The following is a 57,671-nucleotide window of genomic DNA, read 5'->3' on the forward strand; positions in this document are numbered from 1 at the left end:
CCACTTATCACATTATAGATTGCAATGCTGGCATCTTTAAGCCTTCTCCCAAAGGCAAACTTAGCGTTAGGCAGAGGTATAGCGTAGATATCACCCAATTTTATTCGTTTACGTCTCGTATTTTTCACGGTTTTCCAAACTCCTTCGTTGAGGTTTTAAGTTAGTATTTTTCAAGTTCTGTCTTTAAATCCTCAATTAGTATATCGACTTCTAATACAGCAGAATCAGCATTATTTAAGAATATTGAAGGTTTAAAACCCTCTTTTTTTAAATTGGGTAGAAAATCGTCTATGAACTCGTACAAATCCATACTTTTACTTGAGTAAATTTCCCAACCATCAGTTGCACAGTATTCCGCGAATTCTTTTTTAGGCCAAAATGGAAGTAATTTATTACCTTTATCATCTTCAGTAACTGACCAACCATTCTCATAAAGCCCCCACACTTCTTCTGAATCCACTACTTTTTTGATGAAGTATTCATAACGAATATTTGCAGGGAGATTGATGACTGATTCAAATTCTTTCTGATTCATATTTCCTCCTAATGCTGTTGTTCTTCGACAAGAGTTGCAGCAGAAGAACTGAATTATCGAGTCTAAATTTAAACGACCGATTCCCAGGTAGAAATATTGGGAATCGGTCGTAAGTCTATTTTTGAGTTTGAGATTTCAGGTTCGCCGGTTTGCCCAGCATCTGTTCCATCTGATCTTCATTCGCTCTATCCGAAATCGCAAATTACTGTTCTTTATACACGCGCACATAATCCACTTGCATCGTCGCCGGGATATCGGAGGCGTTCGGGGTACGGCCGCCGTCAAAGTTTCCGCCGACTGCCAAGTTCATAATGAGGTAGAACGGCTCATCGAAAGGTGCATTCGAATTATTCGGTGCAGCTGCGGAATACCACTGCTCGTTAGTGACTTTATAGTAAAACTTGCCGTCTACATACCATTTAATATTGTCCTCTTCCCAGACTACCGAATATACATGATAATCATTGGCAAAAGTTTGCCCCGCCGGGAAGTGATAATCGCCGCCCGAATACTGGTTCCCGGGCCATTGTCCACCAAAGTGTATGGTACCGCTTACTGATCCAGGCAGACGGCCTCTCGCTTCCATAACATCAATTTCACCTGATGCAGCCCAAGTGCCGTATACCGAATCTTTTGGAAGCATCCACAGTGCTGGCCATACCCCATCACCTGTAGGAAGCTTGGCACGAAAATCTACTCTGCCGTATTTCAAGGACAGTTTATCCTTGGTGGTAATCTTTCCCGAAGAATACTGTGCATACCGATTCGGATCCTGCGGGAAAGATTTATTATCGTTCATGGCTTTGATATTCAGCTTCCCGTCCTGTACATAAACATTTTGAGTGCTGTTTGTGTAGTGCTGCAGTTCTGCATTTCCCCATCCCCAAGTACCGGGATCGTTATTGAGATAATATCCTGTTTCATAGTTCCATTTGCTTGTATCCAGCGTAGTTCCGTTAAACTCATCCTGCCAAATGAGGTTCATGCCCGCGATTGCCGGATCGATTGGTGTTCCGAGCGAGATATCCTCTTGATCGGATACATCCGGACGCGGAGCATTTGGATTGCCGATGAAGGTATAGTTGATGAAGTTGTTGCCGATATTTCCACCCGCCTGTCCGTTCAGCGGATATCCAATACGGATCTGTATATTTTCTTGGATTGGCTGGAACCAAAGACCATAGATATAATCGGACCAGTAACCCCACTGGTTGGCATCGGACATATTGTTATACCCATTAGCGGAGTATGCAAATTTGCTCTGGCTGGAGTTACTCAAATCCACCCATTGCCCATTCATGTTAATTTGGTATACAAAATTGCCCAGTTCCTTGGCGATTGGCGCGCCTCCATCAATTTTGGGAAGCGGAACCCCGATGGAACCATTCGCATCTGCTGTGAAGGTTGTTCCTTCGTATGGCGTAATGACATATGAATTTCTTGTAGGTTCATTAAACGTAATGGTATAAACAAGGTTAGTTGAAGAAGTCTTTGATTCCAATTTGACATTGATCGACTCCGTTACGTTAAACCAGTAACCTCCTCCACCGTCGGTGAATTGGCCAAAGTTGTGATCGTAGATCCATCCGCTGGCTGCGTTATTGTCAATATCAATCCAGGTGCTGCTGTTTACAGGTTTGACATACACCTTCAAATCATCCGCAACAGCTTCATAAGTGACCGCAGGATTATTGTTGAACGTTGGATATGTAAAGCCCGCACCGCCTGTGAAACTTGCTGTGATTTGTGGACCTTGTGTTGGATTCATCGCGGTGATAGTTGTTTTGTTGATGTTTTGGAATACAAGTTGATACTCCAGCTTAACACCATTCGCTTTGGAGTACAGTTGAATCTCGGTTGTTGCGGAGAGGGTGAACCAATAGCCATTGAAGCCGCCATCGCTCCAGTGCCCCCAGTTTTGGTTATAGATATAACCGCCTGCCTGGTCGATATCAACCCAGTTGTTGCCCACTTTTACATTCACGCCCACATCACTGTGAACATCATTCCATGTCGCGGAGCCTCCATTGAACTTAGGCATAACAAATCCGTAGCTGGCCTTGCCAACCCCAGATTTTGAAATAACAGGCCCGTCTGCTGGTGAGAAGTACTCCATTGAGGTTACGGTAGTTCCCGCTGCCTGAACCTTTGAAGGTGGCAGTATGCCAATACTAGCCAGCATCACAACCACAAGGAACATACCGAGTACCTTTTTCATAAACCGTTTCGCCGCAAAGTGAGATGGTTTCATGATAGTCCTCCTTTAATAAAATATTAGCTTCTCCCAATCCATGCGCATTAAGGAAATCGCTTACATGAAGGGGTATCTTTATTCTATCGAATAGATTAATTCGCTGAAAAGGTACAATTGTTTTTGTGGTATCCCATTTTTTTGGCTTTTGATTCATTCTGCCTTCTGCCGCATCATCTGTCGGTACTCTGTGGGTTGGATCTGCATCGCAAGTCGGAACGCGCGTGTAAAGCTTTTATAGCTTTCATAGCCAACCATAGCAGCCACCTCCACAATTTTATGATCGGTTTCGGCGAGAAGCCGCCGCGCTTTATCCAGACGCACATCTCGTAGGTATTCAGCAAAACCTTTACCAATATTCTTCTTAAACAGATTTGAAAAATAAGCATAATTAAGCGATACATGATTGGATACCATCGCGAGGTCCAGCGGTTTGTGGTAACTCTCGTGTATAAAACGAATGGCTTCATTTAGATCCTGCGAATGGCGATAGCTGCACTTATAGTCATAATATAACTGATTCAGCCGAAGCAGCTGCTGTTGCAGTGTTTGTAGATACTCACGTATCCCTTGATAATCAAAGAGATTACGCAAGGATTCAAGATCCAGCACTTCTTCCCCCATATAAGGGTGGATAACTCGTTGGTATTCCTCCATCATCTGAACGGTGGCGGCGCAGAGCTGTTGGGTATAGCGAATAGGATAACGTTGCAGCACCTTTTTGTGAAATATTGCAGAAATACCCTGAGTAATTGTTCCGCTGTTATCTGTTCCAATCGACTGGAACAGTTCATATAAGTCTTCATAGGGCAGTTGCCACTGCTGTTCCATATGCTCAATATGTGCTGGGGAGATACTGTACTGATCAGGAAACAGGTAACTGTGGCGATAGAGCTCAAGCACTTGGGTATAGCTGTCGGGTAGTTCTTTTAACCCCTGCATCGGGTTAGTCATGGCCGTTATGGCATCGATCTTTGCTTCCTTGAGCGCTGCTGGCAAAACACTTGGATCTATGGACGCATCCACCGCAAGGATCAGGTATGGGCGATGTTGCAGGCAAATACAACCTTGTCTGCCAAACACACGACAAGCAATGGCTTCCATACTATGAGCGCTGCTGGCTCCGGGCTGGTTCATGTAAACTTCTTCCCGCAGCAGGGCTAGGCGATAATTACGCCATAACGCATCTTGTTGTTCCTCAATCTGAAGGATCCATGTGTCATCACTTAACGCACCTTGCATAAACATTCTTAATTCTTTACGATCGGTCTCTTGGGCGAGGCGGGATACACGCTGCATATTATGTGTAAGTGCCTGCCGTGTCTGGATCTCTTGCCATATTTGCTCCAGGGAATGTTGCAGATCCTCTCGCTTCAAAGGTTTGAGCAAGTAACCCTTTGCCCCAAGCCCGATCGCTTTTTGGGCATATGTAAAATCACTATAACCACTGATAATGAGGTATTCCACATCCATGTATTCCTCTTTGGTTTGAGCCATGAGCGTCAACCCATCCATATCGGGCATCATAATATCGGTAATAACGATGTGAATGCAATGCTGCCGCAATAGGGACAGCGCCTCAATCCCACTCGCGGCACAGTATATGTTGTTCAGCTCCAGAGGAAATTGATGCAGCATGGCCTGCAGGCCGTCACGAATGTGTTTTTGATCGTCCACAATCAGGATATTAATCATGCTCTACCACCCTCCAAGATTTACATTTTCCCAAGGCAAGCGTATCGTTACGCAGGTATATGCACCTTGCAAACTATCAATCCAAAGACCGCAATTCTTGCCATAATGAAGCTGCAATCGCTTATTCACGTTTTCCAAACCAAGTCCGCTCCTGCTAGTAACCATCGGTGTATCCGATTCGCTCCGCAGTAATGCCTGAAGACGGTGTAACATCTCAGGCTCTAACCCCTTTCCGTCATCTCTTATGTTAATGAAAAGCAGACTGTCATTCTCCACAGAAAAGGTAATCTCTATAGTTACCCTGCCGCCTGAAGGTGTCCCGTGATGAACTACATTTTCAACGATAGGCTGCATACACATCTTGGGAATGGCGTAGCGAAGTATTTCCTGAGGAAGATCCGCCGTCATAACGATACTGCCGCCTTCCATAAAGTTGATAAATTCAATATAACTTTGGATATTGGCAAGCTCCTCACGAAAAGCAACGGTATCGCTGCGCCACTGCATGCTGTAACGTAGCTGGGAGCCCAACGACACCAATGAATTGGCTATAGCAGGCTGCCTCTGTACCTCTGCCACCATACGGATCGATTCCAGGGCGTTATATAAAAAATGAGAATTAATCTGCGAATGCAGGGAATGCAACTGTGCGTTTTTGGCAATTAACTGCTTATCCATGACCTGTGTCATTAGACGTTTGACCTCATGTAACATTTTATTGTAATTCACCGCCACCTCATCGATTTCATCCCCTCTTTCGTTCTCATCAAGGCCTGTATCAATCATTGAATCCAGCTCGCCTTTCCGTACCTGACGCATGGATACCAGTACGCTGTCCAACCGCCGGAAAATACGCCGCGTCGTTTGGGATACGAGTAGCATAATCAGCAGCAATACACATAATGTAATCGTTACCACAAATGCATACCAACTGCGCGGCCCCTTCATCAATGCCTGATGGGAAGCAATCTCGACCACATAAGTGTTCAACGGAGCGATGTATCGATACAATGCATAGAAGCTCTGATCTCCCACCTTAACCTGAAGCGGGCTTTCCTCCGGCAATATATCCAGCTGGCGATGAATACTGCCAAGGATCTCCTCCATCCCCTGCCCGTACTTCTCAGAAAACTCATGCTGGGGATTGTAAACATATTGGGGAGGATCGCTTGCGTTCATCAACACCGAAAAGAAGTCCCCCTTGCTCTCCTGGAGCAGGTCGCTGAAAAACATGCTGTGCGGGACTCGCACTTCCATAATACTAGGGCGTTTTTGTTCCTGCCCTTGAAGGCGAACCAGACGATAGTAGGATAATGTGTGTTCACCATCCCTAAAAGAAAATAAACGGTAAGCCGCACCACCTTCGTCCCGAAGCTTTACCCAGTAATCCTGCGGCCAAAATTTCTTATAATGATAGATTTCAGGCCAAATTTCATACAAATTTGGGTTATCAACGTAAAAGCTAAGCTCACTGATCATCGCATTGCTTTGAATGATATTAAGCATTTGCTCAAACTGGTTCTGCTTAAACTTCACCAGACGCAGTCCATCCACAAGCATATTGGAATGAATAAAATCCACAAATGACTTTTGAGTAAGGGCTGTATTGGAAACGTTCTCAATCATGTCCATTCGTCTGCGCAATTGTTCATTCAGCCATGAAACGTGGCTGTTGCCCGTTGCCATAGCATCCTTATATAGCTGGGTTTCTTGCATGCGGATATACACAAAGGATATCAAGATAACAGGTATGGCAATCATCAGGCTAAATGCCAGAAACAGCTTTTGGGATATACTGGCATTGCGATAAAGCTTCCTCAATCTCGTTAGTAGGTATTTCATTCTGATGTATTCACCACCTTTATTATACCATATATTACCAGTTAGCTGATAATTAACAATGTAGTAGGAATGGTTATCTGGCTATCATGGCTTTCCGCAGTTCCAGTTCAGCCTGGCGATATTCCATCACCTGGTTAAAGCCGTAGTTCACACGACGTATCAGAAAATTTTCGAAAATTTTGTCAAAAGCAGCTTCATCCTTCGCCGTAATCAGTTCTGGCAGCACTTCTTCCCAATTCTGAGAAATACGTGACCAGGCTAACGCGATATCGGAATCTCCTATAGGATCTAGTCCCTTATAGATGCCGCTGTCCAGATCGGCCTGTTGGTTGGCGAACTCCTCCATTTGCTTAATGGATGGGGCATTCTCTGGTCTCCACTTGTTAACGAAAGCAGGGTTTCGCAGCATCCAGTAGGTATCCATAATGCCATATTCCTTTTCCAGCCGCTCCCTATCCGTGTCATGCAACTGAACCATTGCCGCCGTCAACTGCGGTTTGCCGTTCTTCATCGCCCAGGTTTCACCTTCTTTGCCCAAAAATAAATCCCTTTGGCCTTCTTCGCTGGCCAGATAGGTCAAAAATCGAATGGCCCGTTCAGGGTTTTCCGTGGATTTGCTAATCATCGTAACCATCCAGCCATCCATGCTGCCGGGAAACAGTTTGGCGGATTCCCCCCTGCTGCTCCGGGGTCCATCTACAGCAATATAGTATGAACTCTGATTCGTAAGGACTTCCAATTTCGAATTAAGGTCCGATATGTCTGTCCATTCCCGAATCATCATAAAATATTGGGCATGGTTGGTTTTTTCCTGCACCTGCGCACTGGAGTCGACCAGAAAATCAACATTAATCAGGCCCTGCTCGTAAGCGATACGAAATGTTTCCAGCCACTCCATATAATCGGGATCTGTCATTCGGTCGTATACTTTACCGTTCTGTTCATGGGGGATCGCAAGCAGATTTTGCAAATATTCGGTCAACCCATAGGATGCATTCCCCTGTGTCCAAAACGGACTGATCAGCTGACCTTTATAAACAGAATATTGATTCTTCAGCAAGTGTAATGCATTTAAAAAACCTTTTGGTGTGGTAAGGTCCGGTTTGTCCATCGACTCATACAGATCTTTACGTACGAGAAAGGTTTGGTTCGCTCCCGTCAAGCCGGTTGAACGCATCTGTTCGGGACTGTACGCATCATTGGGAATGACATAGGTATGGCCGTCTTCCTGCCGATACCATTGTAGAGCACCATCACCTGCTACCTTGTAAAAGTAAGGATCATACTGGTCGGCTAGCTCATCCAGGGCATAGACGAGATTACTCTCCCGAAGTTTGTTAACCGCACTCTCCCAGGAGCCGATGGTTATCAGATCCGGCAGACTACCGGTCGTCAACATCCGTGATAACATCTCGCTTGGTTCACCAGTTGATACTTCAAATTCGATATTGACCCCTGTTTTTTGGGTGACATATTTGGAAGTCAGGCTCTCACCCCAAGTGTGCCCGTACCATTCGGCTCCAACGAACCACGTTAGATTCACGGGGGTGGTATCCAGCTTCCATGACGGTTCTTCCAGATTCAGATTATGGATCTGTATCTGCTCCGTGAAGTCAGCCTTTCTCGAAGCACCCTTATCTTCCGCTTGCTCTGACTCAGAACAAGCAGTCAAGCCTGACATCAGAAACATCATCAACAAGGCTGTAATAAAAGGACTTCGAAACATAAACACCTGAGCGCCTCCTTTCTATACTGGCCATCTCCATCCCCATCTGCACCAGCATTCATACTAGTGGTGGTACAACCGATTTTACTACCCTTGGATTAAAATGGAAATGGTTTAGTGGTCGATTCGCAGATGATCCGCAACATTCCCCCTAACGAAACATAACTTGTAATAAATCAATGGAAGGGAGACCAATTCGTGTATTTAATCTGGATACTTATTGTCGGTGGGCTAATTGGCTGGTTAAGCGGAAATCTGATTGGACGGGACGTGCCGGGAGGCGTACTTGGAAATATCATTGCTGGCTTTGTTGGATCGTGGTTAGGGTATGAACTGTTGGGACCGAGGGGGCCGGTGGTGGGTGGATTTCATATCATACCCGCGATCGTCGGGTCGATCATTGCTCTCTTGATTTTCTATGCTCTGGCGCGCGCTGGAGCGTTTCGAAGACGTTAACAGGCGGAGACGACAAGTTTTACCCAATTGATTGGGTATTGACGTAAAGCTTCTTTCGCCACCTTTGCATCATTTTCTTCACAAAGCATAGTATCCACCCGCTAGTCGAATAAAGCCGCCGATCCTGATGATCGGCGGCCTCCTTTGGTTTTATGGAAATTAGAAACCACCTCTAGAATGAATGATTTGTCCGGTGATCCATTGGGAATCGTCGCTTGCCAGAAAAGCAATCAGACGGGATACATCTTCAGGAAGACCGATCCTGCCCATCGGAAATTCCGGTAGCAAAGCTTTTTTCACTTCTTCTGACATCCAACCCGTATCAGTAGGCCCGGGATCAACCGCATTCACAGTAATGTGAAGCGGAGCCAGTTCAGCAGATAGACATTCGGTAAAGGTGGAGACAGCGCCTTTTGTTGCGGCATAAGCGAGATTGCCAGGCATCGGCCCCTTACCTTGACCGGACGTGAGGTTGATGATCCGGCCGCCGCAAAGGTCCTGATGGACGGCCAGCTCAACCTCCAGCATACGCGCAAATTCGGCCGATAGCATGAATGTACCTCGAATGTTCATGGCACAGTGCGCATCGATCAATGATGCATTTAATTGACGGAAATCAGCTGCTACACTGTAGGTAGCGTTGTTGACGAGAATGGTCGGCAGCCCGAGAGCCGATCGGCATGCATCAAGCAGTTGCGCTGGAGAATTGGGATCGGTAAGATCGACCTCCATATGCGCTGCCTTAACGCCATAGGAGCGAAGTTCTTCGGCAAAGAGATCCGGCCAGTTTTTGTCGGCATCCCCCGGATTCTCTGTTTTATCGTAATCGTACAGATGGGTATAGAACACATTAGCGCCTTCTTGTGCCAACGTGCGGCAGACAGCGGTTCCAATACCTCCGGGGCGGCTTGTGCCTGTCACAATAGCGGTTTTTCCGTATAGTTTGGTCATTTTATTACCTCCGTTTAATAAGGGAGGGAGAAAACCATTTTTCATTGGAGATGGAATTATCCTAGGTATAACAAAAAGCGGATACATCAAGTATCCGCGCCCGGGTTTGATTCAAACGGTTCCTCGCGTCCCTTGAATGATTGCGGATCGGCATCACAAACGAGGCGTGTGGTTATAACCAAAACACCAAGTCGAGCGATCCAGTTTAGATAACCATTACAAGGAAGTCCACATTGTCCGGCGAGTCCCCTTTCCTACATCTCCACTTCAAATATTACGAGTCAGACTCAATTACTGTCAAGATAAATACATGGGATTACAGTTCCTGTGAAAATACCTCCTAGCGTTGAAGCTGGTCTCTTGATCATAATCCATCCTGTAGTATCTGTTAATCGCTCAGAAGAGACTCACTTCTATACTTAGATATTTATCTAATCGGAAATGGGAACATGTTCTTGTCCCTCGAAAAAACACAAAGTAAGGTGTATTCTTCCACTGAGAACGGCACAAGATTAAGTTGTCTTCTTAGCAGTTGGGAAGAAATAATGTAGTTTTGTACATGAGGACATTTGTTGGATCGTAAACAAAAAAGGTAGGAGTCTCCACTCCCACCTTTACTATCTATAGATTAATTACAGTTCTTTCTGGGTTTTTATGTCTATCACTATCATATCCCCAAAAATCAATAGGATTCATGATTTTAACTTGTTTTAGCGTATCGCCTTTTGTGACGTATACTATTATCTTCGCTTGAAGAATTTGATTTAGAGGTAATTTTTCTCCATCTACTGTATGATAGCCTGTTTTTAATCCTAATGCAGTTCCAAATTGAACGTCATATTCTAAAAAGTCTGCAATATTTACATACCTTAATCCTGATGGAACCTTTTCGATTTCAAATTCAACAGTTATTGTTATCTCGTTAACTAAGTCGTTGAAAACTTTTGGTTGGGATGCTTCAACGACTTTAAATGTGGCATCTGTGAATTCAATTAAGTCTCCGATTTTATATTCTTTATTTAAAGAAGCCCTTTTGACAGATTGATTTGTACTTCCATCATTGGATGTGATAGCACCATTAGAAGTATCTGCTATATTTCCATTGTTACTACTTGTTACAGTATCATTTTTACTTTCAATACTAATCACATTATTAGTCTTATTGAAACTTATATTAGCGTTTAATGCTCTACCAATCTCACCAACAGGGAGATAGTTTAAGTTTTGATAATTGATAGGCTGTGCGCTAATCTTCTTACCATCTACTTCAACAGATACAGAGCTATTAATCTTTGCTTGGATTGTTTTAGCTGTAGCTGCTAAAGCTGGAACGGACACGGTCAAGGACGCACCAAGTAAAACACCCAAACTTACATAACCAACTTTCTTTAATTTGCTCATGTCCTCACTTCTCTCTTATCAATTTATGTATTAGGAACTGAATTTCAATCTTACTATGGGAGCATCTTTATTTCCAGATATTTCATCATAAGAATAATCATTAAAAAGACTCATCGATTAGTCAGTTAGCAAAAGCTAATTTTCTGCAATGATAAAACAAGCTGGACTATGGTTGGTCCAGCCGGTTGCATTATAGAGTCATTGAAGTTCAATCTAGACATCTAATCGGTAATAGGAACATGATCTTGTCACATGCCTCCAGTTACCTCTGCCTGCCAGTCTATTATATGCGTTCATTAATTCTGATCAGTAATTTCTTTAAGATTTGCTTCTCCTCGTCATTAAGGGCTTGAACGATTTCATCCTCCACTTTTTGAAATGAGTTATTGAAGTCTTCAATCAAGTCCACCGCTTTTGGTAATACATAAATATTTTTTTGCCGTTCATTATTGGCCGGGATTTTACGTTCGATGAAACCTTTTTGCTCTAGACCTTGAAGCATGCTTGTAACGCTTGCCCCACGCAGATGAAACCGATCTGCAAGATCCTTTTGAATAATATGATTATCTTGATTCTCATAAATATAATCGATTACTTTTCCTTGTTGAGAACTTAATCCTAGCTCTTTTATACTCTCATCCGCTCTTTTCTTTAACTTAAGACCGATAATTTGAAACAACTCCATATAAGGCGTATCTTCTCGGGAATGCATGACCGTCCATCGTCCCCTCTGTAATTGTTAGGAATCTAATTGTAAGTAGCTAAAATATACAGTGATCCCAGTAGGCTTGTCAAACAATTATTAGACTATTGACTGTTAGATATCTAACAGTTATACTCCGAAGTGTTGAATCACAAACACATTAGGAGGAGTTATGATGGAGAAATTAAATCAGAATGCTCGGTTAGATGAAATCACGGCGATTACAAATGTACGAATCTTTGATGGATATCAAATTATTCTTCCCAGACATATTGTCATTAAAGGGGTTTCCATTATTTCAGTGGGCGGAGACATCCCAAGCGATGCAACAATTATCGATGGAGAAAATGCGACATTAATACCTGGTCTGATTGATGCACATGTCCATACCTCCATTGGTGGATTACGAGATGCCTTAAAATTCGGTGTTACAACAGAACTCGAAATGAACGGCGATTTTACTAAAAGAGGGCGCGAAATTCAGCTAAAAAATGTGGATGACATTGCAGACGTCCGATCTGCTGGTACGGCGATTACCGCTCCTGGTGGGCACCCAGATGAATTACTGCCTGATGGAGATGAAATACCTGAATTCGTATTAAAGGAACTAGAGAAGTTATCGGAGGAAGACCGGGAAGCAATGTTGGCCGCCTACGCTCACGATCACGACGAAATACCTCAAGTGACAACGGTTGATGAAGCGATCAAACATGTGCATACCCAAGTGGAGAATGGATCTGACTATATTAAGATCATGATTGAAGAGGGAACGGTCATGGGTGCACCTGGCCTGCCTGTTCTAAGTGACGAGATTCTAAAAACAGCCGTTACTGAAGCCCACAAGTTCGATAAGTTGGTCATTGCCCACGTCTTGACGGCTCTTTCATCGAAAGCAGCCATCGATTTTGGAGTCGACGGTTTGGGTCACTTGTTTATCGACAGACCCGAGTACACGTCCGAATTGGTCAAATCCATAGCTGATTCTGGAGCTTTTGTTACACCGTGCTTGGTGTTGAATTCATCGATTATTGGTAATCCGGCATCGGAATTGGCTAATGATCCACGAGTTCATTCCAAATTAAGTCCGGATTGGATCGATATCTTGAACTCAAGCTTCAATACATTCCCACAAGGTAACATGGAGAACAGCTTTAAAAATGTGATGGATCTTCACCGTGCCGGAGTTGATATTCTTGTAGGGACGGATGTCGCACCGGTTCCCGTTCCGAACCTTGGTGGCCTTGCTCATGGGGCCAGTGTTCACCACGAAATGCAGCTGCTGGTGAAGGCTGGGTTCACTCCGATTGAAGCTCTTCAGTCGGCTACTTCGAAACCGGCCCGTTGCTTTGGTCTACATGATCGTGGTCGGATTACCGAAGGTGCACGTGCTGATCTTATTCTCATAAACGGTGATCCAATCACTAATATTTCAGATACCTTGTCAATCAAATCTGTATGGTTCAATGGTTCGCAAAAACTAGGCTAAAACTAGTAGTTTATATTTCCTAATTGTAAAATCACTAAGAAGAGGGATTGCAAAATGCAGTCCCTCTTCGACTTTAATCTATTTTTCCAAATCTTAATTTTTTGGAACGATGCCCAGATCAATGAGAGGTAATTATGCTTTTGGAATTGCCCCTATTTGTTGAAGCAAGCCAAGCATATCGGGTTGACCATACTCTTCAATAATTTGGCCATTAGAGATCCGATAAAAATTCATTGCATTTACTTCGATTTTTTTGCTCGTTGGTGGAAACCCGAGAAACTCTCCGTCTTGTGTGCCCTTCATGACAAAATGAGCTACTACTAGATCCTCTTCTGCTACCAGCTCCTTAACAGTCCATTGTATATCGGAAAAACCAGATCTCATCATATGAATTATGGAGAGATAACCACTTGGACCATTCATTGGTTCTTTTTGCATAGGTACATAAAAAACAGCATCTGGAGAAATCAATTCTTCAGCAAGTTCCTTGCTTGCCGTATTAATGAAGTTCGTGAAACGATACATCAATTGTTTGTTTTCTGTAATCGTCATATTTAAACCCCTTTCTATTTTCGTGAGCATATGCCTTCATTAAAATTTTATCTCTACTTTAGATAATTGGTAAGTAGGCACCTTAATGTTGCATAGGAACCTTTTTGTAACTAGTATTTTATCTTTAGGTTGCAGAGCCAATAAACTGATCTCTAAATGCTGTCTCCAAGAATTCAAGAACGTTAACATATGATTCAAAAAATAGTCACTCAGTTGCATAAACTCTCTTGCAAACTCCCTCCTCCTTTCATTTGATTTTTCATCGACAGAATTATAATATAAGCAATGTATTGATTTTGAAAGTAGGCACCTTTTTGTTATATAGGAAACTAATAGTAACTATTGGAGGCGATAATACAGTGATTTCAAAAAAAGAGTTGCCGTTGTGTCCCGTCGCAACGACAGTTGGATTGATAGGTAACAAGTGGAAGTTATTGGTTATGAGGGATCTTTTGAAGGGAACTCATCGATTCGGAGAACTTCGTAAAAGTATCCCGGAGATCAGTCAAAAGGTTCTCACTGAAAATTTACGTTCAATGGAAGAGGATGGAATTGTCATTCGTACTGTTTTTGCAGAAGTCCCTCCGAGAGTCGAATACAGCTTAAGTGATTTAGGAAATTCACTGAAGCCAATTATATTCTCTATGGAAACATGGGGGCTCGGGTACCAGAAACTCAATGATGAACTTCCAAACGATATTCATCAGAGTGAATGATGTCAAATTGTTACTCCACGGTCATTTCAAAATAGAATGAATCCCTCTACATCTTCAAGTTAAATCAATGGAGGACTCATACGTCCTCCATTGACTCGTATGAGAGAGTTGATCTTCGAACACCAGTTTCTGCAATATTTCTATTGCATGAAGAAAAAACGGGCAAGATCCTCATTAAATGAATGGCTATTTAAAATCAAAATGGATATGCACTGTTTTTGGATACATGAATAATTTCAGATGGAAACCTTGCCTTAAAATATTTTTCGACTTTCAGATGAATTCTTTTCTCGTACCATTTCTCCCAGCCGTTCGCCTCAAATAATTGTGGCATCCCTAACCGCTTAGATCTCATCCCCATTTGACCATCACCAATCAATAGCGTATCAATCCAAATTCGATCAGTTATGCCTTGTAACATGTTAGCGAAATTAGGTGAAAAAGGTAGCACAGGGGAAATAGATACTTGTGTATGTATCCCTGCATCATTTATCTTTTTCAAGGCTTTAACTCGTAAATCTATTCCAGGAGCATAGGGCGAAAAAATTCGTTTCACGTCTTCGCGATCTGTCTCGATTGTCATTGAAACCATAATTCTACATTTTTCCTTTAATTTCAGCAGTATATCAAGATCTCTGGCAACCAGCGGGCTTCTAGTTTGAATTTGAAGTGAATCTGGTGGGTTTTTATCCATTTCTTCCAACAGGCTTCTTGTAATGTTTGCCTTCTGCTCTACAGGTTGATAAGGATCTGTGGCTGATGACATGAATATACTTATGGGTTTATTTTTACGTCTTAGAAGAGAGACTTCCTTTAGATAGTTTTCTGCTGCATTTTTCTTGACATCCACCCACGATCCCCAAGGAATATCCTTAAACTTTTGAATAGGCATTTCTCTGACGTAACAGTATTCGCAAGCAAATGCACAACCCGTATAGGGATTTAGTGAATGAGTAAAACCAATATCTAGATAACCTTTTACTTCACTTAATATTTTCTTAGACACAATGTCTTTGATTTCAATTGGCATGACGCTACCATCCCCTCAATTACTTTTACGCCCACTTCTCCTCTTGAGTTTTATCTTAAAATTTCTCATGCTACTTGAAATGACGACTTGAAAATTACGTCCCGCAAGCGAACCGGGAAATTGGGCATCCTACTGATTTCTCGACTGTCTTAAACCTTCTGCTATTCCTCCTCCTTCGTGGCTTTTCTTTTGAATGTCCTTACTGAATACAGGGGCAGATTTATAATAATGAAGTTTTTTATCTTTGACATCCAAACATAGTTTACTCTGCCTCTTTATTTATCTTTTTTGTGATTCCCGGTTTGCCGAAAGATCTGCTCGTATTTGTTGCCGCACCCATAAGTTAGACTCTTATTTTCTATGTTCATGTGGGCAATTCAGTAATATCAACGTTCATATGTTCAGTAAGCATTAAGGTTACATCTACTTTCACTTTGCTCCATAATAATGTCATTTTATGAATGTAACCTCTCACCGAATAATCTACCGTTAAACTCAGCTCAGATCTCACTTCATCTATGATTTTTATATGATGTTCCTTTAGCCTTTGCTTTGATTTGTACATTTCTAAAGCTATTTTCTTTTGGGTACCGTCCAGGTAGTCAACATACACAGATTTCATTTTGAAGTTTGAAGCGTATATTTTATGCTTATCTACCTCCAGAGCACCTAACAGATAAGGGAGCTCCACTACCCTCTTTACGAGTGAAAGTTCCTCGAAAGTCTGTCGCACTTTACACGCCTCCTTCTTCAAGTTTTACAGCGACCAATTGATCAAAATCGACCCATTCAAATCCATTCTCCATTTCAATTTTGATTTTCTTTCCAAAGGTACTGACTGAAGTGACGATCCCGTGTATATACCGATTGCCTGACTCAGTAAATATTGCAAAGGTGGCTTGCAATGTATAATTGAGCGACATATCTATATTTTGTGTAATAATCTCCCACTCATCTTCATGGATCAGCGGTTTCGTTAGATAATGAACTTGAGTACGATGCTGTATAATCCGTTCTTTATGTTGTGGAAGCATCATGCGGCTCGATTCCCATAATCCATTGGCCTCCAGTTTTTTGATCATTTATAATGCCCCCCAATTTTAGATGCTCGATCGATCGCTTGACCCGCAGCCGTAATGGAGCTTGCTCGTAGAATGGCAATGTCGCCAAATCGATCCTTAATGTCGTCCATCACCTGATCAATGGCCCGTTTCTGTTCTTGATCATCAAAAAAAGATAGTTGATATGTATCCGCGTTGGATAATTGAGACAGGGATACGCCTACACGGCGCACAGGTTGCCCATCCCAGTGTTGATGAAATATGCGTTTGGCTATCTTGCATACATCAACGGTTATGTTTGTAGGATCAGACAGTTTAACCTGCCTGTGAAAACCAGTGGGGTGGTCAAAATCCGCTCCAGACACACTTACGGACACGACACTACCCATCAGTCCCTTTTGGCGGGCTCTTCTGCATACTTCTGTGCAGATATCGAGAATAACCACTTCGATCTCCCAAGCCTCTGTGAAATCTCTAGGCAGGGTCATTCCGTTTCCGATATCTTTTTGTGTACTGTGCGTGTTGACGGTTACCGGCGAATTGTCGAGTCCATTTGCGACTCGCCAGATGACTTCTCCATTAACGCCCCACTTACTTCTTAATTTGGAAAGAGGCGTATTCGCCAGGTCTCTAATGGTTCGGATCCCCATCTTCCACAGATGTTTTTCCATTCTTGAGCCGATCCCCCACATATCGCGGATGGGCTTATCTCCAATATGGAGGTGTAACTCCTCTTTTTTTAAGTGGAAAATGCCCCCCTCTGCTTTTTTAGCGATTATATCGCAGCATAATTTACTGATGATTTTGTTTTCACCAATGCCAGCTCTCGCGTAAACGCCTGTTTCATTATAGATTTTGTCTTGAATTTGCTTGGCCAAATCGACTGGATCATTACCGAATAGATGCATAGACCCTGTAAAATCAGCGAATAATTCGTCTATACTGTACGGTTCGACCAGATCGGTGAACTCTTCAATAATGGACATGATTTGAGTGGATACTTCGATATATTCTTGCATGTGTGGTCTCACAATGATCAGTTCAGGGCACTTCTGAAGAGACTGCCAGAGTGGTTCCGCGGTAGACACACCCTTCGCCTTGGCTAGTGGACAAGCGGCAAGGATAATTCCAGAGCGTCTTGCGGGGTCTCCCGCAACAGCTAATGGTCTATTTTTGTATTGAGGCATTTTTGCCTTTTCGACTGAAGCATAAAACGACTGCATGTCGATGAGCATAATAGTTCGCTGCTTAGCCAACACTGAAATCACTCCTGTACATTTGAGAACGTATGTTTGTATATATTATAGACCGAACACACGTTCTTTATGCAAGAGGTAAATATTTATAATTAGCTTTTGAAAACCCTTGGACACCATAATGAACTGTAGACTGGATATTGTCAGCCACTTTAGCCATCCAAATAATTAATTCTTAGTTTTATTATTGATGCACAAAAAACCAAGTACTTGTCTCACAAAGTGATAAGTACTTGGTCTATTTGATGGAATTTAAAGATTGGATCATCTTTCGTTCGAGTGCAAATTATATTTCCAAATCCAATCTTTCCCCGTTGGATTCAATCACCTTTTTATACCAGTGGAAACTGTCCTTTTTACTTCTTTTCAGGGTACCTCCGCCCTCGTTATTCTTATCTACATAAATGAATCCGTAGCGTTTCTCCATTTCGCCAGTTGAGGCACTAACGATGTCGATGCAACCCCAAGCCGTGTAGCCGATAAGATTAACGCCATCGAGGATAGCTTCTCTCATTTGTTCGATATGATCTCGCAGGAAATTGATTCTATACGTATCATGGATAGAGCCATCCTCTTCGATGATATCAACCGCTCCCAGACCATTTTCAACGATCATTACAGGGATTCTATACCGATCGTACACATGATTGAGTACGTAACGAAGTCCAACTGGATCGATTTGCCATCCCCAATCATTTGCCTTCAAATAAGGATTTTTGAATCCACCAAAGACATTCCCCTGGGTCTCATCACCTTCTGGGCGGGTACCCACTACATGAGACTTGTAGTAGCTGAAGCTATAGAAATCAACACAGCCTTGTTTTAGCACTTCTACGTCCTCTTCTGCCATCTCAATCTGAATATTGTTCTCATTAAAATATCTCTTGGCAAAGTCAGGGTATTCCCCTCTAACTTGCACGTCGCTGCTCAGCATATTGTTAATCTGATCCATTCTCAGAGCCTTCAACATATCTTCCGGTTTACATGTACTTCCGTAACCATGACTATAATTAATCATACAACCGATTTGGAACGCCGGATTAATTTCATGAGCAAGCTTGACTGCTTTTGCACTTGCTATAAATTGATGATGTAAAGCCTGGAATCTTAATTGCGTACTATCCACAACCGTATTGTTAAATACACCACTATCATCAACTAATAATGCCCCTGCTATATATGCACCTGCTGGAACAATTAAACTATTGATCTCATTAAATGTAATCCAGTACTTCACGACATCCTTGTAACGGGTGAAAATGGTCTCACAATACCGTACGTAGCAGTCGATCATCTCTCTAGAAGCCCAGGCATTGAATTTCTCTGTTAGCGCAAACGGAGCTTCGTAATGTGAGATCGTAACGATAGGTTCAATATTATACTTTTTCAGTTCACTGAACACCTTGTCGTAAAATTGAAGTCCTGCTTCATTTGGCGTTACATCGTCCCCGTTGGGGAATATTCTGGACCAAGCAATGGACATTCTGAAGCATCGAAAGCCCATCTCTGCAAACAGACGGATATCTTCTTTGTAATGATGGTAAAAGTCTACTGCCTCATGGGAAGGATAGTTTACACCCTCCTCAATGTGTTTAGTGATCCGTCTTGGAGTAGTATGCGTTCCACCCGTCATCATATCTGCTGTACTTGCCTTTTTACCATCAATGTTCCAGGCACCCTCGTATTGATTCGCCGCTGTTGCGCCGCCCCACATAAAAGAGTCTGGGAATACGGTTGTGTTCTTCATTGGAAATTCCTCCTTATATGATCTTAATTAGTTTTTCCCCGATCGTAATCGATGGTTTATCTATACCAATTACATCTGTAAAGTCATCTGAATTCGTAACAATAATAGGTGTAGTCAGATCATAACCTTTGGCGGCTATTGCATCTGTATCGAATTCGATAAGTAAATCCCCAGCTTTTACTTCATCACCTTCTTGTACATGCACCTTGAAATGTTCACCTTTCAGCTTCACCGTGTTCATGCCGATATGAACGAGGAGTTCAGCGCCATTATTCGAGCTAATACCAATTGCGTGGAAGGTAGGGAATACCGCGGATATGACACCATCGGCTGGTGAAACAAGCTTTCCAATCGTAGGTTCAATGGCGATCCCTTTTCCCATAGCTCCAGTTGCAAAGGCTTCGTCCTTTATTGTTGATAACTCTAGAACTCGACCAGTCATTGGTGCTATGAGCACATGTTCAGAATCACTAACAACAGGCACACGGTTTGTTGAAGATGAATTGGCTGGTGTTCGTTGATCCTCTCCATCCTCAGGCACATCTTCAAATCCTAAAATAAGCGTCATCAAGAAGGTAACAACAAAGCCAATGACCAGACCAATTGCTGCATGGATTAGGTTCCATGGATTATCTGTGATAAATGCTGGTAACGTAGCCAAGCCGGCAATGCCTAGAGCAGATCGAGCTACACCGAACAAGCCAACGTATATTCCGCCTACAATACCACCAATGACAACAGCGATCAGTGGTTTTTTTAACCGTAGATTTACACCAAACAATGCAGGTTCGCTAATTCCTAACAGCGCAGTTACGCTAGTAGAGTAAGCAACTTGTTTAAACGCTTTATTTTTGGTTCTTAATGCGACCGCGAGCGCAGCTGCACCTTGAGCAATATTGTGTACGAGCATACCTGGGCCAACAATGCCATCTGTTTTTGTCTGCGCATACGCAGTGAGGACAACGGGTCCCAAACTATAGTGCATCCCCGTCAGAATCAGGAATGGGAATGCCCCGCCGATAATACCAGACACTAACCATCCTGCGTGTGTATTGACATAGGATACAGCAGAAGCAAGATAGTTACCGGCAATTGCACCCAATGGTCCTAGAATAATTAATGTTAGAGGCGCCATAACAAGGATTACAACTAAAGGTTTCAAAATGGATTTGATCACGGAAGGAGAATACTTTTCAGCAAATCGTTCCACATATGACAGGATCCATACGGCTAGAATAATTGGAATAACGGAAGAAGAATACGTCGCTTGTGTGACAGGCAGACCCAAGAACGTAACAGGCTCACCTGCAGACATTAACGCCGAAAAGCTAGGATGTAACAAGATACCCGCAATGGTTAACGCAAAACCCACATTAGCTTTAAGTTTAACAGCAGCACTCCAGGCGAGTAGCATTGGCAAGAAGTAATAAGCCGCATCCCCGACGAAAGTCATAATCGTATTAAATTGACCGTCAAGGTCAACGAGATCAAAGGTTTTCAAAATAAGAAGAACTGCCTTAATCATGGCACAACCGATCATCGCCGGTAGGATGGGTGTAAAGATTCCGGAAATCGTGTCCAGAACAGTAGAGACTTTTCCTTTTTTCACAGTTGGAGCATCATTCTTGCTTGTAAAGTTCCCTAGCTGCGCAAGGGCTTTATAGACGTTGTTGACCTCATTACCAATAATGACCTGATACTGACCTCCACTACTGGCAACGCCCACAACTCCTTGTACGTTTTTCAGTGCTTCGTTGTTTGCAATCGACTCGTCTTTTAAGTTAAAGCGCAGCCTGGTAGCACAGTGTGTAACACTTTCAATGTTTTTTTCACCACCAACAAGTTTTAGAATGTCGGTAGCCGTTTGTTCATGTTTCATTTTTGTTCCCCCTTCAATGTATTATTCTACAAAAAAAGACCTAGAGTTCTATCGAATATAGATATGCTCTATACACGATGGAACTCTAGGTCTTGCCTGCATCACCAGTAACAATCCTAGTATAGTCATTATGGAGCGATGATGGGTCAATCCCTTTCTTCATCAGTCACCCTTTTGATATGAACAGTTAAATACACCAATTCGTCTTCAGTTAATTCTTTCCCATAGTCTACCCGAATCAACTGCGCAATTCTTAGACTACATTGGTACTCTAGCTTATATTTTTCTTTAATAATATTGAGGAAATCGTTATCATTACTTTTCATCACCGTATTGTTAAACAGACGATAGGCAAAAAACTTTAGATGCGTGATCAGTCTGGAGTAGTGAAGGGAGCTTTCGTTAAAGTGAATTTTGAACTGATAACGAATAATATTTAAGACCTTTTGAATCAATTGTGTCATCTTCATGGTATCTTCCATTTCAGATCCTAGTTCTGCATTGACGATATGAAGCGCAATAAAGCCGGCCTCATCTTCAGGCAACGTAATGTTGAATTCTTGATTAATCATATCCAAAGCCTTCAAAGCCACTCGATACTCATTGGCGTAGAATGCTTTAATTTCAGACAATAACGCATTGTTGAAGTTCATTCCCTGTTTATAGCGTGATACGGCGAAGTTAATATGGTCTGTTAGCGTCAAATATATATTTTCATTCAGCTCTTTATCCAAGGACTGCTTGGCATATTGAATAATACTATCAGACACACGGATGTACTCCATCGGAATCTGCGCGAGCAGGGCATATAATTTTCCAGTTACATTTTTGGACTTCAGGAAAAATTCTTTCTCAATCTTCTCTGTGTCCACATCGTCTCCTTTTTTCTTCTGAAAACCAATGCCACTTCCTAGAAGCATCATCTCCTGGCGTCTTTCATTTACAGCGCAGACGACATTATTATTAATAATTCGCGTGATTTTCATACGAATCTCCTTTTAAAATGAAACGTTAACAGAATTTAGCAAATAAAAAAGACCATTAATAGTGCACACATGGTAATTATACTCTACATGTTTGCATATTAATCGGTCTTGCCTGCTGATCAGTAACAATCCTGATTATATTCATTATTTACTTGTACGATTATCTTAGTGGAAGGCGTTAAATTTGTCAATATGGTCATTTAAGTACTGATGGGGCATTTGCCTGAATACAACAAGAGGATATCTCCCCTATCCTAGCTTACTTAATTAACTTATTTACAGTGATCATCAGTTCATCCAAAACTTTGTGATCGCCTTCTGAAATGCGTTCAATGACACAGCTTTTCATATGATGTTCCAAAAGCTGCTTTCCTACGCCATTCAACGCGGATTGAATGGAGGCAATTTGGTGCAACACGTCATCACAATACGTATCCTTCTCAATCATTCCTTTTACTCCACGCACTTGCCCTTCAATCCGATTCAACCGGCTAATTAATTTTCGCTTCGTACTCTCCGAATGATGGCTTTTCCGCTCGTTTGAAGATGTATGGTCACATGAGGCGTCCTCAAGTATCGTATCATCCATGTAGATCAACTCCTTTATTACACATTACCATCCCCCCCTACCCTATGTAAAGGGAGCAAGAAGTATCATGGTACGTGCTAAGAGAACGGCTTGTCATCAACTAAGATTGAATCGGTTGGGCAACCATCTACTGCATCTTGTAAGCATATTATACCCTCCACTCCTACAACGATATATCAGTCAAAGGTATATTTTTATTAAGAATAACCCCAGTCGGAAGTTGACCGGGGTCCTAACAGTTATTTAACTAACTCGCTGATTTCAGTGAGATTTTCGGCAAAGCCTACAAAGACCTTATCTCCAATGACAATGGTTGGAACAACCTGTTTGCCAGTCAACTTCCAGACTTCCTCAGCGTACTTGGCATCTTCTTCACAATTGTAATCCGTATAGGGAAGCTCATGCTCTTTAAAGTAACGTTTAGCATAATTGCAATCGCTGCAGGTTGGGATTGAATAAATCTGAATGGATTCCGTCATGCCCAATTACTCTCCCTTGTATTTCAATATATATTACGCTCCGACGTTATATCCTTTTTTACGGATCGCTTCTTCAATTTCAGCGATTTGAACTTTAGATTCGTCAAATCGAAGTTCTACTGTTCCTTGTTCAAAATTAACGTGGCCTTCAGCGCCAAGAGCGCTAATTGCACCTTCAATTTTAGATACACAAGAACGGCAAGACATACCTTGAATTTTTACAGTTGCTTCTTTCACTGTTTTCACCCCCTTTCAAGCGTCATAGACTTCAAGTTTTCCAGTGTCATTCGATTAACGAATTTGCTGAACTTTTCTTTGCCTTTTGCATGCATCTTATAATAATCAATAATTGCGGTAACGAAAGGAATAAGCTGATCCTCCATTAATCCGGAGTGTAGAAGCTTGGCGAAGGAGGGTTTAAGCCCCTTCGACTCGCCACCAACATAAACATCGAACTTATCGCGCATCTTTACGATCCCAATATCCTTAATCAACGGTTCACTTGTGCCTAAGGCGCATCCAGCATATCCAATCTTGAGTGGTGTAGGCGTATCGATACCGGAAATGGCCTGATTTAAATTTTTGGCTGTTTCCATGCCTGCTTCTTCTGCACCTCTACAAAAGTTGCAAGCGATCAGGCTTTTGGTTACAAATCCTGCAGGGTTTATTTCAAGACCGTGATCCTCAAGTTCATTTGTGATCTGATCTCGTTGTTCAATCGATACTTCTGTGTAGAGTTGCTTAAAGGGTGTCATCTCCACTTTTGAATCTGGACCAATAATCTCGCCAATTTTAACTAGTTGCTCCGGAGTGAATAAGCTTCCACCAAGTTGGATTGCTGGACTAATCGCTATTTTAATTTGATCTCCCATGCTCATACCTCTTTACTCACTTTATATCTACTACGAAAGATACTGTAAAGACTTCCCCATCATGTTGGAATTGGCCCCAGATTTTATAGATTCCGCTATGCGGGAAGGAGGTCATAAACTCCGCTTTTGGACCTGTTGCCTTTTCCTCTGTTGGATGAACATGCAGATATTGCTCTGCATCCTCAGAAAGGATAACAACATGACCTACAGCACCGAGGTATTGTTCCAGATTATTGATCCCTTCGTCCGTTTTCGCATCCATGATATTAAAGGTCAGATTTACGTCTTCGTTGGTCTTTTTGGTACTCAATGAAAGTTCGATTTTTTTACCATCCACTTCTTTTACAAGATTGGAATCCGCTTGAACAGGCTTTTGGGCTTTTTCTGGACCTCCAACGTTCACCCATTCACTGAGTGTAGTACTCGCTCCACCTTTTGGAACAAAGTCGGCAAGGATTTTGTATTCGCCACCGGCTGGAAATGAAGTTTCAATCGCAAACTTTCCATCGCCTTTATAATCAGGATGAATGTGATTAAAGTAAGAAAGATCTTTACTCACTACGATAAGGTGCATTCGTTTTTCGTGGCCCATTTCAAATTCATTAACCGGATTTCCATCGGCGTCCGTGATTTGGATTGTCAGATGCGAATTTTCATTGGCCTTCACATCTGATGCAAAGGAGAACGAGGCTTTAAGGATACTTGCTGTTGAATCAGCATGAGGCCCTGCATGATCATGACTCGCACCTTCAGTTTCAGAATTCATCTCAGTATGATTCATACCACCATGTCCATCTGTATGTGCACTTTCTTTAGGGGTTCCACAAGCAGACAACACACCGAAAGCTAAAAAACCGGTTAACATTAGCATGATTTTTTTACTCCTCCTCATCATTATGTTCGCTCCTATTCTAGTACTTTGACTAGTGACGTACTTTTACGCGTTGCAATCGCAGGGCGTTCAGAACGACGGATACCGAACTCAAGGCCATCGCTGCGCCTGCAACCCATGGTGCTAACAGACCGATAGCTGCAATAGGGATGCCTAAAGTGTTGTAACCAAGTGCCCAGAACAAGTTTTGCTTAATGTTGCGCATCGTCTTACGACTCATGTAGATAGCATCAGGAATACTGGATAGATCGCCGCGCATGAGTGTTACATCAGCTGCTTCCATCGCTACATCTGTCCCCGTACCAATCGCCATACCAATATCTGCAGTTGCCAAAGCCGGTGCATCGTTGATACCATCGCCAACCATGGCCACTTTTTTACCTTGAGATTGCAGTTTTTTCACTTCTTCCGCTTTTCCTTCCGGCAAGACCTCTGCACGAACGTGGTCAATACCTACTTGAGCAGCGATGGCTTTTGCCGTCCGTTCATTGTCACCTGTAATCATAATGACCTGAATGCCCATTTCTTTCAGACGGCTCACTGCAGCTTTCGAAGTTTCTTTAATCGTGTCTGCTACAGCGACCATACCTGCATATTGACCATCAATGGCAACCAGCATCGCAGTTTTCCCCGCTTCTTCCAAACGTGACATCGAATGATAAGCTGCTTTTGCATCGATATTATACTTTTCCATCAGTCGACGTGTACCCACGAGTAGTTGTTTACCTTGAACCATTGCCTGGATTCCGAAACCCGGAAATGCTTCAAAGGATTGTGTTCCTGGTAGTTCGATATTTCGTTCCTGGATGCCTACAACGATGGCTTCTGCAAGTGGATGCTCAGAATTTTTCTCTGCAGCTCCAACAAGTTTCAGGAATTCATTTTCATTGCCAAGAGCGACGACGTCAGTCAATTCAGGTTTACCTTTTGTAACAGTACCGGTTTTATCCAGAAGGATCGCATCAATTTTATGCGTCTGCTCCAGATGCTCTCCGCCTTTGAACAACACCCCTAGTTCAGCCGAACGACCAGACCCCGCCATAATGGATGTTGGGGTTGCAAGTCCAAGTGCACAAGGACATGCGATAACAAGAATAGCAATTGCTTTTTCTAACGAACCTGCAAAATCGCCTGGTGTAACCCAGAAGTACCAAACTACGAAAGCAACTATTGCAATTCCTACAACGATCGGGACGAATATGCCCGAGATCACATCGGCTACCCGCTGAATTGGTGCTTTTGATCCCTGAGCTTCTTCAACAACCTTAATAATTTGTGCAAGAGCGGTTTCTTTACCTACTTTGGTTGCTTTGATCCGAAGAATACCGTTTTTATTAATCGTAGCTCCAATCACAGCATCTCCGACTTGTTTCTCTACTGGAAGGCTTTCGCCCGTAAGCATGGATTCATCTACAGATGAGATCCCTTCCAGCACCTCTCCGTCTACAGGTACTTTATCTCCTGGACGAATAAGGACAACATCTCCTACAATGACTTCATCCACTGGAATGGTAAGTTCTTTGCCATCCCGAACCACTAATGCCGTCTTCGCCTGTAGACTCATCAGTGATTTAATAGCCTCTGATGTTCGGCCTTTCGCAAGTGATTCAAACAATTTACCCATAAGAACCAATGTAATAAGGACCGCACTCGTTTCATAATAGAGGGATGGACCATGATGCATCCCGTCAGCCATACTTGACCATTGAATGGTTAAATACAAACTATAGAAGTAGGCTGCAGAGGTACCAAGTGATACCAACACATCCATGTTGGCACTCCCGTTTCGGAGAGCCTTATACGCACCTACATAGAACTGTCTACCAATATAAAATTGTACTGGTGTAGCCAGGATTAGTTGGAACCACGGATTCATAAACAATTCCGGCACATAGATCCATGAAGTGAACGAGAAGTGACCTACCATAGTCCACAACAGCGGCAAGGAAAGAATCGCCGAAATCAGTAATTTCCGTTTTTGATTACTCAGTTCTTTCGCACGATGGTCACTTGCACCACCACTGGAACCGTCTGCCTTCACGATCGCCGTATAACCAAGTTTTTTCACCTTGTTTTTCATGTCTTCGATGGAAACTTCACCAGGGGAAAATTCAACTCGGGCCGTTTCCATGGCGAAGTTTACTGAAGCGTTAGTCACGCCGGGCAACTTGTTCAGGCCCTTTTCAATTTTGTTCGCACATGCTGCACAGGTCATGCCTTCAAGATTGAACTGCGCAACCTCTGATACGGAACCATATCCAAGTTTTTTGATTTTTTCCTCAAGTTCTTTCATTTCCACTTTCGTGGGATCATACGTTACACTTGCCTTTTCCAAAGCAAAGTTAACATTTGCTGATGTGACCCCGTCCATTTTACCGAGGCCTTTTTCGATTTTGTTTGCACATGCTGCACAGGTCATTCCTGTAATTTGTATACTCGACTGTTTTGTCTGAGCCTCTGCTGTTGCCACAATAACTCACTCCCCTCATCGTCCATTACTTACGCTACTTCGTAGCCTTGCTCTTCAATAACTTCTTTAATTTGCTCCAAGGAGACTTGATTTTCATCATACGTCGCTTCAACCGAATCATCACTGAGGTTCACCTTGCCACTCACTCCAATTTCTTTCAGAGCACCTTCGATGGAGTTTACACAATGTTGGCAGCTCATACCTTGTACATTCAAAACAATGTTTTTCATCTTATTTCGTCCCTTCTTGTGGGTGATTTTTTGGTTTAGTTTGACCTAAACGATGGGCTAAACTCTCGAGGCCAGTTTTTCAGGTCTCATCAAGCTCTTGTACAATACAATACCCCCCTACCCTATATTAGTCAACATATTTTTATACCCCTATACCCTATATTTACTATCTTTCTCGTTAGATCAATGAATTATGGAGAGAAGAACCGATTATTTATACGCTGATTGGTAATCGGATCATGTTCTTGTCCTTGATTTGGGAATAAAACTTGTACCGATAAAACAAAAAAGCCGCTAAAATAGCGACTTCAATGGGACCATGATCTTGTCCCACGATATAAAATTCCTTTATTTATGGTTGAATGTTAATCCATCCGCTTACATCACATTGTCCATAATCATTATCACCCACAGCAACCATCGTACCATCCGATTTCAGTCCAATCGTATGGGCACACCCCGCCGAAACAGCTCTAATTCCGTGCCAGCCACGTACATCACATTGGTTATGTTTATTCGAACCCACAGCAACCATTGTACCGTCGGACTTAAGACCAACGGTATGATAACTCCCCGCTGCAACTGCTACAATATCGCGCCATCCGCTTACGTCGCATTCGCCTTCATTATTTCTACCCACAGCCACTACCGTGCCATCCGATTTGAGCCCAACTGTATGAAGATACCCCGCCGAAACAGCTAATATATCGCCCCAGTCGTTTAAGCTACATTGGTTATATTTATTGTTACCAACGACTGTTACCGTTCCGTCTATTTTTAAACCGACTGTATGCCAGTCACCCGTCGTGACCGATACAATATCGCGCCAGTTGCTCACGTTGCATTCCCCTTCATTATTTCGCCCCACCGCAACCACGGTGCCATATGATTTAACCCCCACCGTACGGCACCAACCTGCCGAAACGGTTACAATATCGCGCCATTCGCTTACATTGCATTGGTCATGCTTATTCCAACCTATAGCAGTTACCGTACCATCAGATTTAAGACCAACGGTATGGGCATTACCTGTATTCGTAGCCATATGTACATTACCCGCTGCAACTGCGACGATATCGCACCAATCGCTTACCTTACATTGACCATATTTATTATCACCCACAGCCGTTACTGTTCCGTCAGATTTAAGAGCAACGGTATGACGCCGACCTGCCGCTATGGTACAGTTACGGAACCGTTTCGTCTCAAAAACCGCTTCATTCCGTGAATTGTAGTCCATATCTTTCTCCCCTCCACCAATTGAAAATCCGCCGTTAGTTCAACTGTAAGTCATAAAGTTTGTTGTTAAACCCCATGTTACAAAAGAAAGGCTCGCACAGGCAGGGTATTATTACTTCCCTGCCCAATACGAGCGTCTATGTCATATTGCACTCAAACGGTTGATCCGAATGTGTACTTTAGCAATCGTTTCATTTCATGTAGTGATAGTCTAATAGATCCTTCAAATTTGAAATTTTCTGCAACAGCTTTTCTCCGACATTGGTTTCCCTCACCAGCTTCCGCGCCAGTTCTTTGTCCACCAATCTTTTTAGAGATAACACGTCCGTTCCGTTACATAACACATCTTCTTTTGAATTAAATTTCTTGTGGGCAACGAGCTGCATGCCAAAGGAATTGTACAACAAGGTATATCCGGCAATGCCCGTTGTGGATTGATAGGCTTTGGAAAAACCGCCGTCAATCACGATCATTTTTCCGTTTGCTTTAACAGGGCTCTCTCCACTAATTTCTTTGACTGGCGTGTGCCCATTAATGACATGTCCATGATCTGGATTCAAATCAAACTCCTGCAAGATTATTCGACAGATATCTTCATTTTCACGTAAATGGTAGTAAGGATTCTTTCTCTCTTTATGTGCTTCTTTATCTTGGATAAAATACCGTTCAAAAGTGGTCATTTCTCTCTTTCCAAAGAGCGAGGAACATTCTCCTGTCCAGATGTACCATACCATATCCGTCGCCAGATCTTCTGTCTCTTCCGGATGCGCAAAGGCGTAACGTAAATAATCTTCAAAAACATCAAGCAATTGACGGCCCGCATATGTCTTGTCTTCAATCTGCATTTCTTCCATATTTCCTTCTTCATCCAAAGGAATACAGCCGTGGATTAACAAATTCCCGTTGTATTTTAAATAAAGGCTGCCCTTTTTCATGAGAAAATTCATATGTCTGGCCATCTTTTCGGAATGCTGAACGGAAAACAACAGCTTTTCCATCACCTGGCGTTCTTCCTCAAGCAATTGTTCGGGCTTCTGCGGATTTACGGTTGCGAAACAGGTGTTTTCCAGGTGGTACGTTTTACCGCAGATGTTGATTTCATTGTTGTCGTAATCAATCTGCTCCAGCAAAAGTCTTTCAGACATATTAAAGTATGGGCGTCTCTTGATAATCGGGCTTTCAAGTTTAAACTGAATCATGGCAATGGCTTGGTGAATTTTGGTGATCTGCAGAATTTCCTGCTCCGATACATTATGTCCAGCCTGTAACTTAGGTCTGAAGGACGGATTGTCTTCGTAATATTTCTCCGCCAGGTTTAGCAGTGGGCGCAGATTGATTCCGTATACATCTTCAATGATGTCCAGATTATCGTATCTGGCGCAGATCCGAATAATATTCGCAAGGCAGACCAGAGAACCTGCGTAGGCTCCGATCCAGAGGACATCATGGTTCCCCCACTGTATGTCTACAGAATGGTAGTTGATCAGCGTATCCATAATTTTATCGGGGTACGGCCCCCGGTCATAGATATCTCCAACTACATGAAGATGGTCAACCACCAGGCGCTGTGTCGTATAAGCAAGGCCGATAATGAGATTGTCCGCCTGGCCCAAGGATATAATTTGCCGATATATTTCCTCGTAATAAGGATCCTTATTGTTGGTCGAATCCGTTTTGTATAGAAGCTCTTCTACAATATATACATATTGCTCCGGCAGAGCTTTACGCAATTTTGAGCGTGTATACTTGGAAGAGGCATAAGAAATAAGCTTAAGCATGTGTTCAATTGTTAGTCTATACCACTGGTTCAAAGCCTGTTTATTGCTCAGTTCCCCTATAACCAGCTGTATTTTTTCTTCCGGGTAATAAACCAACGCCGCAAAATCATTGATCTCTTGATCCGTCCAAACCTCCCGGAATAATTCTTTGATTTTCTCTTTGACGGTACCCGAACCGTTTCTTAGTACATGTTGAAAAGCCTGGAACTCCCCATGCAAATCACTGACAAAATGCTCGGTTCCCTTCGGGAGATTGGAGATCGCTTCAAGGTTGATGATCTCTGTTATAATTTTTTCTTCCGTATCATATTTCTCGGCCAATAAATCAAGAAACTGCTCATCCAAAACAGATGTCCCCCTTCAAGGAAGTATGGTGTTGTATAGCCGGGTCCAAAAGCTTTAGACCGATATCAAATTACACTCTATACTTGGCATTGATTATATGGTAATTATCAGCATCGCCTTCCCCCATCATACTCCAGTTCATCATATATGAACAAATTTCATTGAATGGATTTGAATGAAACAATGTTTGTAGTTATTTAGGAATAAGAACTGTGTTCAATCTGTTCTGGTCCCTCGACATTTTTTTACTAACTGCTATTTTACACAATGAAAAATAAACGATCTATTCTCAGAATTTGCTTGTTTGAATTCCCAATCACCATATGTTTTAATTTTTGAAAAACCGATTTGTTTCAGCGACTCATTGAATTCTTCTTGATTTCGAAACCTCAGCTGCATTTTTTCATGAACTAACACTTTGTCTGTTTTAGTATTTTTTACTATTTCATAGAAAGTGTAAATATCTCCCTCAAACCCTTCATATTCTGTATAAATTTCTAAAGGATCTCCGCTTAGTCTATCTTTAGCTAAGTCAGGAGTTTTGTCCTTCTCCCATTCTTCCCATACTTTTACCAAAGGGTTTCTTGTATCAAAAATAAAGTGACCCCCGATTTTTAGGGATCGGAATACGTCTGAGATTACTCGTTTCCAGCTGTCATCTGTAAGAAATACCTGTGCAACATTCGCTGTCATAATTACCGCATCATAGGTATTGGTTTGTAAATCCGCACTATCACCTATAATCCATTCCACACTTTCAGAATTATCTTTACTTCGCGCTATTTCAATCGCTTCTTCATTGGGATCTATAGCGGTAATTTTATAACCGCACTGAACAAGATGAGTAGTCCATCTTCCTGTTCCACAGCCCAGATCAGCTATAGATTCTACTTGTAATCTCTTTAACAATGAAAGGAAAAATTCATCGTCTTTTCCCCAATGGTTAATCTGGTCATATACTAATGGAATCATAAATAATGTCTCCCCACTTTCAACAGCATTTTACTGTGCTCAAGAGTTTGATGTCTCGTACATAAGCTATACGGTTTTATTTTCACTCTGTGAACCAAAAACTACCCTAGTTGCTTCTATAAAAGATAACATGATTGGTGAAAGCCACTTGTCTTTATGCCACAACATCTGTGTATATACCTGCAAGTCCGGAATTTGCCATGGGAGGACAACAAGTTCTCCGCGTTCAACTTCAGATTCCGCGACGATCTCAGGAAGAAAGGCAATACCGATTCCTGAAATTGCACATTGTTTAATGGCTTCAGCACTTTGAAACTCTAAATATGTAATGCTATCAATGCCCTCTTTCTCAAATGACCGATCAAACATCGTCCGATAGGGACAACCCTTCTCATTTGTCAGGAACACTTCATCATGAAAATCTTCCAATTGCAACACAGTTCGTTTGGCGAGTGGGTGATCTGGAGCAGCTAACAATCGGAAATGTTCTTCCAGCAAAGGTTCCACGGAAAGTCCACTCGAGCGAATTGGTTCATCCAACATATAAACAATATCCGTGGTCCCCTCAAAGAGCGTTTGCTTGAGCTCTTGATTCGGAACTGAGCGGAAAATTAAGCGAACTCCCGGATGCTGCGAACGAAACCGTTGGAAGACAGGTGGAAGCCGATAGGAGCAAATAACCTCATTCGCACTTATCGTTAAGGTTCCACTTAGTTTTTCATTATCATGGACAGCACTACGAGCCTCGTCCATTTTTTCGAGAACGCCTTGGGCGTGTGTTAAAAAGCGTTTACCCGCAGTTGTGAGCGCGAGTTGCTTGCCCAACCGATCAAAGAGGCGAACACCTAGCTCATCTTCCAATGCTTTAATTTGCATCGTGACGTTGGAAGGAACGTAGCTCAGCACTTCTGCTGCCCGCGTGAAATTCAATGTTTTTGCAACCGTACAAAACGTATTCAGTTGACGCAATTCCATCCAATGATCCCTCCTTCATCTTTCAATTTTATTGAATACTATCTTGAATTCTATTCACTTTTATTGAGAGTATCACAGCTCTATACTGAGTACAAGAGATCACAGTGAACCTGTGGTTTTTCATTTTGAAGGGAGCAATTATACGATGGATTATGAAATTTTTAATTTGGGTGATGTACTCTTACAATCAGGAGTGACGTTACCAAACGCTTATCTCGCTTATCAAACTTACGGAAAATTAAATGAACAGAAAGACAATGTTATTGTCTATCCAACGGCTTTTGGAGATCAGCATATTCAGAATGAATGGCTCATTGGCAGCGGGATGGCACTGGATCCAGAGAAATATTTTATTATCGTTCCCAATTTGCTGGGCAATGGGCTCTCTTCCTCTCCCAGTAACACGCCTCCTCCATTCGATCGGGCTAACTTTCCACAGGTAACCATCTATGACAACGTTCGATTCCAGCAACAACTGCTGACCGAAAAATTAGGTATTGAAAAGATTGCTCTCGTCGTCGGGTGGTCGATGGGCGGCATTCAGGCATTTCAATGGGGGGCAAGTTACCCGGAGATGGTTGAACGAATTGCACCTTTCGGAGGCATCGCCAAACCTTGGCCTCACACATTTGTGGTCCTGGAAGGCGTGAAAGCTTCACTGCTATCCGCAGTCGGCTTCGACTCAAGAAAATTAAACCAACTAAGTTCTACAGACATGCGTGCCGTTGGTCGGGTGTATGCGGGATGGGGACTATCACATGCATTTTATAGAGAAGAGCTATACCGTGAGATGGGATTTGACACATTGGAGGATTTTGTAGCTGGTGTTTGGGAAAATAGCTTTATGAATATGGATCCGCATAATGTTCTGGCCATGTTATGGACAGGACAACATGCAGATATCAGTGCAACCCCCTCCTATAACGGAGACTTTGATAAAGCACTTCAGAGCATAAAAGCTTATGCCTGTATCATGCCGGGAAGCACGGATCTCTTCTGCACAGCGGCCGATAATGAATACGAAGCTAAGCGTATACCTAATGCTGTCTTGAAACCAATCCAATCGATCTGGGGCCATTTTGCCGGTCGTGGAATCAACAGTGCCGATAATCAATTTATTGATGACAATCTAAAACACTTGTTGTCACTTAGCACTAATGAATAGATCGTCACTTGCATTGGGAATTCAGTGAAGAGAAGCGTTGATCTTTCGGAGGGAGGGCTCCCCCCAAGCAGTGGTGTTGTTGAGTGATGATGTAGAAATGAAGGAACCAGCAATAATGAAGTTGAGGACCTTATTCCGATGTTTCTTTTGCATCCTCTGCCAGTCTCATCTCTATGGCGTTCATCTTTAGTTCCACCGGATAACTCACTCTGGTTGCCATTACAAACACACCTCCAAGATGATCTTGAAGGTGTGTTTGATTAATACATATTCTTAAGGATTATAACTACAATTAAGTAAGTACAGTCATCGCCTCTCTTGTGAATGGAACCAGATCATCAGTACGTCCTTCTTGAATTTTCTTAACCCATTCAGGGTCGACTAGAAGAGCACGGCCTACAGCAACCAGATCAAACTCATTATTCTGAAGTCGTTGTACCAATCCTTCGATACTGGCGTTACTTGCGCCTTTACCTTCTGTGAACAGACTTGTAAAGTCACCATCAAGACCAATCGATCCAACAGTGATTGTCGGTTTACCAGTCAGTTTTTTGGTCCATCCAGCAAAATTCAGATCAGACCCTTCGAATTCCGGTTCCCAGAAACGGCGTGTGGAACAGTGGAAGATATCGACTCCAGCTTGAACTAACGGTGCGAGAAGCTGCTCCAGTAATTCCGGTGTTTCAGCCAATTTAGCCTGATAATCATCTGTCTTCCACTGAGATAAACGCAGTACAATAGGGAATTCCGATCCCACTACTTTACGGCAAGCCTCAATCACTTCAACTGCAAAACGTGTGCGAGCCATCATATCTCCACCGTAACGATCCGTACGAGAGTTGGTTTTCTCATACAGGAATTGGTCGATCAGATAGCCGTGTGCTCCATGGATTTCAACACCATCGAACCCAACGCGTTTCGCTTCTGAGGCTGCTTTTGCGAATTCCTGAACGATTGTAGCAATCTCAGCTTCCGAATAATCATTAACATGACCTTTGGCTCCCATATGCCAGATCTGTGGAATAATTCGACCGCCAGCTTCATGTACTTCAGATACAACATGTGCCCAACCATTCATTGCAGCTTCACCATAAAAGTGCGGCACATTGGCTTGATTGGATGCATCCGGATGATTAATTATTGTCCCTTCCGTCACTATAAGCCCCACTGCGTTCTCTGCTCTGCGGCGGTAATAGCCCGCAACATTCGAACCCGGGATACCTTCCGGAGAAAATTGACGCGTCATCGGCGCCATCACGATCCGATTGGATAACTTCAAGTGACCTAACTCTATAGGTTGGAACAATGCTTCTACGGATTGAGAATAATTCATAATAACCTCCACATATTTCGTTTTTTTTATATAAATTGACCTAGGAGATGTTAAACAGCAATCAGCCTGGTTAACAGCTAGACGTTATTTCCAAATGAATCAATACACGATTTTTCTCGAAAAGCCCCACCTCCTTCAAGCTTTCGTGGTGTATTAATCCGCCTTCAATTATTTTTGACTTCGTAGTCAAGAATTTCACAAAAAAAAGATCAAGACATGATCATGCCAAATGAAGTACGCAGAACCGTCTCGATCTGTTCACGGGATGAACCTGATTTCTCCATAACTCTCACACCAAGAATGGTGTTATTTAGATAAGATGCAAGCTCTATACTCGTATACCGGTTGGAAATTAACTGTTGTTTCTGGCCACTACTTATGATCTTCTCTAATACCAGTTGAATCTCTTCTGCCATGAGCTCAGCTTCGCGTGTGACCTGCTCGTCATCTGTTCCGAATTCGAGTGATGCATTCACAATTAGACACCCTTGGCAGCTAGTTTCATCGTCTAAAAGGGAATATCGTAAGGTATCCAGTTTATCAACGGGAGACGAATCCAGGGCTTCAATCTCTTTCAGTTTCGCTATAACCTGTTCACGGTAAATTGCCAGCGCCTTCAGAAACAACGATCGCTTGTCTTTAAAAACACAGTACAAACTTTGCTTTTTGACTCCTGTAGTACGCGTAAGGTCCTCATAAGAAGTTGCTTTGAAGCCTTGATTCCAGAACACTTCCATAGACTGGTGTAATACACGATCGACATCAAATTCTCTTGGTCTGCTCATGGGATTAATGTATCAGTTATTGACCATGCAGTCAAGAACTGATCATTTTACATCCTAATCTCTACGGTATTTTCCTGCAGGTCCATTGAATGCGGTCTAACTCTTCCGGTAAGCAACCTTGTGAAAAGCATTAATATAACGAAACAGTGCTTCACCATCATCAGGCACATGCGTACTTGTATCCAGTGGCAGCATCATTGCCTGATACGGCTCTGGCACCATTCTATATTGATGGACATAGGAGGTTAGGATGAACCCGTTGCGTTGCCAGAACTGTATGCGTTCCTGATGAGCCTCTGTTGTCCCGAACTCCGCCTCGATAATCATACCTTTGATCCGGTGCTCCCTTAACGCCCAGGCTCTGAGCTGCTCAAGCATCCAGGTCCCTATGCCCCACCCACGCATCTTCTGTTCAACCGCGAGGTAATCGATGATCAGGATGCGGTCCGCAACCTTCCCCTCCAGTCCAGTAACAGCCATCGCAACCACTTCTCCATGATGCACGCCCGTGTGTAAATAACCAATCTTCCGGTCCAGCATACTGCGCAGAATCGCTTTTGTCTTAGCGCCGCTTTGAAAAGCCTCATGATAGATTCGCTCCATCCGCGCCCACAATGCTTCATCCCACTCCTCTATAGTCGTAAACTCTAATTCCAGCATCTCATTCGCCTCCAGCTTTAATTCAGATTTATCGTGATTCAAGACATGTAAGAGATATTCCTTCCGGTTTAATGGATTATGATCGTATCTTGTACATGAAGGCACTTCACCATCGAAGGGCTGATAGCCATAAAATTGGGACGGGTTCGACCTCTTTTTTCTGCGATCGTACTTCCTTTGACGAATTCTGCGATTCTGAAGACTGTAGCATGTCTTTAATCTTAAAAGTTTATGTTTTTATCGTTCGCATACCTGGCGTACATTCGCAAAATTCATCTATCCTGCCCGTTAACGTAATGAAGGCTGCACCGGCTAACACAGGCAGCTTCATTTTCGTCGTATATTCAATTATAATTTCTACGTTAGCGCAATAAAGCATTAACTTTTAATATCTTCTTTAGCCTTTTGTCTATATCGAATTATGGAAAGAGGTAAATTAACTACTCCAAGAATAAAAGAAGAGCTAATAGATATCCATTGAGATATTGAAGGATAATTCGGTTTTCCGTCTCCTACAGGTCCTATTTTGGGTTGGTGGCTATCCCACAAAACATATAAGAGACCAATAGCAGGTAACAATATGCAAATTACACTTGCAACTATATGTAACACATACTTGTTCAATCCTACCCCTCCATTTATTGTATTCATGTCTTGAACTCTGTTTATATTATAACGTTATCTAAAACGGGAAATTACACTAACCTACTCCTTAGTTTAACAAAAAATTTTCTCCTTTAAGATATTTCCTAAAATAGTTTTCAATAACTAATGGAAAATTTGCCGCTAAGGATTGTTGTTCATTTGGATTTAGAGAATGGAATGCGAAAGTCCTAATGATTGACCAAATAAAAAATGCTTCTAAATAACTAGACATAATTCTCTTCCAGTTGATTTACTTTGCTATACGATGAAATAAAATAAATAAAAGCCATAGCCACAATTCGAAAAATCTATAGGTTGAGGAGTATCGTCATAAAATACATAGTTACTCTCATGAAGGTCAGAATGAATAACTCCCCAGTTATTTGGCAAACGTTTATAATTTTGTATCACATCTGCTATTTTATGTGCTGACTCTTCCACATGAACAAACACTTCACTTGAGATAAGCTCTAAATTTACTAACCGTTTTAATTGATTAAGTGAGCCGCCATTAAGAGAGCCAAATTTTCAGTTTCATTACTTGTTGGCTCTCTTTGAAGTACGCTTTCATGAATCCAATGATGAATAGTCACCATGATTGTATTTTCGCTAAGATCAGTTGAGATTTTTGTTACCAGATCACCTTGAAGATTTCTAACAGGTACAGGTATGACAAGATTTGTATCTTTAACCAAAGCTTCAAGCCAAATAAGCTCTGATGTGATATTCCCTTTTGATTGAATGGAAATCGTTGAGATATGGATTTTGATAAGAAACTTTTGATGATCATCGTTGGTCTGAACTTGAAATGTAACATTATCACTCTTTCCGAGATACACAAGTTTTTCCCAATAGATTGGGTATTGATGTAAAGCTTCTTTCGCCACCTTCGCATAATCTTCTTCAGAAAGCATAGTATCCACTCCAGTTAATGTGATTTTAACTTCACAATTTTACCAAGTGAACTTTATTTTATGGTGATAAAAGTTGATTATAACTAAACTTTACTGCCCTGTACCTACACAAAATTTCAAACGATGTACTTGCCATAATTTAGTTGTCAGATGAGTATTGCTACGTATCAAAAAGGTCTGGACAAATGTTAATTCCACCCATATATCCACTAAAATCGATTATAATTAACTTATATTCAAGTCGATTACCCACCCTAAGTTAAAAGGATAATCTTACGCAAAAAGACATAGTGATGCATCGCGTATGTTCTAAGGGTTATAGAGTTTTCGAATACACACTTATGTATAAGAGGGGGCGAATGATATGGCGATAATGCCTGTTATAGTAATGATCTTTGTATTTGTACCTACCATTGTACTCATGGTAAGCATGCCTTATTTAACAAGAGAGACGATTAGTTTTGGGGTCACCGTCAGCGCTGTACAATTTCACAGCGAACCTCTGCGCCAGATGCGGAAGTTATATGTTAGGATTAGTGCTACCTTGCATACCATCCTATTCATTGTTTGTATCATCTGCCTAATATACGGTGATGAACATTCCAAGCAACAAAGTTGGATCATTGTCACTTATTCACTCGCCATGGTCGTAATCTCCCTAGTCATAAACATTAGCTATCATTTCAAAATGAAAAGTTTACTACCTATGCTGCCTATTGCTCTTGAAACATCGATCATGGCAGTGGACACTGGTTTTCGGAAAAGAAACATTAGCTTGTCTAGTAAGTGGTTCCTCATCCATGTTTTCATTATTGTTGTTGGTATTGTAACTGTGTTACTCAACTACGAACTAATTCCTGACCAGATTCCGATCCATTACAACAGCAGTTGGAACGTAGACGGCTATGCAGCTAAATCTTATAGTTCTGTGTTTATGCCTACGATAATGCAAGTGTTCTTATTACTTGTGTTCATATTTGAGAATTGGAGTATTCGCAGAGTGAAGCAGCAGGTTCAACCCACTGATCCGAACCGTTCCATCAGACAAAACGTAACTTTCCGCCGTACTTGGTCAGGTTTTATGATTACAGCAAGCTTCTTAATAGTTATCCTGTTGTCCGTCGTGCAACTAAATATGATATCTCTGCTTAACATCAATTTCGCTATTCCCATTGTCCTAATCATAATAGCCTTTATTATCCTATACGCCTTAGCATTATCGTTCTGGGCTGGTCAGGGCGGAAGCCGCTTGGAGCAATCGGCAGATCGCTTCAATTTCAGACCTGTCCATGATGATGATAAATGGCTATTAGGTATGATTTATTGCAATCGGAAGGATCCAAACCTAATCGTTGAGAAAAGATTCGGAGTCGGCTGGGGATTAAATTTCGGTCACCCAGTATGCTGGCTAATTTTTCTCGGAATTATCGTACTGTTAGTTGTGGTGTAACAAGGCTTGGAGGTTAGTACTCGCCTCAATCGGAACATAAATGTATGCGGAAACCGTCGATAAGCTTGACGAGATCGTGTCTACGGCTTCATTCGCTGTGAACTTAATCCCATCACATCAAACTTTGGTGCAGTTGGACCTACTATCATTGGGTAAATGAGTTATGAATTATAAAACAAAGAAAGCAGTTGATCACTTGGGTCAGCTGCTTTCTTATTGTTATAGAAGGTTTTATACATCGTTAAGAGGCATGTAACAAACGAAGATGATACAAGTGTTTATTTATTGCAAAGATTTTTTCGTTTGTTTTCTTTTAGATAGAGAGTTATCAAGCAACGTTGTTACGATGCCAATCACAAGGGCAAGCGCACCGATCCATGGGATGTAGTTCAACAAACTGTGGTTGACAGCAATACCCCCGATACCAGCTCCGGCAGCCATTCCAACTTGTCCAATCGCGCTATGCAAACTAAGTACAATGCCTGAAGCAGCGGGAGCGAGACTTATAAGCTGAAATTGGATCGGCGTACCTGAGGACCAGGCTGCTATTGCCCAGAAAATAAGTAATATATATAGAAGAAATATGGATTGGCCTATAAACGGGAACAACAGTAATGCAGTGGCGTGGAGTATCATTCCACCAGCTAGGGTACGGAATGTACCCCATTTATCTGTACTGAGTCCTCCTATTTTGGAACCAATAGCACTAGCGATACCAAATATAAACAGGGCTACCGTTACACCTTGATCACTCATGCTAAATATATCAAGGAGATACGGTGAAATGTACGTAAATAAAATGGAATATGAGCCTAACCACACGAACGTAATCAGTAACGCTGCTGCGATACGCGGTAGCATGATGAATTTAAACTGATCACGCAAAGGAACAACTTCTTCAGCAACTACTTTGGGTATGATCAGCAGCGCTAGGAATAAGAGAATAAGTCCTATTACTCCAAGACCAATAAATATGATGTTCCAATCATAATGGGAAGCTACAACCCTGCCTATGGGTACACCGATAACTAATGCCGTACTATTTCCCATAATAACAGTAGCAATTGAACTGCCTTGCCTTCCTGGAGCAGCCAAAACCGCAGCAAGAGTAAGGAGCGTAACCTGAATAACACCGGCACTAAGTGCTGAAATAATTCTAGCTACGATAAGCATCTCATATCCTGTTATCGTTGCAATTAAAATGTTAATAACAGAGAATACAGTTAATGCATAAACTAAGAGTTTTTTTCGATCTAATTTAGATGTGAAAGCAATTAAAAAAGGAGTACCTACGCCAAATGCTATAGAGAACACTGTAATTAGCTGTCCAGCAGAAGAAACTGAAATGTTGCTAGATTCAGCAATTTTGTCTAGGATCCCGGCAATAACATATTCTGATGCGCCATTAAGAAAACTAATTACAGCTAATAAATATATTTTCCACATATTTTTCAACAATTGCACCTTCTTATTTCTGTATTTCTAGAAAAATAGATTAATTAACTATTCACTAAAATAAATATTCTACATTCACTCATCTGGGACAAAACCATTTTCTATATATGCCCCTTCTATTGAATTAGTAGCTAAAGACCTTCCCACAAAAAAACAGCAGCCGCTAATTGAATGGTTAGACTCATTTGTGTGTTCCACCTTTCAGTGTTAACTCCGTAAGAGATTTCTCCATTCAGAGTAATCCTACTTATCCGTCTATAATAAATTTTGTTTTGCAAAACTTATGTTACTTTTATTATTCAAATAAATATATACATTTCGGCGTTTTAGTTTGAATTAACATGAGATCACATTTGTTACTCAAAAGTAACGCAGTGTTTTATTTTATTTAAAAACGGCAGCGTTCCAGAGATAACTTGGAATCACTGCCGCTATTAATAACATCAAATTAGGCTTTGACTGTGTACATCAATTCTTTTTCATGAATTGTGGTACGCCCAGCCGATTGCACATCGGTATATTGATACATGTTCGTAATAATGACTGGCGTAATCATATTGTAACCCGCTTTTTCGATCTCTTCACGGTCAAATTCCATCAATAGATCGCCTACGGATACTTTAGCTCCTGCCTGTACCTTTGGTGAGAAATATTGGCCTTTCAGCTTTACAGTATCAATACCGATGTGAATCAGCATCTCTGCGCCAAGATCACTTACGAGACCAATAGCATGTCCACTCTTGGACACAGATATTACTGTGCCGTTAACCGGAGATACTGCACGTCCTTCAGCAGGTTGAATGGCAAATCCTTTACCCATCATTTCTTCTGAAAAAGCAGGATCTGGCACTAGGCTAAGTGGCTTAACTTCCCCATTCATGGGGCTGAATATTTGTTGATCCTGTAATTTAGTGTCTTCAGTTACTACAGGTGTAGTTGTGGATATTGCTGATGGTGCAGCTGCCTCTTCCTGGAAGCCCAGAAAATAAGTAATTACGCTAGCTACAACGAATGCAATTAAAGCAGCAATCAGTGCAAAGAGCAGGTTGCTAATGTCTGGACCGACATATGAGGCAGCTCCCGGAAGACCTACAGTGCTAATGAAATAGGCTTTAACAGAAAAGGTTCCCAGAAACGCCCCAGCGACTGCGCCCCCAATGAGCGCTGCAATAAATGGTTTTTTGAATTTCATGTTAATTCCGTACATGGCAGGCTCCGTAATTCCCATAAGAGCGGTCAGTCCTGTAGAATATGAAAGTGATTTGGTTTGGGTGTTTTTAGACTTGAAGCCCACACCAAATGCAGCACCACCCTGGGCCATATTAGCTGCGAACATTAACGGAACGATAAAATCGTAACCAAGTGTTGCAATCGAACCAACTGCAAGCGGCAACAGTGCATAATGCATGCCTGTAATAATCAGCACAGACATTGTGCCACCAATCAAGATACTTGCCAAAATGGATGCGTTATCAAATAACCATCGGATACCCCCAGATAAACCGTTTCCAATAATGCCACCCAGTGGACCGATCGCGATCAAGGTTAGTGGTACCATGATGAGTAACGTAACAGTTGGTACAACAATCAGTTTCAGTGAAGAATGAGTGATGCGGTCAATCGCTCTCTCCACGTAAGCAGCGATCCAGATTGCAATGACGATGGGAATAACCGATGATGCATAGGATGTGGCAATAACCGTAATGCCTGCAAACGAAGTATTACCCTCTTGAAGCAACGCTGTAATGGTTGGATGCATGAGACCAGCCGCTAGTGCAGCACCTACATAAACATTGCTCCCCATTTTCTTCGCAGCACTAATGGCCAGAATAATGGGCAGGAAGTAGAATGCGCCATCGCCAACCGCAGACAAAATGATATAGGTTGAACTTGTATTTGTCATCCAACCAAGAGCCACCAGAATGGACACGATCCCTTTGATCATACCTGCGCCAGCAATTGCTGGCAGGATTGGCGTGAACATGCCCGATATGAAATCAAATAATGCGCTGATCGGATTCCTTTGTTTCTTTCCGCCTTTTGGAGCACTCTCTGCGTTAGGCTTCATGCTCATATTGTTCACTAGTGCTTTGTACACTTCGGAAACTTCACTGCCAATAATCACCTGAAACTGTCCACCGTTTTCCGTTACACCCATAACGCCAGGTGTGTTTTTTAACGTTGTTCTGTCTGCTTGATTGTTATCGTTTAGATTGAATCTGAGTCGAGTCATACAGTGCGTAACTTGATCGATATTCTCTTCCCCACCAACCAGTTTGAGAATATCTTTGGACAATTGTTGTTTATCCATGATGTAAGGCTCCTTCGACGTATATTAAGGTAGTAAAGCTAAATTTTTGAGGATGGCAAAACAAACTCATTATGTTTTCATATGACAGCTATTGTGACATTCTCAAGCAGACTAAGGAAGCTCAACAAGCTTGAAACTAGAACTAGTTAAGGGTAGGTTGGTTTATTCGTTGCCACCTTCGTTCTCTGACCATGGACGCGTCTAGCCAGCTATAATGGAAGTGCGAAACATATGTTATAACGTCATGTTACTCAGAACAGAGAAGAAAATATATATTGTTTAAGTGTTTAGTTTCCTTTGACACGAAATGATTTTTGTAACAAAAATGTAACGTGTTGTTTTTTGAATACAGGTAATGTATACTGCCTAAGCAGGTTACCTATTATTTTTATTATGGTCTAAGGGAGTGCATATCCATGTTCACCAGTGAACAAATCTCATCCTATAATGAATTGGAGCTATCTTTATATAACTATATTTCTCAGAACATGGAAAAAGTGGCGTACATGCGGATTAGAGAGCTGGCCGATGAAACTCATGTATCTACAGCCACCATTATGCGATTTTGCAGAAAGAATCAATGTGAGGGATTTTCGGAATTCAAAGTAAAACTTAAGATGCTCGTTTCCCAAAAAGATAAACTAACGAAGCAGGAGTTAAAAAGTCCACATCATGCTGTGTATGAGTTTTTTGAACGTTCTCAATCTCCTGAATTGGAGGAAAAAATTCAAACGGCAGCAAAATTAATTGCTAAAGCCAGTAGCGTCATTTTTATTGGTATCGGGAGCTCCGGAATAATGGGTGAGTATGGAGCCCGATTTTTCTCAAATCTAGGGATATGCTCCGTGTACATAAAAGATCCTCATTATCCTGTTCATATCAAAATGCAAAAAGACAGCGTTACGATTGCATTATCTACGCGAGGTGAAAACCCGTATGTTCTACCTTATCTCCAACGGATCAAGCAGGAGCAAAATAAAATTGTGGCGATAACAAACAATCGCCAATCCACCATGGCTAAAATATCAGATGTGAATATCCCTTATTATGTAAAAGAAGAGTATTATGAATCCACTAACATCACCACTCAGGTTCCTGTTGCGTTCCTTTTAGAATGGCTGGGACGAGAGGTTTTCAAAGAAATGGTAAATACAGAATTAGAGCTATGAGAGAGAACTCGATCTTTTTATAAACACGCACCAGAAAGAGAGCCCTCTAGGCTCTCTTTTCAGTCTTAATGACTCTCTATGGGATGACTACGTTAGACGCTTTCCATTACTTTTTTTCCTCGTGTTGCTGCAATTTGCGTCATAATCATTAGGATGATGATCACAATCATTCCAATCATAGCAGGTGTGAAACTATTGGAAGCATCATGAATCCAACCCAGCAATATTGGACCCATCGCTCCAATAACATACCCGGCAGATTGCTGCATCGCTGACCAGGAAGTTGCATCGTTCACATTGGTTGTAGAATCAATCGGTAACATCAGGTTTAAAGTGAACAAGCCCCCTGCTCCAACTCCAAAGAGTACAACGGAAACCATCGGTATGAAATTCATCATCAATAAAATCAAACCAACAATCATGAACAGAGATTCACCAACCATCCATACTCTTCTTGAAGGAAAGTTTTTCAATAATACAGGAAGTATAAAGCTAATCGGGATTTGGATTACAACAAATATGGTCAGACAAAGCGTTGCATAGGATTTGCTATACCCCATTTCCTGAATCATTAACGGGAGCCACGCTGTAAAAGAATAAAACAACATAGCCATTAATCCAAATGAAAGCGTAAGCGTCCATGCGCTTCTATCTCCCCAAGGAAGTTTAATTTGCGGAAGTTCTTTTATTTCACTCACATGAGCAGATTCAGATCGCGGCTTCACCATGATCCACCAAATGATCGCTGCTACAAAGGCAATTACCGCCCACCCCCCTACCGCTTTCTGCCAAGAATTGAAGTATGCCTCTAAGGGAATGGATACCATTGAACTAACTGCAGCCCCTACAGTGATCGCAATACTATAGAGTGCAATCATGGATGGCACATGATCGGGAAAATACTTTTTAATAAAACCTGAAGTTAACGGGCCAATCGAAGCGATCCCGATACCTACGATTAATGCAGATAAAAGTAAAACGAACGTAGACTGTGTAAATAGTCGAATGGCTATTCCGATTCCAACCACAAGTAGGGAATATCCAATAATTCGTTCTATTCCCCATTTCCCACTTGCTTTGACGGCAAAAGGTGAAAATACTCCCATACATAGTACGGGTATTGAAGTTAGCAAACTGGCTAGTGCAGCACTCATCCCCAGATCTTCCCGAATCGTATCTAACAGCGGAGATATGGAATTAATAGCTGGGCGCAAATTCAATGTAGCAACAAATAATGCAATAATTAAAAATATTTTTTTTCTCATCTTCTGCTCCCATTAGCGCCTATCGCTATTCTCGAAACAAACTGCTCCCGTTGGTCTGAATGACATCTTTATACCAGTGGAAGGACTTCTTACGATAGCGTTCCAATGTTCCTGAACCATCATCATGACGATCCACATAGATGAATCCGTACCGTTTTTTCATCTCTGCAGTTGTTGCACTAACCAAGTCAATACAACCCCATGATGCATATCCCATCAATTCAACACCATCTTGAATGGCTTCAGCAACTTGAAGCAAGTGCTCCTTCAAATATTTAATGCGATAATCATCAATAACGGTTTTATTACCATTTCCGTCCGTAATCAGTTCATCTACGGCTCCTAATCCATTTTCAACGATGAATAATGGCTTCTGATAACGGTCATACATCGCATTCATGATGTACCTCAGGCCTTGGGGGTCGATCTGCCAACCCCATTCACTCGCGCCCAAGAGCGGATTTGGAACACCCCCAATCAGGTTTCCCTCTCCTTTAATTTGCTTGGCAGGATCAGCCGTTTCACAACAACTTTGATAATAGCTAAAGGAAATAAAGTCAACGGTGTTTTTCAATATTTCTTCGTCGCCAGGTTCAAAATGAATGGTAATTCCGTTATCTTTCAAATAACGTTTCATGTAGCCTGGGTAGTAACCACGCACATGGACATCCGTGAAACCTGTATTCTTATGATCAGCTTCCATCACTTTGATCATATCATTAGGGTCAGGAGTCAATGGGTAAATCGGCATAGCAATGACCATACAACCAATTTTGAAATCAGGGTTAATTTCATGCCCTATTTTAACCGCCAGAGCACTTGCAACAAACTCGTGGTGAACCGCTTGGTACAGATCCTGTTTGCTAAGCTGATCCGCATGCGTGTTAATCCCGCCGCCCACAAACGGGTGTTCCAGAATAGAATTAATCTCGTTAAATGTAAGCCAATACTTCACTTTGTCTTTATATCTGTCGAAAATGGCTCGCACATACCGTTCATAGAAACCGATCATTTTTCGATTCGCCCAGCCATCATATTCCCTAACGAGATGTAGAGGAGTCTCATAATGAGAGATCGTAACTAGAGGTTCAATTCCGTATTTCCGGCACTCGTCAAAAAGGTTGTCGTAAAATTGGAGGCCTTTTTCGTTTGGCTCAAGTTCATCCCCTTTGGGGAAGATTCTGGACCAGGCGATAGACGTGCGGAAAACTTTGAAACCCATTTCGGCAAGGAGTTTAATGTCCTCCTTGTATCGATGATAGAAGTCAATTGCGATTAACTTCATATTCTCCTCTGTTGGTTCTGTTGTTGGAGGTGTCTGAATGCCGTGCGGCATGATATCCGAAATGGATAGTCCTTTCCCGTCCTCTAGATATGCACCCTCAATTTGGTTCGCAGAGACGGAACCGCCCCACAAAAAACCATTAGGAAATTGAAATGTTTGACTCATTTAGTAAGCCCACCTTTCTTTTAAACCTTCAGCTGATCTGGATAAAAAACGAATCCCGCTTTATCGGTTTTTTTATCATGTATTTGTTTGCACAACTTATGCTACATAGATTAATTCATAAAATATATGTTATTTCGTATTTAGTTCAAGGTATCACAGATTCACATTTGTAACATAAAAGTAACACAGTGTTTCAAAGGGTTGCTGCATGCTAGCTCGAGGGTAACTTTACTTTTAATAAGCGGAATGGCTCCGGTCAAACAGGGTGCAGCCTCCTCACTTGCGAGCACCGTCACCTCGTTATTCAATTGTACGTCCTCATTCAAACATGAAAGAAACCCAAGGTCTATGAATCACCTGGGTTTCTCGACTATTAGTTGTGGTGGTTGTACTCACCCCTACACACAGCTTTTAAGTTGTTTTATTAGCTCATCGCAGGCTGAAGAGTTTCCAGCAGTTTCTTAATCTCTTCATCATAGTCCAGTTGGAATAATGGAATTACCTCATCTAATTTTTGCTGGTACAATTCCGGATCCTGGATACGAAGCGCTGCTCTTAATTCCATTTCTTCTTCTGAACCATTGTCGTTCAAAATCATGTCCAGGACATCCGCTTTGAAATATTCACTTGGAGGAAGGATCAAAGCATTCATCAGGAATTGCATAAAAAAGAGATGGTTATCTTTTTCCTGATCCGCTTTTTTCATCGCTTTCTTCGTAAATAAGTTGATATATTTCTGAGCAAAATCCACTCCTTTCAGTTCATAAGGCCCACCATGTTCTACCCCTCTCCAACGCAGGTCAGCCACGGAACTAAGCCACCAAGCCGGATCGATGGCCTGCTGCATACGCAGCAATACGTTCCGTTCAAACTGCGGATCGGGATGCAAGCGCTGTGCTTCCAAACATTTTCCTATAGTCTCAGCTTCGATCGCAGCAACGGTGATGCCTTGTCCATGAATTGGATCAAAGCTGCAAAATGCATCACCAAGGACAAGTAATCCAGATGGCCAACCTTCCATGAGTTCAAAATGCTGACGAACAGACTCGGATATACGGTATCCGCGCGGACCTTGCACAGGCTCCAACCGTTCCATCAACTCCACAATTTTATCTGAAGCAAACAAATGTTTGAGTTGTTCTTGAAACTCCTCTGGCTGAGTTGAAGGATATTCATCTCCTCCTGCGTTAAAAAGAATGAGTCCAGCGATATCATCCTCAATGCGCGTAAATATGCCTGCACGAATACCTTGCTCAGGATCTGAATCAGACATCACCCATTCGTTTGGAATAGAGGATTTAATTTTGTAATAGCGGGTGCTGTAACCAAGAGATACCTTCAACACCTCCGGTTCCGGCACAGACAATCCGATCTGTTCAAGCCATCTGATTAATTTGGAAGAACGTCCTGAGGCATCAATAACCATATCAGCTGGGAATTGTTTTTCACACTTTTCCCCGCTTCTTTCTTTTGTATAAATGCCTGTAATGGAACGCTTATCCTCAGACACCAGTAGCCCCGTAACTTCCGTATTCGTTAAGAAGCTTATATGAGAGATTTCCTGGATTCGCTTTCGTAGTACCCATTCCATCAAGGCTCTGCTGCTTGATGCAATTTTAAATGAAGAAGGATCCTCCTTATTAACTAATGTACCGTATTTATTGGTAACCACAAGCTTCTCTTCGTGTGAAGAGATGGCGCCTAATGCAATCAATTCTTCATTGTATCCTGGGAAGTAATGTTCCATAATCAGCCCACCACGTGGTTGTACACGGTGTGGATGAAAAGATTGAGGCACACCCTGTCGGTTATTTGGCTCCGAAGGGAATTCATCCCTCTCAATTACACATACTTCCTCATAATAATCAGCTAACATTCTTGCAGTAATTAATCCAGCAATCCCTGCTCCGATCACCACAGCTTTTTTCATGTCAGACACTGAAGATTCATCCTTTCTAGAAATTAGATTTTAATCTACACTTGTAGATCAATCAAAATATTACTTATAATACCAATATATAATCAAAATTTCTTTTATAGTAAGAATCAATATAGCGATGGCATATAGTTAAACTACGATATGGAAGTGGTGTAGATGAAAATCAATGAAAAAAAGCTTGATTTAAGAGTTGCCAGGACTCATAAATTGTTAATTACGGCCTTTAGAGATCTGTTATCTGAGCAAGGCAAACTATTCAGCAATATCACGATTAATGAGATATGTGATAAAGCGATGGTTCACCGTACAACGTTTTACAAACATTTTGAGGATAAATTTGCGCTGTTATCCGCTACCCTCACGTGGGTTCTTCAGGATTATTTACAAATGAGTATAGAAGATCGGCTTCGGCAGCCCTTGCAAAGCCTATCTAGATTCATGTTGGAGAATTTACTGGAGCCGATTGTTCAAAACCAGAAGAATGACAAGGGATTTACTGACTTTTTCAAAAACTATATCGGAGATATATCCAGAAGAGATTTTCTGGAATTAAAAAGAAGAGGTAAACCATTTTCACCTCCCATAGAACTCTTAGCCGAATATCATTCAGGGGTCATTAGTTTACTTGTGACGTGGTGGATATATCATCTTGAAGAAGATGTTACGGCAGAACAGATGGATGAGTATTACTATCAAATGGTTAACGAGAAAATCATGTTAGACTAGCATGAAGCTCATTCATAGATCACGTCCCATAAAGATGGCGATCAAAGCAAAAAAGCCGCTAAAATAGCGACTTCAATAGGGTTATGTTCTTGTCCCTCGGCTTAATATTAGTCCAGAAGGCTGTAGATCTGAATGCTCTCCACCTTGGCATCCTTGATATGGAACGACATCACATCCACATAATTGGATGGCTCGTAACGGAAGTCATCCTCCTCATTAGGGGCTCCATCACCAAGCAGTTTCCCCTCAGGGTAGGCGTTTTTGAGTGTATCCAGGCTATCTCCTGCTTTAATGTTTCGCACTGTCGCGTACTTGGGATCTGTGATTTCGATATGAAAGATGGAGTCTTGTTTTCCCTCTGGTATACTGATTGTTTTAATCTCCAGACCAGGATACGTATAGACCTTTTCTGTAAAACCGATTAAAGTATCCATGTTTGTTCCATCGTCGGCACTGTACGTATGAGATTTCAGGTTATCCGGTTTGCCCAGCATCTGTTCCATCTGATCTTCATTCGCTGTATCCGAAATCGCAATGGTGTGCTCATTATAGACAAAAGCAAGCTCCTTTAGCACCACATTACCTTCCTTCTCCATCGAACCTTCCTTAATAGCTTCAGTACCCTTTTCTTCAGAACTTTCGGAAGCAGGAGCATTTGTTGCTCCTTCGCCTTTGCTCTGTTCGTTCGCTGTGTTCTGTCCGGTTGCTGGGGGCGTAGCATCATTGGACTGACAGCCCGCTAATGCCACCGTTAGTAGAGCACCTAGTACGATAACACCTGTTGCTTTGTTTATCAATTTCATCATGATCCCTCCATAAATGTGTGATTTGTTCTTATGAAGTGATTATAAATAAATCATTTGTTAGTCTCATAACAGAAATGTACCAATCTTGTAACGTTAATTATTTACCCGCGTGTTTCCGCACGGGGCAACACAATCGTAACGGTTGTTCCTTCCCCGATTTGACTTTCCATGTCAATATAACCATTAAACCGCTCGACAATCTCCTTGCAAATAGAAAGCCCAAGACCTGAACCGTTCGCTGTGCTTGCATTTTTCGCCCGGTAAAAACGTTCCTGCACTCGCTCCAGCTCATCGCCCGCGATACCAATACCTTGATCACGTATCCGTATAACTACCTCGCTTGGCGTATGTTCCAACTTCAATTGGATTAGCGATGGACCGCCTGAATATTTGATGGCATTGTCCACAAGGTTCGCAATCGCATGAGACATCAGCATTGGATTTACGTTGGCGTAAACTCTTGTCTTACCCTCATCATCCGGTTCTTCCTCCGCCTGACTAACTCTGATCTCTATCCCTTTATCCTTGGCCTTGGCACCCATATTCGTTGCGACTTGCTGAATCAGTTCGTTCATTTCTGTCTTCTCGACTTCCAAATCGTTAGAACCAGCCTTGTCGAATCGGGATAACAACAACAGTTCATTGATCAAGCGCGTCAGCCGATCCGATTCCTGCAGCAGATGAGCATAGATTTTTTGCAACTCCTTGTCCTCGTTCTCCCCTTCAACCAAGTACTGAGAGAAACCACGAATGGCTGCCAAGGGTGTTTTTAACTCGTGAGATACGTTGGAGACAAATTGTTTCTGGTACTGAATGTAATCATGAAGCTGCCGCCCCATGGAATCCAGCCCATCTGCCAGCATGCCCAGCTCATCCTTCCGATTGAGATGAACTCTCCGAAACTCCTGTCTAGAGAAACTTTGCGTAGCGCTAAGCAACAGTTTAATCGGCTTGGTAGTGTTGCGGGCAATCCACAGACTGGATAACGTAATCAGTACAATAAATCCGCCTGCACCCGCAAACAGGATATAACGGATTTGATCCATAATTGCATAAAAGTAGGAAATGTCCTCCACGAACTCATACACATAAGCGTTCTCGTAGAATTGATCCTGAATGGGCGTCGCAAAATAAAGCAGATGATCTTCCGTTACGGTGTAGGCATAACTGCCGCTCAGGGCTTTCTCAATATTTTTTTCAAAAATAAGAGGTTTGCCATCATTAATGATGATGCCATCCACAGCTAAGCCTAGCAACTGCTTGGAGCTGTCATAGATACGTACTTCCTTGCCCGAAGCTTTCAGCTTCTCTAGAGCAAGTCTGACAATTTCCTTGGTCTGGGGCTCTCCTGAAGATGAGCTATGCTGTGATAACACCTCACGGAAGGACAACTCGGACAGATCCGCTTTCTCCATCATCTGTTTCTCAATGGTAATGAAGCTGTAATAATCGATGGCTTTATTCACCGCAAAAATGATGATGCCAAAGGACAGCACGGAGAAAAATAAATAATTCAGCAGTAACCGGGTTGCATACTTCAGGCCTCGCCACCTCCAAGTTGATAGCCAAATCCATAGATCGTTCGGACATACTTCGGTTCGTCCGCGTTATCCTCCAGCTTCTTCCGTAATCGCATGATGGTCATATCCACACTGCGACTGTCTCCCATAAAGTCATATCCCCATCCGATCTGCAGTAGCTCATCCCGAGTAAAGATTTTGTCTGGCCTTTTGAGTAACGTTTCCAGAATTTTAAACTCTTTGGCCGTTAAAGACACGGGTACACCGTTTTTCAGCACCCTGCGGCTTTCCAGATCAAATGTCAGCTCTTCATGAATGATGCGTGTAGATTTCACTTCTGTTCCTTCACTTGATTCCTCCTTGCTCTCGTTTCTTCTCAGAATGACCTTGATCCGAGCGAGCAATTCACGATTGTCAAAGGGTTTGGTCATGTAATCTTCCGCCCCTAGCTCTAGACCCAACACCTTGTCGATTACCTCGTTTTTGGCAGAGAGCATGATCACAGGAACGGCACGTTTCCCGGTGATTTCCTTGCATAGGTCATATCCGGAGCAGTCAGGCAACATCAAATCAAGCACCACTATATCGGGTTGAAAAGAGTCGAGCAGCTGCAAGCCCGTTTTGCCGTCCTCTGCGGTCTGCACATCGTAGTTTTCTCGCCTTAGCACCAGCTCAATTAAATCTCGAATTGCGATTTCATCATCAATGACTAGGATTTTCTTCAACTGTACACCCCTATCTAGCCTTGTTTTCACCAGCTTCAATCAACTATTAACCCATCTTAGCACAGACACTTTAGATTCCTCCACCAACTGGAAGGTGAGGTATATTCCACTCAGCCCAACATAACTTGTAATAAACTCGAAGAAAGGAGAAAAATCCATGGATCTGCTCTGGGTACTCATTGTTGGTGGACTTATTGGCTGGTTAAGCGGCAACTTGATTGGGCGGGACGTACCGGGTGGTGTACTTGGGAACATTATTGCGGGTTTTGCGGAGCCTTTCGAAGACGTTAACAAAGAGAGGCGGAAACCGATCCCGTCGTTCATTAGTACAGGATGAACATAAAAAGACCGAAAGCATTCATCGATGGAAGATGAACACTTACGGTCCGTTTTTAAAATGTAATGACAATCTTACCTACAGCGTGGTGAGTTTCACTCAAAGCATGTGCATCATAAATCCCCTGTCTACTAAACGGGAATGTGGCCCCTACAATCGACTTTATCTTTTTCTCTTCCATCAGATCTGCCATTCTCTGCAATTGATCACCATCTGGCTGTAGCCAAATCCCCTTTGCTAATACATTGTGAGACTTAGCAGTATCATGATTGGGTTCACCAACAATGGTAATCAGTCTTCCGGTATTTGGCTTAAGCACCTTATAGCTATTTTCAGCTACTTCTCCACCCATCGTGTCAAACACTAAATCTATATCTTTTAGAATCTCTTCAAAGTTTTCCTTTTTGTAATCAATGACCTGATCAGCACCTAAAGAATAAAGAAGTTCATGATTTTTTTCACTTGCTGTTGTAATAACATGAGCGCCGGCATTTTTTGCTAATTGAATGGCATACATACCTACACCACCAGCTCCAGCGTGAATAAGTACGGTTTCACCTTCTTTTAGATCGCCATGAGTAAACAGTACCTGCCATGCTGTTAAACCAGCCAAAGGTACAGCCGCAGCCTCCTCATATGAGATTGAATCAGGTAGTTTTGCCAGAAGGTGCTCATCAACTGCTGTATATTCAGCATACGAACCGAAACGTGTTGTATCAGGACGACTGAATACTCGATCCCCAACTCTCCATTTGGTAACGTTTGAACCAATTTCAGTTATGACCCCGGCTACATCCCACCCTAAGATAATAGGGAATTCCCAATCATACATTTCTTTTAAGTAACCCTCTCTTAATTTCCAATCGATTGGATTAATGGATGTAGCCTCTAATTTTACAACCACTTGATTGGCTTCTGCCCTCGGTTTATTTACTTCCTGCTCAACTAACTCTTCTTTACTTCCATATTGATTAATCACAACTGCTTTCATTTCTGTATCACTCCTCTAAGCTAATAGCCTTTTACGTGCTATTTCCGATTATTTATTTGTATCTAGTCACTGAGCGTTCATGCATATGATCCTTACTCATTTTTAAACAACCATGATAAAATTATGCAAAAATATTTAATTATTTAATGTTTGCCAATAAGGAATTGAAATCGTCTACCAAAATTGAACAAAAGTAGCCGGTCCTCTTGACCGACTACCTCTTTAGTCCACCACTTGATTTTGGATTTTACCTTCTTTCTTTCCATACAAGATGTAATATAGAAAAAATGTAGCTAAAACAATTAATCCGAGTATTACATACAAACCACTATATCCTGTAGCTGGAATTATCAAACCGATAATAGATGGGCCAAATCCGTTCCCGAGATCATAAAATATAAAGAACGTCGCAGTTGCTAAGCCAACTCGGTGAGGTTCAGCCAAATTAATGGCTATGGCTTGAGTTACGGAAGAAATATTACCAAATCCCAATGCAACTAATGCTCCTACCAATAACAATGTAAAGCTACTGTTAACTGAGCTTAAAAGAAGCAACCCTACTCCATATATAATAAGAGCCGGATATATAATAATGTTAGCTCCTCTTTTGTCCATTATTCGTCCAGTAAAAGGTCGTGATATTAAGACAAAAAAAGTATAAACCATAAAGAAGAAACTTGCTGTGTCTATCAACCCTAACTCCAAAGCATAAATATTTAAATATGAAACTATACCGGAAAAACAAAAAGTCATAAAAAAAATAATAATTGCGATCGGCATTGCTTTTGGCTCAATAAAGTCAGAGATTTTTATTCCCTTTTTATTGTTGTTCTCCATCTTGTATGTTGCGGGAAACTTCAGAAAAAATGCGATTGCTAAGCTAAAAACTCCAAGCAATAGACTTAAAGAAAAAATCATATCAAAGTTTGAATTTCGACTCAAAACTAAACCAATAAATGGACCGATTCCTGTGGCCAGGGCCGTACTAATGGCAAAATAACTTATCCCTTCACCTTTTCGTGATACAGGAAGGCTAAATACAACAACCGTGCTCACAATTGTAGAGATAACACCCACTGTGATCCCGTTTAAAAGCCGATTTAATATGAGAAAGTTAACATTGAGATGAACGAAATAAAGTAATGTTGTTAAAATTAATAAAAATAAGCTGATCATCAAGATTTTTTTGGAAGGTATAAGACGTCCTGTAAACAAACGCCCTAATAAAGAACCGATGATAAAAATACCTGCGACGATACCAGCTTGGCCGGTTGATGCATCAAATTCATTAATTGCATAAAGAGTGATGGTCGCGTTTAATAAAAAGAAAATTAATGTCATAATGAAATTGATAGATGAAAGAATAATAAAGTTTTTCGTCCACAGTTTAGGATTCGTTTGATTCATTGCATATCCTCCCGCAGGGCAAATTAAAAAGTGTACGATTCGCCGTCTTCGGGAACGAATAAGCTAGATGTGAATCCCTTTTCTTCTCCAAAGTTTTTTAGTTCTTTTCTAGATAATGTCCAATGATTAACTGCTTCCATATGGACAGAGATAATTTTGGCGTTGGGAGCCGCCTTATACACCTCGTAAACATCTTCTTTGCCCATTATAAGTGAGCCCCAATCATGCAAACTATTATTTCCAGCGTTCAACACGATAATCTCAGGAGTATGGGAAATGATTTCTTTTCGAACACCTTCATACCATACTGTATCTCCGGCAAGGTACAACGTCTTCTCATTGGCATGTTTGAAGACAACACCACATACCTGTCCCATCATTTTTAATAAATCTTTCCCTCTGCCGTGCTCGCCTTTTGTTTTAATTAACTGAATACCTTCAAAAACGGTATCCTCAGTAAGTACTTCTACTTGTTGAAAACTGTCACTTTCAATTTGTTTAGCATCTTCTTCGTTTTGTACAAAAACTTTGGTGCCTTTTGGAAGCACTGCTTTTGCTATATCATCGTAGTGATCTAGATGCAAATGAGTCAGAATAACAGCATCGACATCTTTAACGATATCGTAAACGGACATGGGCAAGTCAATTATAGGATTTCTCAGATCCTCTCTGATCCCCGCCGAGAATGGATCATATAAACCCTTGTCCGCGAGTAATGGATCGATTAGGAACTTTTTACCTGCATAATGAACAATGATTGTTGCATTTCGAACCAGTTGAATGTGCATATTTATATATAATTCTCCTTCTGTTTTTTAATTTTGTTTGTTGACAATGATAAGTTTATACTAGATGCAAACTTCAAATACACAGATTAAATAAAGTGTATTGGTCTTTTTACTTTATTTTTTAAAGGAGATGTGTTTGATTTGGATCAAACAGATAAACGAATTATTGAAGAGCTTAGCCAAAATAGTCGAATTACGATGAAAGAATTAGGGGAAAGAGTTCACCTAACTGGACCTGCAGCAGCGGCCCGGGTAGAAAAACTTGAGAATACTGGAGTTATAGAGGGATACAGCATTAAAGTTAATCAAGCAAAATTAGGATGTTTTACGTATGCATTTCTAAATATCTATATTAAAGATACACACCATCAACCTTTTCTCTCATTCATTCGTGCTAAAGAGAATCACATCCTAAATAATTACAAAATAAGCGGTGATGGATGCTATCTGCTTGAATGCAGGTTTCCAAGTAACGAAGCCTTAAACCAATTTTTATTAGAGTTAAACCATTATGCTAACTACAAATTATCTATTGTAATCGATAAAACCTTGTAAACAAAAACGTAAAAGGTCCATTTTTAAAAAAGAGTATATAAGAAGGTTTTTAAAAATCCTGCTCTTTAGTTGAATGAAGGCAGCCGATCATTTTGATCGGCTGCCTCCTTTGATTTAATTGAGTTATCGTTTCCCGATAGTTAGTTATTGTTATAATTTTA

The 57,671-nt window shown here is 41.8% G+C and carries 53 protein-coding genes and 1 pseudogene; 9 read left to right on the top strand and 45 right to left on the bottom strand.

Translation table 11 applies throughout. The features are described 5' to 3' along the window. The 6 genes from AC1DE7_RS18965 to AC1DE7_RS18990 all read right to left on the bottom strand — a co-directional run. Positions 1 to 128: Imm26 family immunity protein (locus AC1DE7_RS18965; RefSeq protein ID WP_477535044.1), on the bottom strand; the 128-nt coding region annotated here is incomplete at its 3' end. Positions 129 to 160: 32 nt separating this feature from the next. Then, positions 161 to 535, bottom strand: coding sequence for a DUF2750 domain-containing protein (locus AC1DE7_RS18970; protein ID WP_076250519.1), 375 nt, complete (start codon positions 533 to 535; stop codon positions 161 to 163). Positions 536 to 737: 202 nt separating this feature from the next. Further along, complete coding sequence (locus AC1DE7_RS18975) at positions 738 to 2,786, bottom strand: glycoside hydrolase family 16 protein (RefSeq protein WP_477534970.1); 2,049 nt, start codon at positions 2,784 to 2,786, stop codon at positions 738 to 740. 153 nt (positions 2,787 to 2,939) lie between these two features. After that, complete coding sequence (locus AC1DE7_RS18980) at positions 2,940 to 4,481, bottom strand: response regulator (RefSeq protein ID WP_477534971.1); 1,542 nt, start codon at positions 4,479 to 4,481, stop codon at positions 2,940 to 2,942. A 3-nt stretch (positions 4,482 to 4,484) separates the two neighbouring features. Further along, positions 4,485 to 6,302 carry a sensor histidine kinase gene (locus tag AC1DE7_RS18985; RefSeq protein ID WP_477534972.1) on the bottom strand — a complete coding sequence of 606 codons (1,818 nt, stop codon included), beginning with the start codon at positions 6,300 to 6,302 and terminating at the stop codon, positions 4,485 to 4,487. 94 nt (positions 6,303 to 6,396) lie between these two features. Then, positions 6,397 to 8,049, bottom strand: a complete 1,653-nt coding sequence (locus tag AC1DE7_RS18990; protein WP_477535045.1) for an extracellular solute-binding protein — start codon at positions 8,047 to 8,049, stop codon at positions 6,397 to 6,399. A 198-nt stretch (positions 8,050 to 8,247) separates the two neighbouring features. On the opposite strand from AC1DE7_RS18990, the gene AC1DE7_RS18995 reads away from it, so the two are divergent. Next, positions 8,248 to 8,505 (top strand): GlsB/YeaQ/YmgE family stress response membrane protein, encoded by a 258-nt coding sequence (locus AC1DE7_RS18995; RefSeq protein WP_036613911.1) that lies wholly within the window; start codon positions 8,248 to 8,250, stop codon positions 8,503 to 8,505. 159 nt (positions 8,506 to 8,664) lie between these two features. Here the strand turns inward: AC1DE7_RS18995 and AC1DE7_RS19000 are convergent, their stop codons facing one another. The 3 genes from AC1DE7_RS19000 to AC1DE7_RS19010 form a co-directional block, all read right to left on the bottom strand. Continuing rightward, on the bottom strand, positions 8,665 to 9,456 hold the full coding sequence (locus AC1DE7_RS19000) for an SDR family oxidoreductase (RefSeq protein WP_353881796.1): 792 nt from the start codon (positions 9,454 to 9,456) through the stop codon (positions 8,665 to 8,667). Positions 9,457 to 10,077: 621 nt separating this feature from the next. Next, a complete protein-coding gene (locus AC1DE7_RS19005; protein ID WP_253508832.1) occupies positions 10,078 to 10,857 on the bottom strand; it encodes a stalk domain-containing protein in 780 nt (259 codons plus the stop codon). Between the two features lie 283 nt (positions 10,858 to 11,140). After that, the gene (locus tag AC1DE7_RS19010; protein WP_047843226.1) at positions 11,141 to 11,569 is read right to left on the bottom strand and encodes a MarR family winged helix-turn-helix transcriptional regulator; all 429 of its coding nucleotides are present in this window, start codon (positions 11,567 to 11,569) and stop codon (positions 11,141 to 11,143) included. 166 nt (positions 11,570 to 11,735) lie between these two features. Between AC1DE7_RS19010 and AC1DE7_RS19015 the strand changes: the two genes are divergently transcribed. Continuing rightward, positions 11,736 to 13,046 (top strand): amidohydrolase family protein, encoded by a 1,311-nt coding sequence (locus AC1DE7_RS19015; RefSeq protein WP_477534973.1) that lies wholly within the window; start codon positions 11,736 to 11,738, stop codon positions 13,044 to 13,046. A gap of 132 nt (positions 13,047 to 13,178) precedes the next feature. Here the strand turns inward: AC1DE7_RS19015 and AC1DE7_RS19020 are convergent, their stop codons facing one another. After that, positions 13,179 to 13,598, bottom strand: coding sequence for an ester cyclase (locus AC1DE7_RS19020; RefSeq protein ID WP_477534974.1), 420 nt, complete (start codon positions 13,596 to 13,598; stop codon positions 13,179 to 13,181). A 359-nt stretch (positions 13,599 to 13,957) separates the two neighbouring features. On the opposite strand from AC1DE7_RS19020, the gene AC1DE7_RS19025 reads away from it, so the two are divergent. Further along, complete coding sequence (locus AC1DE7_RS19025; protein WP_036613919.1) at positions 13,958 to 14,314, top strand: winged helix-turn-helix transcriptional regulator; 357 nt, start codon at positions 13,958 to 13,960, stop codon at positions 14,312 to 14,314. Between the two features lie 196 nt (positions 14,315 to 14,510). Here AC1DE7_RS19025 and AC1DE7_RS19030 read toward each other — a convergent pair whose 3' ends face one another. The 18 genes from AC1DE7_RS19030 to AC1DE7_RS19115 form a co-directional block, all read right to left on the bottom strand. Next, entirely contained in the window at positions 14,511 to 15,344 is an 834-nt protein-coding gene (locus AC1DE7_RS19030; protein ID WP_076250537.1) for an SPL family radical SAM protein, read from the bottom strand. Positions 15,345 to 15,708: 364 nt separating this feature from the next. Further along, entirely contained in the window at positions 15,709 to 16,077 is a 369-nt protein-coding gene (locus tag AC1DE7_RS19035; RefSeq protein WP_036613922.1) for a YhjD family protein, read from the bottom strand. A gap of 1 nt (position 16,078) precedes the next feature. Then, entirely contained in the window at positions 16,079 to 16,426 is a 348-nt protein-coding gene (locus AC1DE7_RS19040; protein WP_477534975.1) for a YolD-like family protein, read from the bottom strand. Continuing rightward, a complete protein-coding gene (locus AC1DE7_RS19045) occupies positions 16,423 to 17,640 on the bottom strand; it encodes a DNA polymerase IV (RefSeq protein WP_405144670.1) in 1,218 nt (405 codons plus the stop codon). Before AC1DE7_RS19045 ends, AC1DE7_RS19040 begins: the two co-directional genes overlap by 4 nt. Before the next feature lie 307 nt (positions 17,641 to 17,947). Beyond that, a complete protein-coding gene (locus tag AC1DE7_RS19050; RefSeq protein ID WP_253508822.1) occupies positions 17,948 to 19,408 on the bottom strand; it encodes a glycoside hydrolase family 1 protein in 1,461 nt (486 codons plus the stop codon). Between the two features lie 13 nt (positions 19,409 to 19,421). Continuing rightward, entirely contained in the window at positions 19,422 to 21,287 is a 1,866-nt protein-coding gene (locus AC1DE7_RS19055; RefSeq protein ID WP_477534976.1) for a beta-glucoside-specific PTS transporter subunit IIABC, read from the bottom strand. A gap of 146 nt (positions 21,288 to 21,433) precedes the next feature. Then, positions 21,434 to 22,273, bottom strand: a complete 840-nt coding sequence (gene licT, locus AC1DE7_RS19060; protein ID WP_076250546.1) for a BglG family transcription antiterminator LicT — start codon at positions 22,271 to 22,273, stop codon at positions 21,434 to 21,436. Between the two features lie 259 nt (positions 22,274 to 22,532). Further along, positions 22,533 to 22,862 (bottom strand): metal-sensitive transcriptional regulator, encoded by a 330-nt coding sequence (locus AC1DE7_RS19065; protein ID WP_127549284.1) that lies wholly within the window; start codon positions 22,860 to 22,862, stop codon positions 22,533 to 22,535. A 239-nt stretch (positions 22,863 to 23,101) separates the two neighbouring features. After that, entirely contained in the window at positions 23,102 to 23,341 is a 240-nt protein-coding gene (locus tag AC1DE7_RS19070; protein WP_074095290.1) for a glutaredoxin family protein, read from the bottom strand. 33 nt (positions 23,342 to 23,374) lie between these two features. Further along, on the bottom strand, positions 23,375 to 23,578 hold the full coding sequence (locus AC1DE7_RS19075) for a heavy-metal-associated domain-containing protein (RefSeq protein WP_282321243.1): 204 nt from the start codon (positions 23,576 to 23,578) through the stop codon (positions 23,375 to 23,377). A gap of 5 nt (positions 23,579 to 23,583) precedes the next feature. Next, positions 23,584 to 24,213 (bottom strand): NAD(P)/FAD-dependent oxidoreductase, encoded by a 630-nt coding sequence (locus AC1DE7_RS19080; RefSeq protein WP_282321244.1) that lies wholly within the window; start codon positions 24,211 to 24,213, stop codon positions 23,584 to 23,586. Positions 24,214 to 24,229: 16 nt separating this feature from the next. After that, positions 24,230 to 25,084: a hypothetical protein gene (locus AC1DE7_RS19085; RefSeq protein WP_282321245.1), complete on the bottom strand. Its 855-nt coding sequence runs from the start codon at positions 25,082 to 25,084 to the stop codon at positions 24,230 to 24,232. A 52-nt stretch (positions 25,085 to 25,136) separates the two neighbouring features. After that, positions 25,137 to 27,575 carry a heavy metal translocating P-type ATPase gene (locus AC1DE7_RS19090; RefSeq protein WP_477534977.1) on the bottom strand — a complete coding sequence of 813 codons (2,439 nt, stop codon included), beginning with the start codon at positions 27,573 to 27,575 and terminating at the stop codon, positions 25,137 to 25,139. 29 nt (positions 27,576 to 27,604) lie between these two features. Then, entirely contained in the window at positions 27,605 to 27,805 is a 201-nt protein-coding gene (locus AC1DE7_RS19095) for a cation transporter (RefSeq protein ID WP_047843207.1), read from the bottom strand. A 352-nt stretch (positions 27,806 to 28,157) separates the two neighbouring features. Then, positions 28,158 to 29,045, bottom strand: coding sequence for an RCC1 domain-containing protein (locus AC1DE7_RS19100; RefSeq protein WP_282321246.1), 888 nt, complete (start codon positions 29,043 to 29,045; stop codon positions 28,158 to 28,160). A 190-nt stretch (positions 29,046 to 29,235) separates the two neighbouring features. Further along, positions 29,236 to 31,167, bottom strand: a complete 1,932-nt coding sequence (locus AC1DE7_RS19105) for a fructose-1,6-bisphosphatase (protein WP_477534978.1) — start codon at positions 31,165 to 31,167, stop codon at positions 29,236 to 29,238. A 255-nt stretch (positions 31,168 to 31,422) separates the two neighbouring features. Further along, the gene (locus AC1DE7_RS19110) at positions 31,423 to 32,139 is read right to left on the bottom strand and encodes a class I SAM-dependent methyltransferase (RefSeq protein WP_047843204.1); all 717 of its coding nucleotides are present in this window, start codon (positions 32,137 to 32,139) and stop codon (positions 31,423 to 31,425) included. Between the two features lie 66 nt (positions 32,140 to 32,205). Continuing rightward, positions 32,206 to 33,114 carry a LysR family transcriptional regulator gene (locus AC1DE7_RS19115; protein ID WP_282321247.1) on the bottom strand — a complete coding sequence of 303 codons (909 nt, stop codon included), beginning with the start codon at positions 33,112 to 33,114 and terminating at the stop codon, positions 32,206 to 32,208. 145 nt (positions 33,115 to 33,259) lie between these two features. On the opposite strand from AC1DE7_RS19115, the gene AC1DE7_RS19120 reads away from it, so the two are divergent. Then, positions 33,260 to 34,279 carry an alpha/beta fold hydrolase gene (locus tag AC1DE7_RS19120; protein WP_282321248.1) on the top strand — a complete coding sequence of 340 codons (1,020 nt, stop codon included), beginning with the start codon at positions 33,260 to 33,262 and terminating at the stop codon, positions 34,277 to 34,279. A gap of 292 nt (positions 34,280 to 34,571) precedes the next feature. Here the strand turns inward: AC1DE7_RS19120 and AC1DE7_RS19125 are convergent, their stop codons facing one another. From AC1DE7_RS19125 to AC1DE7_RS19150, 6 genes are all read right to left on the bottom strand, one after another. After that, positions 34,572 to 35,612: an NADH:flavin oxidoreductase gene (locus tag AC1DE7_RS19125; RefSeq protein ID WP_174806470.1), complete on the bottom strand. Its 1,041-nt coding sequence runs from the start codon at positions 35,610 to 35,612 to the stop codon at positions 34,572 to 34,574. A gap of 209 nt (positions 35,613 to 35,821) precedes the next feature. After that, positions 35,822 to 36,397, bottom strand: coding sequence for a TetR/AcrR family transcriptional regulator (locus AC1DE7_RS19130; protein WP_036673614.1), 576 nt, complete (start codon positions 36,395 to 36,397; stop codon positions 35,822 to 35,824). A 96-nt stretch (positions 36,398 to 36,493) separates the two neighbouring features. Further along, positions 36,494 to 37,099 (bottom strand): GNAT family N-acetyltransferase, encoded by a 606-nt coding sequence (locus tag AC1DE7_RS19135; RefSeq protein ID WP_340935849.1) that lies wholly within the window; start codon positions 37,097 to 37,099, stop codon positions 36,494 to 36,496. Positions 37,100 to 37,435: 336 nt separating this feature from the next. Next, positions 37,436 to 37,681 (bottom strand): hypothetical protein, encoded by a 246-nt coding sequence (locus AC1DE7_RS19140; RefSeq protein ID WP_081746010.1) that lies wholly within the window; start codon positions 37,679 to 37,681, stop codon positions 37,436 to 37,438. A gap of 279 nt (positions 37,682 to 37,960) precedes the next feature. Continuing rightward, positions 37,961 to 38,155: an RIO1 family regulatory kinase/ATPase domain-containing protein gene (locus AC1DE7_RS19145; protein WP_353957575.1), complete on the bottom strand. Its 195-nt coding sequence runs from the start codon at positions 38,153 to 38,155 to the stop codon at positions 37,961 to 37,963. A gap of 35 nt (positions 38,156 to 38,190) precedes the next feature. After that, entirely contained in the window at positions 38,191 to 38,616 is a 426-nt protein-coding gene (locus AC1DE7_RS19150) for a hypothetical protein (RefSeq protein WP_127549300.1), read from the bottom strand. A gap of 364 nt (positions 38,617 to 38,980) precedes the next feature. Between AC1DE7_RS19150 and AC1DE7_RS19155 the strand changes: the two genes are divergently transcribed. After that, positions 38,981 to 40,066 carry a DUF1648 domain-containing protein gene (locus AC1DE7_RS19155; RefSeq protein ID WP_282321249.1) on the top strand — a complete coding sequence of 362 codons (1,086 nt, stop codon included), beginning with the start codon at positions 38,981 to 38,983 and terminating at the stop codon, positions 40,064 to 40,066. A 282-nt stretch (positions 40,067 to 40,348) separates the two neighbouring features. On the opposite strand, the gene AC1DE7_RS19160 is transcribed toward AC1DE7_RS19155, so the two are convergent. Then, positions 40,349 to 41,512: an MFS transporter gene (locus AC1DE7_RS19160; protein ID WP_282321250.1), complete on the bottom strand. Its 1,164-nt coding sequence runs from the start codon at positions 41,510 to 41,512 to the stop codon at positions 40,349 to 40,351. A 457-nt stretch (positions 41,513 to 41,969) separates the two neighbouring features. Further along, a complete protein-coding gene (locus AC1DE7_RS19165; RefSeq protein ID WP_282321251.1) occupies positions 41,970 to 43,832 on the bottom strand; it encodes a beta-glucoside-specific PTS transporter subunit IIABC in 1,863 nt (620 codons plus the stop codon). A 416-nt stretch (positions 43,833 to 44,248) separates the two neighbouring features. Here AC1DE7_RS19165 and AC1DE7_RS19170 point away from each other — a divergent pair, with 416 nt between their 5' ends. Beyond that, on the top strand, positions 44,249 to 45,001 hold the full coding sequence (locus tag AC1DE7_RS19170; RefSeq protein ID WP_282321252.1) for a MurR/RpiR family transcriptional regulator: 753 nt from the start codon (positions 44,249 to 44,251) through the stop codon (positions 44,999 to 45,001). 92 nt (positions 45,002 to 45,093) lie between these two features. Here AC1DE7_RS19170 and AC1DE7_RS19175 read toward each other — a convergent pair whose 3' ends face one another. From AC1DE7_RS19175 to AC1DE7_RS19185, 3 genes are all read right to left on the bottom strand, one after another. Continuing rightward, entirely contained in the window at positions 45,094 to 46,266 is a 1,173-nt protein-coding gene (locus AC1DE7_RS19175; RefSeq protein ID WP_282321253.1) for an MFS transporter, read from the bottom strand. 25 nt (positions 46,267 to 46,291) lie between these two features. Next, complete coding sequence (locus tag AC1DE7_RS19180; protein WP_282321254.1) at positions 46,292 to 47,716, bottom strand: glycoside hydrolase family 1 protein; 1,425 nt, start codon at positions 47,714 to 47,716, stop codon at positions 46,292 to 46,294. Positions 47,717 to 48,140: 424 nt separating this feature from the next. Beyond that, positions 48,141 to 49,646 (bottom strand): FAD-dependent oxidoreductase, encoded by a 1,506-nt coding sequence (locus tag AC1DE7_RS19185; RefSeq protein ID WP_282322164.1) that lies wholly within the window; start codon positions 49,644 to 49,646, stop codon positions 48,141 to 48,143. A 165-nt stretch (positions 49,647 to 49,811) separates the two neighbouring features. Between AC1DE7_RS19185 and AC1DE7_RS19190 the strand changes: the two genes are divergently transcribed. Next, the gene (locus AC1DE7_RS19190) at positions 49,812 to 50,381 is read left to right on the top strand and encodes a TetR/AcrR family transcriptional regulator (RefSeq protein ID WP_076327468.1); all 570 of its coding nucleotides are present in this window, start codon (positions 49,812 to 49,814) and stop codon (positions 50,379 to 50,381) included. Between the two features lie 107 nt (positions 50,382 to 50,488). Here the strand turns inward: AC1DE7_RS19190 and AC1DE7_RS19195 are convergent, their stop codons facing one another. The 3 genes from AC1DE7_RS19195 to AC1DE7_RS19205 form a co-directional block, all read right to left on the bottom strand. After that, a complete protein-coding gene (locus AC1DE7_RS19195; protein WP_340935854.1) occupies positions 50,489 to 51,184 on the bottom strand; it encodes a hypothetical protein in 696 nt (231 codons plus the stop codon). A 104-nt stretch (positions 51,185 to 51,288) separates the two neighbouring features. Beyond that, the gene (locus tag AC1DE7_RS19200) at positions 51,289 to 52,653 is read right to left on the bottom strand and encodes a sensor histidine kinase (protein ID WP_477534979.1); all 1,365 of its coding nucleotides are present in this window, start codon (positions 52,651 to 52,653) and stop codon (positions 51,289 to 51,291) included. A gap of 71 nt (positions 52,654 to 52,724) precedes the next feature. Beyond that, entirely contained in the window at positions 52,725 to 53,432 is a 708-nt protein-coding gene (locus AC1DE7_RS19205) for a response regulator transcription factor (protein ID WP_127549319.1), read from the bottom strand. 157 nt (positions 53,433 to 53,589) lie between these two features. On the opposite strand from AC1DE7_RS19205, the pseudogene AC1DE7_RS19210 reads away from it, so the two are divergent. Beyond that, positions 53,590 to 53,700, top strand: a pseudogene (locus AC1DE7_RS19210) (GlsB/YeaQ/YmgE family stress response membrane protein); the annotation flags it as partial. Positions 53,701 to 53,824: 124 nt separating this feature from the next. Here AC1DE7_RS19210 and AC1DE7_RS19215 read toward each other — a convergent pair. The 3 genes from AC1DE7_RS19215 to AC1DE7_RS19225 all read right to left on the bottom strand — a co-directional run bounded on the left by AC1DE7_RS19215 (position 53,825) and on the right by AC1DE7_RS19225 (position 56,955). Then, positions 53,825 to 54,760, bottom strand: a complete 936-nt coding sequence (locus AC1DE7_RS19215; RefSeq protein ID WP_127549323.1) for an NADP-dependent oxidoreductase — start codon at positions 54,758 to 54,760, stop codon at positions 53,825 to 53,827. 222 nt (positions 54,761 to 54,982) lie between these two features. Then, positions 54,983 to 56,167 (bottom strand): MFS transporter, encoded by a 1,185-nt coding sequence (locus AC1DE7_RS19220; protein ID WP_127549325.1) that lies wholly within the window; start codon positions 56,165 to 56,167, stop codon positions 54,983 to 54,985. A 23-nt stretch (positions 56,168 to 56,190) separates the two neighbouring features. Beyond that, complete coding sequence (locus AC1DE7_RS19225) at positions 56,191 to 56,955, bottom strand: MBL fold metallo-hydrolase (RefSeq protein WP_127549327.1); 765 nt, start codon at positions 56,953 to 56,955, stop codon at positions 56,191 to 56,193. Between the two features lie 141 nt (positions 56,956 to 57,096). Between AC1DE7_RS19225 and AC1DE7_RS19230 the strand changes: the two genes are divergently transcribed. Continuing rightward, positions 57,097 to 57,510: an Lrp/AsnC family transcriptional regulator gene (locus tag AC1DE7_RS19230; protein WP_127549329.1), complete on the top strand. Its 414-nt coding sequence runs from the start codon at positions 57,097 to 57,099 to the stop codon at positions 57,508 to 57,510. Positions 57,511 to 57,671 lie beyond the last annotated feature (161 nt).

This window comes from Paenibacillus sp. 10L310, assembly GCF_056395745.1.

Bases quoted from the DNA above. Each gene is read 5' to 3' on its own strand.
- AC1DE7_RS19070 (WP_074095290.1), bottom strand. From the start codon at position 23,341: ATGACGGAATCCATTCAGATTTATTCAATCCCAACCTGCAGCGATTGC.
- AC1DE7_RS19100 (WP_282321246.1), bottom strand. From the start codon at position 29,045: ATGGACTACAATTCACGGAATGAAGCGGTTTTTGAGACGAAACGGTTC.
- AC1DE7_RS19170 (WP_282321252.1), top strand. From the start codon at position 44,249: ATGTTCACCAGTGAACAAATCTCATCCTATAATGAATTGGAGCTATCT.
- AC1DE7_RS19195 (WP_340935854.1), bottom strand. From the start codon at position 51,184: ATGAAATTGATAAACAAAGCAACAGGTGTTATCGTACTAGGTGCTCTA.
- AC1DE7_RS19020 (WP_477534974.1), bottom strand. From the start codon at position 13,598: ATGACGATTACAGAAAACAAACAATTGATGTATCGTTTCACGAACTTC.
- AC1DE7_RS19175 (WP_282321253.1), bottom strand. From the start codon at position 46,266: ATGAGAAAAAAAATATTTTTAATTATTGCATTATTTGTTGCTACATTG.
- AC1DE7_RS19130 (WP_036673614.1), bottom strand. From the start codon at position 36,397: ATGAGCAGACCAAGAGAATTTGATGTCGATCGTGTATTACACCAGTCT.
- AC1DE7_RS19220 (WP_127549325.1), bottom strand. From the start codon at position 56,167: ATGAATCAAACGAATCCTAAACTGTGGACGAAAAACTTTATTATTCTT.
- AC1DE7_RS19010 (WP_047843226.1), bottom strand. From the start codon at position 11,569: ATGCATTCCCGAGAAGATACGCCTTATATGGAGTTGTTTCAAATTATC.
- AC1DE7_RS19005 (WP_253508832.1), bottom strand. From the start codon at position 10,857: ATGAGCAAATTAAAGAAAGTTGGTTATGTAAGTTTGGGTGTTTTACTT.
- AC1DE7_RS19040 (WP_477534975.1), bottom strand. From the start codon at position 16,426: ATGATCAAAAAACTGGAGGCCAATGGATTATGGGAATCGAGCCGCATG.
- AC1DE7_RS19015 (WP_477534973.1), top strand. From the start codon at position 11,736: ATGGAGAAATTAAATCAGAATGCTCGGTTAGATGAAATCACGGCGATT.
- AC1DE7_RS19115 (WP_282321247.1), bottom strand. From the start codon at position 33,114: ATGGAATTGCGTCAACTGAATACGTTTTGTACGGTTGCAAAAACATTG.
- AC1DE7_RS19055 (WP_477534976.1), bottom strand. From the start codon at position 21,287: ATGAAACATGAACAAACGGCTACCGACATTCTAAAACTTGTTGGTGGT.
- AC1DE7_RS18980 (WP_477534971.1), bottom strand. From the start codon at position 4,481: ATGATTAATATCCTGATTGTGGACGATCAAAAACACATTCGTGACGGC.
- AC1DE7_RS19160 (WP_282321250.1), bottom strand. From the start codon at position 41,512: ATGTGGAAAATATATTTATTAGCTGTAATTAGTTTTCTTAATGGCGCA.
- AC1DE7_RS19125 (WP_174806470.1), bottom strand. From the start codon at position 35,612: ATGAATTATTCTCAATCCGTAGAAGCATTGTTCCAACCTATAGAGTTA.
- AC1DE7_RS18990 (WP_477535045.1), bottom strand. From the start codon at position 8,049: ATGTTTCGAAGTCCTTTTATTACAGCCTTGTTGATGATGTTTCTGATG.
- AC1DE7_RS19180 (WP_282321254.1), bottom strand. From the start codon at position 47,716: ATGAGTCAAACATTTCAATTTCCTAATGGTTTTTTGTGGGGCGGTTCC.
- AC1DE7_RS19000 (WP_353881796.1), bottom strand. From the start codon at position 9,456: ATGACCAAACTATACGGAAAAACCGCTATTGTGACAGGCACAAGCCGC.
- AC1DE7_RS19165 (WP_282321251.1), bottom strand. From the start codon at position 43,832: ATGGATAAACAACAATTGTCCAAAGATATTCTCAAACTGGTTGGTGGG.
- AC1DE7_RS19030 (WP_076250537.1), bottom strand. From the start codon at position 15,344: ATGCCAATTGAAATCAAAGACATTGTGTCTAAGAAAATATTAAGTGAA.
- AC1DE7_RS19045 (WP_405144670.1), bottom strand. From the start codon at position 17,640: ATGCTCATCGACATGCAGTCGTTTTATGCTTCAGTCGAAAAGGCAAAA.
- AC1DE7_RS18975 (WP_477534970.1), bottom strand. From the start codon at position 2,786: ATGAAACCATCTCACTTTGCGGCGAAACGGTTTATGAAAAAGGTACTC.
- AC1DE7_RS19215 (WP_127549323.1), bottom strand. From the start codon at position 54,760: ATGAAAGCAGTTGTGATTAATCAATATGGAAGTAAAGAAGAGTTAGTT.
- AC1DE7_RS19120 (WP_282321248.1), top strand. From the start codon at position 33,260: ATGGATTATGAAATTTTTAATTTGGGTGATGTACTCTTACAATCAGGA.
- AC1DE7_RS19095 (WP_047843207.1), bottom strand. From the start codon at position 27,805: ATGAAAAACATTGTTTTGAATGTACAAGGTATGAGCTGCCAACATTGT.
- AC1DE7_RS19110 (WP_047843204.1), bottom strand. From the start codon at position 32,139: ATGATTCCATTAGTATATGACCAGATTAACCATTGGGGAAAAGACGAT.
- licT (WP_076250546.1), bottom strand. From the start codon at position 22,273: ATGAAAATCACGCGAATTATTAATAATAATGTCGTCTGCGCTGTAAAT.
- AC1DE7_RS18970 (WP_076250519.1), bottom strand. From the start codon at position 535: ATGAATCAGAAAGAATTTGAATCAGTCATCAATCTCCCTGCAAATATT.
- AC1DE7_RS19185 (WP_282322164.1), bottom strand. From the start codon at position 49,646: ATGAAAAAAGCTGTGGTGATCGGAGCAGGGATTGCTGGATTAATTACT.
- AC1DE7_RS19155 (WP_282321249.1), top strand. From the start codon at position 38,981: ATGGCGATAATGCCTGTTATAGTAATGATCTTTGTATTTGTACCTACC.
- AC1DE7_RS19150 (WP_127549300.1), bottom strand. From the start codon at position 38,616: ATGCTTTCTGAAGAAGATTATGCGAAGGTGGCGAAAGAAGCTTTACAT.
- AC1DE7_RS19085 (WP_282321245.1), bottom strand. From the start codon at position 25,084: ATGCTAATGTTAACCGGTTTTTTAGCTTTCGGTGTGTTGTCTGCTTGT.
- AC1DE7_RS19050 (WP_253508822.1), bottom strand. From the start codon at position 19,408: ATGAAGAACACAACCGTATTCCCAGACTCTTTTATGTGGGGCGGCGCA.
- AC1DE7_RS19225 (WP_127549327.1), bottom strand. From the start codon at position 56,955: ATGCACATTCAACTGGTTCGAAATGCAACAATCATTGTTCATTATGCA.
- AC1DE7_RS19080 (WP_282321244.1), bottom strand. From the start codon at position 24,213: ATGGGAGATCAAATTAAAATAGCGATTAGTCCAGCAATCCAACTTGGT.
- AC1DE7_RS19065 (WP_127549284.1), bottom strand. From the start codon at position 22,862: ATGGATGATACGATACTTGAGGACGCCTCATGTGACCATACATCTTCA.
- AC1DE7_RS19190 (WP_076327468.1), top strand. From the start codon at position 49,812: ATGAAAATCAATGAAAAAAAGCTTGATTTAAGAGTTGCCAGGACTCAT.